We start from the raw sequence: 57,671 nt of genomic DNA on the forward strand, positions 1-57,671 counted from the left end.
TAACCTGAGTTCGATTATTAAATCTCATTTTGTGGCGTTTTAATCAAGTTTTCTGTTAAGACGGTCGTCACCCTGAATTTATTTCAGGGTCTTTCACGCTAAAAAGATGCTGAAATAAATTCAGCATGACGATTGCCTTAGGAATGTGTGTTAAAAACAACTATAGAATTAACAAAAGATGTGTCCACACGGTAGGATGTTGAGTCGAAATAGAAATCTTTGAACCATGTTTATTGGATTGTTCAAAGATTTCTTCTCAGAAGCAGTTCCTTTGGACACTGCTGCCGAAATGACGATCGATTTTTTTAACTTAAAATTTCATCAATCAGTTTTACTTCAGTATCACTAAATTTTATATTATCTAAAGCTTTAATTGAATCCGTAATCTGCTCTGGTTTACTGGCGCCTATTAATACCGTAGTAATTCTCTCGTCTTTCAGTATCCACGATAAAGCCATATGTGCTAATTTTTGTCCACGCGATTTGGCAACATCATTTAGTTTGGCAATCACGGCAATTTTCTCGGGCGTAATATTGCTTTCTTTCAGGAAAATACCACTGGTGGCTACTCTCGAATCAGAAGGAATGCCATGTAAATATTTATCGGTAAGTAAACCTTGTGCCAATGGCGAAAATGGAATACAACCCACACCATTTTGTCCCAAAACATCAAGTAAACCATCTTCTACCCAACGTTCAAACATCGAATATTTAGGCTGGTGAATTAAACATGGAGTACCATTATCTTTTAAAATTTTGATCGCTTTCACGGCCTCTTCTGCCTTATAATTCGAAATACCTACATATAAGGCTTTTCCCTGTTGAACCAAAAGACTTAAAGCCCCCATAGTTTCTTCAAGTGGAGTTTCAGGATCTGGACGGTGGTGGTAAAAAATATCAACATAATCCAGTTTCATGCGTTTTAAGCTCTGGTCTAAACTGGAAACCAGATATTTTTTCGAACCCCAGTCGCCATAAGGACCATCCCACATGGTATATCCGGCTTTGCTTGAAATAATCATTTCATCACGATAGCCCCTAAAATCCTCATAAAGAATTTTTCCGAAAACTTCTTCAGCGGAGCCTGGAGGCGGACCATAATTATTTGCTAAATCGAAATGGGTAATTCCATTGTTAAAAGCAGTGTAGATTAGGTTTTTGCTGTTTTCAAAAACGTTAACATGCCCGAAATTATGCCATAAACCCAACGATATCGCAGGCAATTTTATGCCACTGTTTCCACAACGGCGATATAGCATTTTGTCGTAACGGTCTGTTGAAATGATTTGATTCATATTTGGAATTTGATTGCCGCAATAATAATCAGTTTTACTGGATTTTAATTGATATTAGGTTAATATTATCTTCAAATCAGTAAAAACGCTGAAAGTTCAATTTAGCTGTATAATAATCGTCATGCTGAATTCATTCAACATTGTATTTAGCTCATCTTTAAAAAAGACCCTGAAATAAATCTGATGGTTATCGGATCAGGAAGACGATAAAAATAAATCAAAGATTTTCAATCGTTCAACATTTTGTTATCACCATTTCTACAAATCGTATCATTGCTGATGTTTAATTAAATTATTCTTTAATAATATGCATTTTTGATTATTCTAAATCGTTTTTTTGTAAAGTTATGTCATATACTTATATTTAAAAACTTAATTAAAAAATCTAAACCAAGTATCCACTTTATGAAATTACAATCCATAACGAGCCTCGGTATGCTAGCTGTAATCGGCTTTGCATCTTGTCAATCCGGAACCAAAAAATCTTCATCAGCTGATCGTTTAAAAAACGACTCAATAGCCGTTGTAAAACTTGTCGCCGATTCTTTTAAAAAGGAAATTGATGGTAAACAAACAACGTTGTATACCTTAAAGAATAATAATGATGCGGAGGCTATTTTTACCAATTACGGTGGCCGTTTGGTTAGTTTACTGGTGCCAAATAAAGATGGTAAGTTAGTTGATGTGGTAGTGGGTTTTAAAAGTATTCATGATTACGAAAAATCAACCGAGCCCTATTTTGGTGCAACTATTGGCCGATATGGCAACCGCATAGCAAAGGGTAAATTTACGCTTGAAGGTAAAACCTATTCGCTGTTTACCAATAATGGACAGAATACCCTTCATGGCGGAAAAAAAGGCTATCAATATGTTGTTTGGGATGCTACGCAGCCAAGTGCCAATACCTTAGTGCTTCATTACTTATCAAAAGATGGCGATGAAAATTTTCCAGGCAATTTAGATGTTAAAGTAACTTATACCTTAACGGATGATAATGAACTGAAAATGGACTATGAAGCTAAAACCGATAAAACCACTATCGTAAATTTAACAAACCACGCATTCTTTAATTTAAATGGTGATGGAAGCGGTGAGATTTTGAACCACGAGGTACAGATTTATGCAGATGAGTACACGCCTGTTGATTCTACCCTGATCCCGACAGGAAAGATTGAAAAGGTTAAGGGAACACCGTTCGATTTTACCAAAGCAACTACCATTGGTGCGCGTATAAACGATAAAAACGAACAGTTAACCTTTGGGAAGGGTTATGATCATAACTACGTGCTAAATAAAACCAAAGCTATGGGCATGTTCCATGCGGCTACGGTTAAAGGAGATAAGTCGGGTATAGTGATGGATATTTATACGCAGGAGCCAGGCTTACAATTTTATAGCGGCAACTTTATGCAAAGTAAAAATACTTTTAAAACTGGGGCTAAAGATGATTTTAGAACAGCAATTGCATTAGAAACACAGCATTTTCCAGATTCACCAAATCAACCCGCTTTTCCATCAACGGTTTTAAAGCCTGGGCAGGTGTATAAAACAAGCTCGGTATATAAATTTACCAAATAATTGTTTTGGTGATTTTCCAACAATGATAAAATTAAAACGGCCTGTTGAAATGCAGGTCGTTTTAATTTAGAAAAGTTCTTGTAAAACTGGATCTGTATAATCTTCTATGAAAGCTATAATGTTGTTGTAAGCTGCAAATTCTTCTTTAGTATGCATGGTTGTAAGTACAACACATCTCATCCCGGCATTCTGTGCTGCTTCAACACCTTTGGGTGCATCTTCAAAAACTATGCATTGGCTGGCTGTAATGCCTAAAATTTCTGCCCCTTTGGTAAAAGTTTCCGGATCGGGTTTACTATTTACCACATCTTCGGCACTTACTATGGCTTTAAAATAGGAACGGACATTTAAATTATCGAGTACAAAATTAATATTGAAGGGAATAGCAGCAGAGCCAATCGCCATTTGAATGCCTGATTGTTTTGCTTTTTCTAAAAAATCGCCTAAACCTGCTATTAACGTTAAATGTTTTTTATAAGCAGCTTGATATCTATGTTCTTTTTCGATTGAAATCTGATCAATCTGTTCCTGAGAAAAATGACCAATACCAAAAACACGTTCTAACAGATCTTGGTTTTTACCGTACATCTGTTTTTTAACCGCATCGAAGCTAATACTTGCGCCTAAATCTTTTGTAAGTATGTTATGCCAGGCATGATTGTGGAAAGCCATATCGTTAATCATGGTTCCATTAAGATCGAAAAGAAAAGCTTTTGGTTTATTATTCGTCATGGCGGCAAAATTATTAGATTTTTTTATGATTAAGTAAAATATAGTTATCAAAGCGAAAATTTAACAAATAATTTATGCTTAAAAGTGGTATTGAAAACGGATAGCCTGAAAAATAAATTTTCCACAACTGTAATTTTTTGGCTGTTGAACTCGTTTCCATATTTGGAAATCCGGTATTCAAGCAATAGCTTGCATCGTTTTAAAACCCGGGATAATATTATGACTGCTGCCTATCATGAAAGTGATCCTCTTATCAAGTATTTAAATGAGCTGCAGCCATTAAGAAAAGAAATAATTGAGCGGGCAAAAACTGAAACATTCAAAATCACCGTACGTAAGAATGAGATTTTGCCTGATCTTAGCAATATTAGTGGCAATTGTTTATTCTTTATTGTTAAAGGCTTGGTACGGGCTTTTGTACTGGATGAAGGAAAAGATATTACCGCCTGGTTAACTGACGAAAATCACCTGATTGGCAGTATTCGAAATCCAGGTAGCCTTGTCCCAACTTATCAGGAACAATATCAGGCGCTGGAAGATTCGGAACTGCTTATACTCCCATATCGTTTTATTGACGACTTGTATGTGCAATTTCCTGAAACCAACATTTTGGCCAGAAAATTATTGGCTATACATTACCATATGTCGCAAGAGCGATCTATTTTATCACGAATCCCCTCAGCAGAAATAAGGTACAAACAATTTAAAATCGGGTATCCTACTATAAAGTCAAGGGTTCCTCTAAAATTTTTGGCCAGCTACCTGGGGATGCGAATCGAAACTTTAAGCAGGATCAGAAAGAAAGAAAAGATAGAAGAAAAGACTTAATTTGCTTTCTTTTTGAAGTAAAAATAGCAAAGCGGGAAAAGGCAGATTAAGCCTAACAGAAAACCACCAACTGTATCGGTAAACCAATGTGCACCCAGATAAATTCTGGATGGGGCAATGGTGATCATCAAAAATGCTGATAAATAAGTCACTATATTTCTAGTTAACTTTGGCACATCTTTCAAAGTATTCATCAAAATAATCAAGAAGCCAAAAAAGAGGGTATAAGAAAGTACATGCCCACTAGGATAGCTCTGAAAGCGGTTTATTTCCACCAGCCGTACATAAAATGCGGTAGGGCGTGGGCGGTTAATCACATTTTTTATACCCAGGATAATTAATCCAGACAAGAGCACCGTTGAAACGAAAAGGCCTTCGCGTTTATACTTTTGCTGGTAAAATATGATTGCTACCACTACTACCGAAAGTAATGAATAGGGGAGTTCTCCAAAAAAACTGATGGCCAACATCAATTTATCTAACCAATCTGCATGATATTGCTGAATAAACAACGAAGTTTTAATGTCAAAATCAAGTATGGGATGCTGCGCAATGAAAAAACTTAAACAAGTAAATGCAGCAATCAATAAAATGAGTATAAAAATTAGCGTATTTCGTTTTAAAAGCATAGATATAGGTTGATCAAAAACCAAAACTATGGATTTTATACCAATAGATGCAAAAGTTTCAGCTTTTTAGAAATGGATGAGGTTGAGGATCAAAATCGGTGAAAGTCTAAATTTAAGTATAAGAAAAGCTACAAGACCAAAAATATTCATCAAGGAAATAAAACGATTCATCAAGGAAATACGCCTATCTGTATAATCCGTTATGATATGTTGAAATGATTTTCAATCTTCGAATCAGATAATAAGGATATCTATGCTTACGAGGTTGGCAGGATTAATTTCCTGCCGACTGAAGGAGCACACCGTTCGACAATTTACTCATAAATTATACGTTTTGTATTAACGCTCCAGCCTAAGCTCCCCTCCTTTAAATGAGGAGGTGCTTAGGTTGATCAATATTGCCCCTTTCTGTCGCCAATATTTTAAACAATTTATACCTATTAATGGTTTTCTTTGGTATGGAGCCTAAGCCGTATAAAGATGAGGATATTAAAGTCCCCCGCTTTGAAGAAAGTGCCGGTTTTTACACCACTGCACAGCGGAGTAAAAATATGTCTAAAATTAGGGCGAAAAATAGCTTGGCCGAGTTGAAACTGCGCAAGGCGCTTTGGGGCAAACATGTTAGGTTCAGAATCCATCCTAAAAATTTTCCTGGCAAACCCGATCTGGTTATCAATAAGTATAGGCTCGCCATATTTGTAGATGGCGATTTTTGGCATGGTTACAAATGGGATGAAAAGAAATCAGCTTTAAAAACAAATTCTGGTTTTTGGATTCCGAAGATTGAACGAAATATGCAACGCGACAAACATATTAACCAACAGCTACATGCTCAAGGTTATACCGTAATGCGCTTTTGGGAACACGAGGTACAAGAAAGTTTAACAGCTTGTGTTAATCAGGTTTTACTTTATATCGAGGCAGCTAAAGCGACAATAATACCGCAGTTTGATGATTAGGCTGTTTATTTTACGGTAATCTGCTTCGGATCGGTAACTAAAATCTGTTTTTTGCCCTTATAATCAGATATAATTCCGGTAACACAGATTTTATTTCCCATAAACATGCTCGACGGTTCTGAAGGGAATTTACTCTGATCTTCTTTGTTGATGACTACGGTGATCAGCTCTTTTGGATAGGCACCACCTAAATTAATTAAAATTAATTTATCTAAAGCTTTTGCGCTATACACTGAATCGCAAATGGTTACATTTTTACCAATATGTTGAGCGGCATCTTTGGCTAATACTAACGTTTGGCTCTTTGTATAAAATGCCGAAGCAATTAGCAACAACAGGAGAGATAATTTTTTCATAGATGGGATGATTTAAATGAAAAGTTAATAACGCCAAAAGCATTAGTTTAGCCTTTCAAAGGTAAGCTGAATTTCATGAAAATCAATAAATAAGATCAAACAAGCACAAATATTACATGAATTAGATTTTATGTTGAGCTAAAAATTTTCTAAATTGTAAAGTAAATATTGCTGGCCAAATATTTCTTCGCGTTTATATGAAAGTAGATTACATTGCGTTATCTGTACCCGTGTTTTTTATTCTGATCGGAATAGAATTGGCTTATAATTTTTATAAAAAACTAAATTATTATCGGCTTAATGATAGTATTGCCAATTTAAGTCAGGGTATTGGGCAGCAGCTCACCGGGATATTTATGAAAACCGCATTGTTTTTTGGTTACAAATATATTTTTGAGCACTGGCGTTTATTTGAATTACCTAAAACAATATGGGTTTGGATACTGCTATTTATTAGTGTCGATTTTTTCTATTATTGGTTTCATCGGATGAGCCACGAAGTAAATGCTTTATGGGCAGCACATATTGTACATCACCAATCAGAAGAATATAATTTAACCGTGGCTTTGCGGCAAAGCTGGTTTCAGGGCTGGTTTAGCTGGGTATTTTACCTTCCATTGGCATTTGTTGGTTTTGATCCGATTATGTTTTTAACATTAAGTTCTTTCAATACTTTGTATCAGTTTTGGATTCATACCAGAGCCATTAAAAGCATGGGCTTTTTAGAGTATATTTTAAATACACCTTCACATCATCGGGTACACCATGGCTCTAATCCAAAATATATCGATAAAAACCACGCAGGTACATTGATTATCTGGGACCGCTTTTTTGGTACTTTTCAGAAAGAAGAAGAAGAGGTTTATTATGGTATCACCAAACCTTTGGCCAGCTGGAATCCTGTTTGGGCTAATCTTCATTATTGGGATGATCTGGTTAAAACAGCAAAGCAATCACCTAAATTGAGTGATAAAATTAAAGTTTTTCTTAAACCACCTGGCTGGTTTCCAGCACACCTGGGTGGATTTCAACATGCGCCGGAAATAAATGTAGAAACCTATAAAAAGTATAATCCAGCATATCAATCAAAGTTAACGGGTTATGTTCTGATCCAGTTTTTAGTTGCTTTAACTGCAGGTTCCGCAATATTGTTTTCTTATCATAAAATGGAAACCATTGCTTTAGTGTCGGGAGCTATTTTTACCATATTCACATTAATTACCTGTGGTGCATTATTAGAACAAAAGGCATGGCAAATTAAGTTCGAGTATTTTAGGCTGCTGTTTGGTGTTTTGCTGGTTTTATTTTTGAAATTTCCGGTCGGATATCAAGTAATTTTTGTAGCTATCCAGTTAATATCCGTAATTTGGTTTTTTAATTTGCAAAAGGCAAATCCCAACCCTGATGAAGACTAAGCTATTTTCATTTATATTTTTCCTTGTATTTGTAATTCAGCTATATGCCGAATATGCCAATAATATTGAGCTCCGAAATTTCTCTAAGCCATTAATTGTGGTGGTACTTTTGGTATGGCTTTATCTGAGCACAAACTTGAAAGGGCGTTTCCATAAGAGAATTTTCATCGGATTAATTTTCGCTTGGGCTGGTGATATTTTGCTGATGTTTCAAAGCGGTAAGCCAAGTTTTTTTATCTATGGGTTAATCGCTTTCGTTGCCTGCCATATTTTTTACATCAGGGCATTTACACTCGATCATAGATCGAATCCCAACCATAAAACGCCTTATTTTTTGTGGGCTGTAGGCGCATTTGCTATTTTTTGTTCGGGCCTGTTTTTCTACCTGCAACCAAAACTAGGAGCAATGCAGTTCCCCGTTTTAATGTATGCCATTATTATCACGGTTATGGCTATTATGGCCGTTAACCGCTATGGGAAAGTGAATATTTTCAGCTTTAAACTCATTCTATATGGGGCGCTGTTTTTCTTATTGTCAGACAGTGTGTTGGCCGTGAATAAATTCGCTCAGCCCATTCCACAAAGCGGGGCTTTAATTATGGCAAGCTATATGATTGCGCAATATCTAATTGTGTATGGTACGATAACACGCGAATTAGTGGTAAAACGCACGGAGATTTAAATCAAATAAACGCTGAATTTTTTGTTTTCAATTGTCTATTGATACATGTACTCGAGTGCAGTTGAAATTATATTATTTTCTAAAATAGCTCAACAAATAATTTCGTAATTGAACTGGGTTAAAAAAAAACTTAAAATATCAAACCAGTATCATTAATTATACGCATTTAAAGGTACTTTGTGCGCTTTTTTAGCTTATTTAGCTAATCTGGGCGGTTGTTTTTAGAAAAATAAAATCTTTTTCGGTCTGAAAAAAGATTTATTCCCCTGAGTTGCTTTTAACAACTTGATTTTTAGTGTGTTAACAACTATTTCTTTAGGTTATTAATTTTTGTGAAAAGTATGGTGTTTACTTTCCAATGACAGTTTTTTAGTCACTATTTAGTGTTAATAACTTTTTTTGAAATTGTTAATAACTATAGCGCTTTTCCTATTTAAGTTTATATTAACCGTTTGATTATCAAACAAATTCTGCTCCAAATATTTATCTATGATTAACACGGCACTTGATTTTATTTCGAAAGAAATTAATGGATATTTAAACAATATTGCCAATACATCAAACGACGATTTTATTGTGGTAAGCAGTGTCGTTTCTGAGGGGAAACTGGCCATACCCGAAAAAACAATGGGTATCACTTTAATGAACATTGAAGAGGATAGAGCAATAAAAGATCAGCGGGTTACCGTAAGGAATATGTTTGGCGAAATAGAAACTCGCAATCCTGATATCTACCTGAATCTGTACGTACTTATTTCTGCAAATTTTAACCATGCCGGTACCGAATCACCAACTTTAGATTACCTAGAGGGCTTAAAAAAACTATCGCAGGTAATTTCATTTTTTCAAGGCAAAAACGTGTTTACACAAGCCAATTCTCCTTTGTTAAGTGCTATTGACAGTAACATTGAACGTTTAAGTGCGGAGCTTTTTAGCTTCAATTTTGAACAGATGAATCATTTCTGGAGTATTATCGGTCACAGCTATCTGCCCTCTGTTTTATATAAAATCAGGATGATTACCGTACAGGAAAATGTTCAGTTGGTGCCAGATGGATTAGTAGAAAATATTTTATTAAACACAAGAACTAAGTTATGACAGCTTACCGCAAATTATTTTCAGTTAATGTGCATCACAATTACTATGAAGATAATTTGTGCAATGACTTGAGTTTTGTAGCTACAACAGTTTCAAGAAAAACAATCATTAACCAACGCTGGCTATTTAAAATATTTGATACCGGTTTTAATATCATAACTGAAATTGGAGCAGATTTAAAACCCAAAATAGAATTTTTAGATACCACATTGCAATTTGGTATTCACCTCAATAATGCAGCAAAATTTTTAGCCATTACACAACTAAATGAAACGGCTCCAAACAAGGATTTTTTAAGCAATAAAAAGATTTATTTTTCGAACAACGGTTTAAGCAGCAATCTCGAATACCAGATTATCGATGGAATCGTAGGTGATTTAATGAATTTGGATTTTATCCTTCCTCCTGCAAATACAGAAGTTACCCTGAGGCTAAATTCATCAACAGAAAATAATCTGGTTATTGCTTTTGATACGGATGGCTTGCCCATAAATGGCCCTTATAAAATTAAAGTCAATAGCAGTAAAGTTTTTGAAAAACTGCTCGATATGGGTAGATTACCAGACGGTCTATATAACTTATCGATCAAAAATGCAGCAGATACAGGAAGCGATTTACTAAGTTATAAAATTTTTAAGAGCAACGCATTAAGTGCCCAGTCAATTTTTGGTGTATTGGAGTTGAAGCTGCCAGCAAGCAATACGATAGTTACAGAAACAAAATTCCTAATCAATTTTTTAAGGAAATCTACCATCTGGAAATATTATATAATTAATCAGAGCGGAATTGATTTAGATGATTTTGATTTGTTGGTAAAAGATAAAAGTTTGGATGGTACACCTAGCGGCATTCCGGCTTATGCCAAATATACTTTTGCCGGGAACCCGGTGCCTGCCAATGATCCCGATCCGATTAATAAAATAGCCGATGCGGATATATTACTCTTTAAAAGCAATGTTAAAATTCCTTTTTATCAAAAGGTAAAAGTGGGCTTACAACTGAGTAAAAAAGATGGAGGAACAGAAGTTATTTTAACCAAGAATTTGCCAAACCCAATGCCCGAAAAACAAGCGGGAGAGGAGAGTAGAATATATGTATATGTTTAAAAATAATTCATGATGATATGGCGCTAACATATAAACATCCGGGAGTATATATTGAAGAGATTTCGACAATACCCCCATCAATTGCACAAGTAGAAACCGCAATACCAAGCTTCATCGGATATACCGCAAAGCGGGAGAAAAACGGCGTAGCTTTCGCTATCAATACCCCAGTGCGTATTACCTCTCTGTTAGAGTTTGAAGTTTTTTTTGGTAGTGCCTTTCCAGAAGTGCTCGAGGTAACCATTAATGAACCCGAACCTGGTAAATTAATACCAAAGATTGAAGTTACTCCGGCCACAACTGTTTCTGGCTATATCTTATACTATCATGTAAAAATGTTTTACGAAAACGGGGGTGGCCCTTGCTGGGTTGTTTCGGTGGGTGACTTCGAAGATACACCAGATATAACAAAGTCTGAACTAAAACTTGGTTTACAGGCCTGCGAGCGGGAAGATGAAATTACACTCCTGCTTATCCCCGAAATTACAGCTTTAACTTCAGGTGCGGATATTAAAGAATTAAACGATGCCATGCTGGCACAATGTGCCAAACTACAAGACCGTTTTACCATAATGGATACGCCACAAGCAGGCTTAACAACAGCTTATTTAGTGGCCGATAAATTTAGAAATGATTTTGTAAGTGCAGATAACCTTAAATACGGAGCCACCTATTATCCTCAGATACAAAGTGGAGCCACTTATAACCGCGTAACTGACGAAAACATAAAAATAGCGGCTGATAACCGTGGCGGAAGTAACCTGGGTATTTATAAAAAAGTTGTAAATACCAAAAAAGCCATTACAAAAATTATTGAAAAAGATGCGGTTACCGCAATAAAAGCCACAGGTACAATAACTATAGGGGGGATTACCTTAACCGGACACTCAATTGCCATAGCCGGGTTTAGTTTTACTTTTGGCGGTACAGGTGGCATTGTAATCGGTGCCGACGAAACCGCTACAGCAGCAGCTTTAAGAGCTGCAATTGCAGGTAATGCCGATTTAATGACTTTGATTGATGTTGCTGCAAATTTAGCTGTAGTAACCGTCACTGCTAAAGCAGCTGGCAATGCCGGAAATGCTATCCCCATTGTTTATGATCCAAAAGGAAATATCCCTCGCATAACCTTAAGCGCGCCATTTTTAAAAGGTGGATTTGATAGCAATGATTTTGCCTTATTCAATCAGATAAAAGTAGCGCTTGATGCGTATACGGTTCCACTTTATCCTTCTGGTATAGTTGCAGGTATTATGGCGCGGGTAGATAACGAACGTGGTGTATGGAAAGCGCCAGCCAATGTAAGCGTGCTTACCGTTGATAAACCACTGATTACAATAAGCGATGAAGAACAAGATTACCTCAATGTAGATGCAACATCAGGGAAAAGTATTAATGTAATCAGAAAATTTGCAGGTAGAGGAACCTTGGTTTGGGGAGCCAGAACATTGGCGGGGAATGATAATGAATGGCGCTACGTACCCGTAAGGCGACTTTTTATTATGGTTGAAGAATCGATAAAGAAAGCCACAGAGTTTGTGGTTTTTGAGCCCAATGATGCCAAAACATGGATGCGTGTAAAAACCATGTGCCAGAATTTCTTAAATCAACTGTGGCGACAAGGAGCTTTGGCTGGTGCAAAACCTGAAGATGCATTTTTTGTAAATGTAGGTCTGGGCATCACCATGACGGCTCTTGATATTTTAGAAGGACGGTTGATTATCGAGATTGGAATGGCAGCCGTTAGACCAGCAGAATTTATTGTTCTTAAATTTTCTCACTTATTAGCAAAATCTTAAAATTATGGCAACTAATTATAAAACCCCTGGCGTTTATATAGAGGAAATAAGTAAACTGCCTGCATCAATAGCACCTGTAGAAACAGCTATACCGGCATTTATGGGCAGAACAGAGTTTGCTAAAGATGAAAATGGAAACAATATTCTGCCTACAGGAGGAAAATTACCAACACCCATCCGCATTACTTCATTTCTCGATTATCAAAAGTATTTTGGTGGGGCCAATTCTGAAACTGCTGTTTTCGAAACCAGTGGAATCCCAACCATAACCGATACGGAAGTTGCCGGTAAGGTAGTAAAACGCGTAATTACCTGTAATGCTAAAAAGAGTGCCACAAGTGGTAAATACATGTACTATGCTATACAGATGTTTTATGCAAACGGTGGTGGCCCTTGTTATATAGTTTCATGTGGCGATTACGATGTAGCTTCAACCATTACAACCGTAAAAGCTAAAGCCTGTTTAGATGCAATTGCAAAAGTGGATGAACCAACCATGCTCATTTTTACAGATCAGCATACTTCATTTGGTGCTACTTCGGGTTATAAAGATGCCTATGATTACGCTTTGGCACAATGTGCTAAACTGCAGGATCGGATTGCAATTTTTGATGCCTGGGTACTATCCGATTCTCCCTTTACCGATGCCGGAGTGATTAGAGATGATATCAGTGCCGATTATTTAAAATATGGAGCAGTTTATTACCCTTGGCTACAAAGTACTTTAAGTTATGGCTACAACGATTCTATTGTCGTAAAACATCTGGTAAATGGCGCTAACGGACCATACAACGATGCAACCTTATCAGCCATAAAAGCAATGGATTTAAATACTTACCGTGCTTTAACAAATGAGATGGATAAAAACGTAATCGATTTACCACCATCGAGTGCTGTTGCAGGGATAATGGCCAGGGTTGATAACAATCGGGGCGTATGGAAGGCACCAGCCAATGAGAGTGTGAAAATGGTTACCGGACCATCATTAAAGGTGACTGCACAACAACAGGAAACACTAAATATTGATCCAACTACAGGTAAATCAATAAATGTAATCCGCTTTTTTACTGGCAAAGGCACGTTGGTTTGGGGTGCCCGAACCTTGGCTGGAAACGATAACGAATGGAGGTACATTTCGGTAAGGCGTTTTTACAATTTTGTAGAAGAAAGCGTTAAAAAAGCCACCGAATTTGTTGTTTTCGAACAAAATGATGCCAATACCTGGCTGCGCGTGAAAGCCATGTGCGAGAATTTTTTAAACCAGCTATGGCGACAGGGTGCGTTGCAGGGGGCAAAACCCGATGATGCCTATTTTGTTCGCATAGGCTTAGGTGTTACCATGACTTCCCTTGATATTTTAGAGGGTAGAATGAATGTGGAGATAGGTATGGCAGCTGTGAGGCCAGCAGAATTTATCATCCTGAAATTCTCACATAAACTACAAGAATAATTCATCATAAATTATAAAATTATGGCAAATACTTATCCATTGCCGGTATTTCACTTTCAAGTGGAATGGGGCGGCTCGCGAATTGGTTTTACAGAAGTTAGTGGTTTAATGGTAGAAACTCAATCGATAGATTATCGCGAAGGAAATTCACCAGAATACCATGTTACCAAAATGCCAGGAATGCAGCAGTATACTGCGATTTCGATGAAAAGAGGCATAACCAAAGGTGATAATGAACTTTTTCAATGGTTTAACACGGTGAGTTTAAATAAAATAGAACGGAGAGACCTTACTATCAGCTTACTGAACGAAAGTCATGAACCGGTAGTGGTTTGGAAAGTTAGACAGGCCTGGCCATCAAAAATGGATGGACCAACGCTAAATTCTACCGGTAACGAGGTAGCTATAGAAACGGTTGAGTTAGCACATGAAGGTTTAAGCATCGAATTTACCTAGGTTATATGTTCTCTATATCCAATTCACCATCGCCAAATCCTCCGGTGGGTTTTCATTTTCTATTGCAGATAGAGGGCTTGTCTTATGATGGAGTAGACGATATAGGTTTTACCGATGCCACCGGTTTAGAATCGAGCATTGCTACCGAAGAGTATAAGGAAGGTGGAGAAAACCGTTTTGCGCATAAACTCCCAACGGCAGTAACCTACAGTAACCTTACGCTAAAGCGTGGTTTGCTATTTAACTCTAAAGCAATGCAGTGGTTTAAAGAATGTGTAGAAAGTTTTACGTTTAGCCCGAAAGATATCACCTTGATTTTGCTTAACGATGAACATCAACCCTTACAGGCCTGGAATTTTGTTAATGCATATCCAATACGCTGGTCGATAGAAGGCTTTAACGCACAACAAAACGGCTTGGTGATCGAAAGTATCGAGTTTGCCCATCAATATTTCAGGCGGGTAGAAATTTAAAGGATTCAAATATGCCAGTAGAAATTAGAGAATTAAACATTACCGCAACGGTAACCAATAATGTAGCCGGATCTACAGTGCCAGGCAGAACCGGTCAAACAGCTACAGATAACAAAATGAAAAAGGCATTGGAGGAGTTGAGATTACAGATCAAAAATAAGAATGAGAGGTAACTATGGCTTTAAGTCAGCTTCATGATGAATTGGGTAATTTAGAAAAACTCGTAATAGATGTTTATTCTGACAATAACTTTTCGGGTTCGCCAATCGAAACCTTTAAGGTATTGTACAATCCCAATACTTATTTTATCGATTACAAAAATGAACTCGATCATGATGCGCCTGTAAATGCAGCTGATGGTGTTGGCGAGTTTAAATCAACAAGGGGCAAGGAGCTAAATCTCGATCTTTTGTGGGATGCAACATCAGCTTCTTACTCAGGCAATTCTACTTTTCAGGCCGATGTTCAGAATGATAAAACAGTACATAAAGTAATCGAAAAATTTATCGATACCTGTTTTAAAATTAAAGAAGATACCCATCAGCCAAATTTTTTAAAAATACACTGGGGCGAGCTCACTTTTCAGGGAATGTTAACAGCTGTTAAAGTTACCTACACCTTGTTTGATAATACGGGAAAACCATTAAGGGCCAAAACAGATTGTACTTTCACCAGTTATACCTCCCTTACCGAGCAATCTAACGAGCAACGGCGCAGTTCGCCCGATTTAACACATTACAGAAATGTTGAAGGCGATAATTCGCTTCCATTAATGACTTATAATATTTATAAAACCGATAGATATTACTTAGAAGTGGCCAAAGCCAATAAACTGAACAATTTTAGGAAATTAAAACAAGGACAAAACATTTCGTTTCCTCCGATTGAAAAATAATACACCATGCCAGCCAACTCAGGAGTACAAAGCTTTAGCATTACCGTAAACGGACAAGTTCTGCCCGATGCTGTTGGTATTTTGGAAATTGTGGTAACCAATGTCGTTAATGCCATACCAAAAGCCAAAGTGGTAGTAATGGATGGTAGTGCGGCTGCGCAAAATTTCGATTTAAGCAATGGAACCAATTTTATCCCAGGGGCTGAAATAAGCATTTCTGCTGGCTACAATGGCGAAAACGAAGTGATATTCTCTGGTTTAATTATCAGTCAAACCATTAGGGCTAACGAGGATGGAAGCCAAATGGAAATAGATTGTAGAGATAAAGCCGTTAAACTTACCGCAGGGCGAAAAAATAAGATATGGGAAGACGCAAGTGATAGCGATGCAATAACCGATCTGGTAGGCCAGAATGGAATTACGGCTGATATTGACGGATTGGGTTTACAACATAAACAATTGGTGCAATTTAATTGCAGTAATTGGGATTTTATTGTTACCAGGGCCGAGCTAAACAGTGCCTTGGTTATAGCAGAAGCAGGAAAATTGACTATCGGTATGCCCAATGCCAGTCAGGAAAGCACGGCAACTTATACCTATGGATCGGAGATTTATGATTTTGAAGCCCAGATGGATGCCCGCACCCAATATCCACAGGTATTAACCAAAAACTGGAATTATACCAATCAGGAAGTAAAAGAAGGTACATCGGTCGCAAAAACTTTGCCCCAGCAAGGTAATATTTCCGGCGATGATTTGGCCGAAGTATTGGGCTGGGAAGATAATAGCCTATATCATTCGGGTAATGTAGCTGAACAGGAATCGACCGAATGGGCAACAGCACAACTGTTTAGAAGCAGGTTGAACAGGGTTATCGGCAATTTTAGGGTGCAGGGCGATAACAAGTTAAAACCCGGAATTATAGTTGAATTATTGGGAATAGGCGAAAGGTTTAGTGGGAAATGTTGGGTTACAGGTATAATCCACAGTTACTCTGGCGAAGCCGCCTGGTACAGCCATGTACAGTTTGGCCTTGATAAAAAAATGCATAGCTACAATTTCGATGATATTGTAGAAAAGCCTGCCACAGGGATCATCCCCCCGGTAAATGGTTTACAGATCGGCATTGTTACCCAATTGGAAAACGATCCCGATGGTGAAAATAGAATAAGGGTACGTTTGCCCACTGTCGAAAATGAAGGCGATGGTATTTGGGCAAGATTGGCCAGTGTAGATGCAGGAAAAGAACATGGATGGGTTTGGAATCCCGAAATAAACGATGAGGTAATTATTGGTTTTATAAATGATGATCCCCGCGATGCAGTGATTTTGGGTAGATTGTATAGCAGTTCATTTCCACCTCACCTAGAAGCAAAAGATGATAATTATTTAAAAGGATTATCTACCAAATCAAAACTTCAGGTATTATTTGATGATGAAAAGAAGATCATAAAGATAGAAACACCTGGAGGCAATTTTATTACACTGGATGAAGATCAGAAACAGGTTGCCATTCAGGATATTAACGGGAATAAAATAGAGATGAGCGAGGATGGGATCAAGATAGAAAGTATTAAAGATATCATACTAAAAGCATCAGGTGATTTTAAAATAGATGGAACCAATATTACAACCAATGCCAACGCACAATTAAAATTAAGTGGAAGCGCGGGGACAGAAGTCAGTTCATCCGCTATTACAAAAGTTAAAGGAAGTATGGTGCAGATAAATTAAAAATATGGCAAACGCAGCAAGAGTTACCGATACCACAAACCATGGTGGAACAATTATAGGTCCTGGCGTACCAACGGTATTAATTGGGGGCATGCCTGCCTGTGTAGTTGGCGATAATCATGTTTGTGTACTGCCGCCCAACACTCATCAACCTACCGTAAGTCCTTTTTCGGCGGGAAGTGCGACAGTGTTGATAGGTGGTTTGCCAGCGGTTAGAACAGGCGATACCTGTATATGTGGTGCTAGTGCTGTAGTTGGGTGTCCGACAGTTTCAATAGGTTAAAAAATGGATACAGAAAGCAATTTTTTAGGTAAGGGATGGGCCTTTCCGCCAGAGATAGTCAAATACGAAGGTATAAACCGCTTTGCTACCAACATGGTAAGCGATGTGGCAGATATTAACCAAAGTCTCGAGATCCTGTTCGGAACAGCGGTTGGCGAAAGGGTGATGCAGGCTGAGTATGGCTGCAATGTAGAAGATATGATTTTTGAACCCATTAATGTTACGCTGGTAACGCGGATAACCGAAAGGATTAGAAGAGCAATAATTTATTACGAGCCACGCATTAAGCTCGATAAACTGGATGTTTTTAAAAATGTAGAGTTTGGGGTAATTAACCTGGTGGTAGAATATACCATTAGAAGTACCAATACCAGGAACAATATTGTTTACCCATATTATTTAACTGAAGGAACAAATATTTGAAAAAATGAGCACCAATTGCAATAAAAATACTGCACCAAGAAACGGAACAAGCCGTTTAAATCGCTTGCCAAAAGCTTTGGATGCATCTTTTGTTGCCATTGATGAAAGAAGTAAAGCAAGCCTTTATCAATTTTGCGATAATTTGGCGGCTTATATTAACCATTACTATTTTGATGGAACAGAGAAAAAGACAGATTGGCAAAGTGTTTTTAATATCGGTGAAATTAAAGAGGACGGCACCTCAGAACCACATTTGGCACTTTTCGATTCTTTTTTGGATTTATACGCCATTGCTCAAAAAGACCTCAATCAGTTTACTGGCAAACATTTAGATTATTTTTTTGAAACCGTTTTAGGCTTCGAAAAAAAGGCAGCCGAGCCCGATAAAGTATATTTGATTGTAGAATTGGCGAAACACATTTCTCAATACATATTAAACGATAAAACAGAGTTTAAAGCAGGCAAAAACAGTAAAAAACAAGAACAGTTTTATAAGCTTTTATCTTCTTTTAGCTTTAGTCACGCACAGGTAGCGAGCATTAAATCCATTTTGGTTGATCAAACTGAAAAAACTAAAATTTATGCTTCGCCAATCGCTAATTCTGGTGATGGCAATGGGGGCGAGTTGGCCAATCAGGATGGAAGCTGGGATACTTTTGGCAATGAAAGCCGATCTCCTGCCAATATTGGTTTTGCCATAAGTTCGCCTTTGTTTAGAATGGCCGAAGGCAAACGGAAAATAACACTTACCTTTTCCTATCGTGTGCCTTATCTGGCAGCGCTGGTAATTAAGCCCGAAAATTTTAAGGCCAGTATTACTGCAGAAAAAGGGTGGACAACAGTAGACATTATTGCTGTATCCTTCACCAGTACCAGTGTGCTCGAAATTGTGCTCTTGGCTGATGAAAGCAAACCTAAATTGGTCGATTATAATCAAAAACTTCATGTAGAAGATTTCAGAACAGCTTTTCCGGTATTAAAGATAGAAATACTATCAAACCCAAATATTTATGCCAGCTTAACCTTTGCCGCAATAGATAATGTGGCCATTAAAACGGATGTACAGGGGGTAAAAAATCTATTTGTACAGAACAGTTTAGGTAAACTCGATGCCGCTAAACCTATGGAAATTTTTGGTCCGATTCCCAGTATTGGTGCTAATTTTTATATAGGCAGCAACGAGGTTTTTCAGCATGATCTCAGTAGTTTAAAGCTAAATTTTGAATATTTAGGTCTACCTAGCGTTCCTTTTGTTACTTATTACGACCTTTACACCAATTTGGCTAATTCTAGTAATGGCCGTGATGCAACCAAATATGTTAACAATAGTGATTATAAAGCCGAAGTTTCCTTTCTCTTACACCGCAATTGGATAAATGCCACATCGGCAGAGGTTGCACTTTTTAGTGCAGCAGATACAGTGGCACCCAACACGAAGTTCTCTGCAGATTTAAATATACCGGATACTTTCGATGCAGATTATAATACTGAAGTAAATGATGCTTATAACCTTGAGACAGAACGGGGCTACCTAAAACTTAGATTTTCCAAAGGTACATTTGGTCAGGCCGATTATCAATTGGTATTTAGTACCGCGGTAATTGGTAAAACCACGGTACCCAAATTGCCCAATCCACCATATTTGCCGCTTATCCAGAATTTAACGATCGATTATAGCTGCACAGCCACTATAAATCTTTCGGTAGCTGGCGATGTTAAGTCAACCTACAATAACCGCATCCACAGGTTTTATTTTATTGAGCCTTTCGGCCTTGCCGAAGCCCATCCTTTTACTCACGGTTCTGTATCGCTGCTTCCTGTTAAACAAAATGAGGGTGAACTATACATCGGTTTAAGCAATTCAGTTGTTCCGCAAAATTTGAGTTTATTGTTACAGGTTAGTGAGGGCAGTGCCGACCCTGATTTCGATAAAGCCATAGTAACATGGGCTTATCTTCAAGATAATATCTGGAAAGAGTTTAAAAACATGGAGATTTTAAGGGAACAGACAAATGGATTGTTAACCATAGGCATTATTACCTTATCTATTCCTAAAACTGTAAATACCGATAATACTGTATTGCCAACCGGTCTGCTGTGGCTAAGGGCCTCGGTAATAAACAATGCAGCTGCAGTGTGCGATATTATTTCGATTACTGCTCAAGCCAGTGAAACTCAATTCGCTGTTTATGATGATGTTGTGCCCGAAAAAATAGCCATCGAAGCAGGGCTGATTACCAAGCTAAAAGAACCCGATAGTGCCGTGAAAAAGGTAATTCAACCTTATGGCTCATTTGATGGAAAGGCAATGGAGAGTGGTAATGAATACTATTTAAGGGTTAGCGAAATTTTACGGCATAAAAGGAGATCCATCACCCTGTGGGATTACGAACGCCTTATTTTAGCCCAATTTTCTAACGTGTACACTGCAAAATGCATTAACCATACTTTTTATAATGGAAATGTAAGCAGCTATAATTCGTTATCTCCTGGCCAGGTAACTATTATTGCCGTGCCCGATATTTCGATCAGCAATGCGCCAAATCCATTAAAGCCAAAAGTTTCTAAAAATACATTAGAACAGATTAAAACTTATTTAGCCAAAACCAATTCGGTATTTGCAAAACTGAATGTTCAAAATCCAATATTTGAAGAAATCAAGCTTCATTTTCACCTCAAACTCCGTGATGGATACGAAGAAAATATTTATCTGCCCAAACTTAAAACGCAGCTTAAATCACTTTTGGCTCCTTGGACAAGCAACGCTGCTACGCAGATGGAATTTGGGGGTAAAATAGAAAAATCGACCATTATCTATCAGCTCGAAAAGTTAGACTATGTAGATTATATCACCTGCGTTAAAATGTATCTGTTTAGGCCAGTGGGTTTAGAAGACATATCGACAAAAGATTTAGAAACTGCAGAAACAGCTACAGCGGCAAGTATTTTAACGGCCTATCCCGAGCACAGCATCATCAATATTAATGATATCCCGGGAATCAATAATCCGGATTGTGAATGTGCCGATTGCAATGACAACGCAATAACAGACAGTAAATTTATTCCAATTAACGAATGCGGTTGTAATTAAATGAGCGATTTAAAAACCATATCGAAAAATATTCCGCAACAGGATAGCATGCAGTTTGATAAACTACGTGAAATTGGTATAAACCGTATTCAGGCTTTAAGTAAAAACAATTGGAGCGATTATAATCTTCATGATCCGGGGGTAACAACGCTCGAAACACTTTGTTATGCCATAACAGATTTAGGTTACCGCTTGACTTTCGATATGCAGGATTTACTGGCCAGTGATCCTAATTCTGCCGATGCTGATATCGATTTCCGTAATTTTTTTACCGCAAGGCAGATATTGCACAACGCTCCCGTTACCATTAAAGATTTTAGAAAACTCTTAATGGATGTAGCTGTACAAGCAGGAACAGAAACTTTGGGGATAAAAAATGCCTGGGTAATTCCTGCTGATGAAGCCGAAATGAAACTTTATGTAAATCAGTTACAGCAGAAATTAGACTATTTCCCGACCGCTACAGATGGAACCGGATTTTTTGTTAAAGGACTTTATAATTTTCTGATCGAATTTGATCAGTCGATAACCTACGGCGATTTAAATTCCAATTCTATTTCCGCTATATACATCATCAATAATTTCGCACCAGATCCATTATTGGAAGGGGTAGAAATAAAGGTAGAAATTCATTTCCCCCGCTGGGACGATTTAAGTGTCGATTTTAACGATGATGCCACAATAATTGCGAAAATTAAAAGCCTGAAAATAAAGGCCGATGAATTGCCTGACGATTATAAATTGATTGATAGCAACGATGCAGATCACACAGTTACCCTTGCAGGTACTAAGACAGTTGCCGAAGTTCCTATTGCTCTTGTAGGCCTTGATGCAATTGATGCCGATTTAAACTACTTCATTTTTAATGCGCCCAATGGATTATTGCAAACCTACAAACGCAAAATAGGTGTAATAAAAAACATTATAAAAAAGGCTGAAGATAGGTTGAATGATAACCGGCCACTTTGCGAAGATTATTTAAATACCAGAGCACTCAAAGTAGAAGAAATTGCCATTTGTGGCGATATAGAAATAGATCCTTTTGCTGATGCCGCAAGCGTTGCCGCCGAAATTTATTTTCAAATTGCACAGTTTCTATCACCTGATGTATATTTCTACAGCTTGCCCGATATGAAAAACAAAGGAAAAGCTACCGAAGATATTTTTGATGGCCCGGCTTTAGAACATGGCTTTATCGACGACGATGAACTTAACGCTTCCGAACAAAAATGTACCATCCATGTAAGCGATCTGATCAGGATTATCATGGATGTTAAAATTGATGGCAAACAGGTTGTTCAATCGGTTAGCGGCTTGCAATTGGCCAACTTTCCAGAGGATAATGTACTTAATATATCAAAGAAAAGTGTTAAATGGTGCCTTTCGCTGGCTATAGATCAATTTTATGTACCCCGTTTATCCACTAATCTTTCTAATTTATCGTTCTACAAACATAACCTTCCATTTTCGTTTGATAAAGATGAAATGGAAGCAAAATATAAAGCACTTTTTGCTCAGTCGAGGAAACGTTATCCAGAAAATCCAATTTTAGATAATGCATTACCTGTAGGCGACTGGAGAGAAATTACAGATTATACCTCGATACAACAAGATTTTCCACTGGTTTATGGCGTAGGTTCTGAAGGGATCCCTAATTTGCCAACTACTGATGATGAAAGAAATCTTCGGATAACCCAGGCCAAACAGTTTAAAGGTTTCTTGTCGTTTTTTGATCAGTTGTTATATGGTTATCTTCAGCAGGTTAATGGTTTAAAAGCACTGTTTAGCTTAAACCAGGAACTGGATGAATTTGGTCAGCCTTTGTTGAATAAAACGTACTTCAGCGAACCCTTAAAAGCAACTGCGGGTAATGTAGATATTGTGCCCAATGCAACTGAACAAAAAATATTTATTGATGGTTATGCGGAACATTTGCAGGGAATTACTGAAAGTAAAACCGATTTTGAAAAACGTAAAAACCGCTTTCTAGATCACCTTTTGGCCCGCTTTTGCGAGCAGTTTAGCGATTATGCCTTAATTGCCTACACCATAGACGGTCAAAGGGCTGGAGCAGAGCTGATAAAAGATAAATTGTCGTTTTTAAATGCCTATCCGGAAATTAGTAGCAATAGAGGTAAGGCATTTAATTACCACAATGAACTTACCTGGTTTTATAAAAATGTTTCAGGCTACGAAAAAAGGGTAAGCCTACTGTTGGGTATAGATGCTAAAAGAGTAGAAGATTTACATTTTTCGAAAGCGTTTAGAATCTTACCAGTGTCTACAACCTGGAATATCGAAACCAAGGTATTAACCAAAGTTCTTTTTGAGGGTGTTGGTAATTTTACAGATGCACTGGCTGCTAAATCTGCTATGGAAGAATTGATTAGCGCTGCAGTACATATCAATAACTATAAAATTGTGGCAGGTAGTGTTGCCGGTAAATACCAGGTTTTGCTTTTGGCCGATTTAATTCAGGAAAAGGTTATTGCAAAAAGTAAAAACACTACATTAACCTTATCTACTGCCAATACATTAATTAATAGTCACATTGATTTATGTACCAGAGAGTTATGTGATCAGGTTTTGTCGAGCCGTAAGAACTTAACACCCCCGATTTTAAATTATTTCGAAGTGCTTTCGCATACGGTTAACAATACCACAACGCCATTTCTACATAAAATTGAGTATCAATTATTTGATAAACCTGTTGAAGATGCTGGTAGAAAAGTAATACTAACCGGCGAAATTGAAGGACCGGAAGTTAAAGGCATTGACGCAGCTGAAACGATGACGGATACCGAAATGAGTTTGATCTGGAAATTGATCAGATTTGCTGCCGACGAAGATTATTACCGCTGCATACCGCAAAATGTAACCGTTTACACTCCCAATTACCATTTCGAAGTTTTCGATATTTATGATAACATAATTGGTATAGATAAAGGGAAAAATTACAATTATCCATTGGCCGAAATCATTGAAGACAGCATCACTTCACCGGTAGTTAAGATTGTTGATTCGCTTTCCAATAATGGGGCCTATACCGTAAACAATACCGTAGCATTGGGGCCAAACATCAAGGTAGAAATTAATGAAACACTCCCTAATAATTATCCTGATGGAAAATTAAGTTTTACCGAAACATTTAACGCTTACCTATACGAAAATGGCCGTAAGCTAACCATAACCGGAACCGATTTGACTGATAGATTGCGAATCGGCGATACTATGAGCTTAATCAAGCCTTCGGCAGCTTTAATCGATTTTCGGATACTAACCATCAGCTTTGCTGATAATAAAACAACCATTATTTCGGATATAGAACTAGATTTTTTAGTAGCACCCAAAGTTACCTATACCAAGTTATTTGCAATTAAAAACGTTACGCCAAAAACAATCGTAATCAGGGCTGGGATGGAAAAACTGGCCATTTCGGATATGGTTGCTTTTTTTAATAAGACATTCATTGATAGAGAAGGTATCCACTTGATTGAACATATCCTGTTAAGGCCAAAAAAACGCGATTTTGATAAACTATTAAACATTCATACCGATGTAGATTGTGTACAATGCAAAATTGCCGATACCTATAGTTTTGTAATGACAGCCGTTTTGCCCTATTGGCCCGACCGTTTCCGCGATCGAAACTTTAGAACTTTTATTGAGAAAACATTGAGGGAAGAATGCCCCGCGCATGTTGTACTCAATGTGTGTTGGATAAATCCTTTGCAAATGGGGCAATTCGAAAAAGCGTATAAAAATTGGCTCATTCAAATCAATACCACAAGTACTGGCGATGCCGAAAGAGTTAAGGCACTTAAAAATTTAATAGAAATAATACAAGGTTTAAGGAGTGTTTATCCATCCGGAAAGCTGCACAGTTGCAACGAAAACGAAGTGCAGAAAAACCCACTCATTCTAAATCAAACTAACATTGGCATTTTTTAATTAATCTAGCTATGGAACTCATTAATAAAACAACGGTTTTTGAAGAAAACCAGGTACTTACGGCAGGTCAGCTTAATACCATGCAACAGTTCTTGTTTCAGGAAAGCAGATTAACCAGGATTAGATTGATTGGAAGAGGGATCGTTTGTGGCTTACATGCAACTTTTGGTGTAAATACCGTTCATATCTCAAAAGGAGTAGGCGTTACCTCCTGGGGTTTTCTAATTTCGCTTGGTGAATGCGATTTAACACATTTTAAACCATATACTCCGCCGGATGGATTAGATTATAAATATTTTAATAAAGCTCCGCTTTTAGAATTGGTTACTGCAGAAAATGCAGCTGCAGTAGCGGCCACACCAATTAATGCGTCATTAATTTTAAGCGATTATGTGGTTGTGCTGTTTTTAGAATCAGCATCAAGGGATCTTAAAAGCTGCTTGGGCAAAAGCTGCGATGATTTAGGTAAAGAAAACACCTTTACCGTGCGTAAATTATTGATCAAGATAACCGATCTCATCGACATTAATAGTTTTAATAAAAATAAAGGCGGGGCGATGTATCCCGCGCTCTATAATTTAGAAACAATCGAATATCCACGGGCATTAATTACATCAATTGCAGCAGCCAATTACCCTGCTTTAATTAATACCTATTTGAGTCCGGTTGCAGCTATATTAGAAAAACTCACCAAACAGTTAAGCATAATCTATAAAGAATTGCCTGCATTGGTGCGTTATTTTCCAGGAGTTGATTTCGATAATATCCGATCGTTGTGGGAAGCGAAATTGATAGATCTCTCCATTCAGTATTTAAGTGGAAAGGCTTACGGATTTCAATATGTGTACGATGCTTTCGAGGATATCATAAAATCGTACGAAGAATTACGCTGCATCGCCATGCATCTGCATAGCGTTTGTTTACCCAATGAAGATGCCTTTCCAATGCATTTGATGCTAGGTACTAAGGCTTGTCCTCCTTCCATTTACCGTCAGGAATTTGAATATTCGCCTTTATTTAACGAATATAAAGATTGGAGCAAAAAACTGGTTTCGGTTTTTGGAAGAACCTTGACCATGTTAAACGGTTTTTATGATTCCTTAACTGAAAAAGGTGAAAGGGGTATTTTGGCTACGCCAAGTAAAGAGAAGTGGCAAAACATTGGCAAGCGGGCATTCCCGATTTATTTCGATCCCAATATCGATGATTTTGAAAAGTATTGGAACGAATCTTTATGTCATGGCTGCGATAATGGTCAACCACTCAGTTACCACTATCAAATGCCTGCAAACCTGCAGCAGTATGGTATGAGCAAGTTAGAAGCACCATTACTGTATAATTTAAGCGATACCAGCTTTTTTAGAATGGAAGGCCATTTAGCTATGCGAGAAGATACAGCCGTTTTGCAGTACAAAAAACTACAACGCCGGTTTAACCTGCCCTTTAAGGTCCGTTCTATTTTTATGGGCGAAGGAGGCACGGTGAAAACGATATGCCGCTATCCTGATCTCGATTCGCAATATCTGGTATGGCGCAATGTAATGTTGTATTATCTCAATAACCTGATCAAATACAGCACCCTGGCTGAAAAAATGGTCGCCCGTTTTGATGATGTAAAAGATGCGGCTAAAGATGCGGTGAGCGGCGTGAATGTTAAAAAGGAAGCTACAGCGCATACAAATGCAGCTGGAAAGGAAACTTTCAGTGATTCAGGCGTTAATACTGAGAAAAAATCTACATTCGGCAATATAAACACCGCTTTTATTAAAGCTGGTATGGTTAACGAACGCATCAACCAGGCCAATTATAGCAAAATAAATAATAGTAAAGGCAGACTGGAACAAACACCCGACGATCTGCAGCGTGAAGTATTGCACCTGGTTGCCCGTTTCAACGATAACATCGAGGAGTTAATCGCTACGCTTACTTTAGAATTTTCTGATTTTGATGAAAACCGTTTTAAAACGGTGTATACAGATTTAATTGTAACCTACGTAAGTGGGATGAAGCTCATGGTCAAAATCATTAATAACGATGGCAATGTAGAGCTAATGGCTTACCTCATGGCTGCCACCTTGTTACATAGAGGCTTAAATGTGTTGATGATCAGGCCTTATATCAATATTGGTACTTTAACTGATATTCGGTCGCAAAGGAATAAAAGCCTGGCTACCAATATTTCATTTTATGATTATATCCGCAAAGCAGGTGCTTTAGAACATTTGGCAGGCGTAAATAAAGGCAATACCCTGTTATTATTGTACCATACAGGCAGAGAAATCGAATACCAAACCATTGGAAAAGCGCCTGAGGCTGTGCCCGTAACGCATAAAGAAGCAGAGGTGGCGGAACTTGTAACAGCCGAAAAGGCAATTAAAGCCAATTACGAATTAAAGTCTTCAGAAATAAGAGCTCGTATAAAAGAACGTGAAAATGAACTGGCTCAGACTGAACTTCAGTTAAAAAAGACTTTAGAAAGTAGAACAGCCGAAATAAAAAAACGTAAGGTCTTAACAGGCGATGAAATCAAGAAAGAAGAATCTGTCTTAAAAACTGAGATGGAAACGAAAAGAAGAGAACTCAAGTCAACAGAAGGCGATACCGTTAAAACAGAAGCGCTTGAAAAGGAATATAAAGAAAGAATAGTTTTACTTCGAAAAAATACAGAACTGGATAAAACAAAAGAGATAAACGAACTGGCCAAAAAAATAAAAACTGAATTGGCAGAAAAACAGAAAATCGGTGCTGAAGAAATAGAAAAAGCCAGGAGGGAAGAAACTGATGCACAGAAAGAGTACGAAACCCATTTGGCTGTAATTTATGAAAAACGTAAAGCGGTAGAAAAAGGAAAAAAAGAGAAGGAATTAGAAGAGATTGCAGTAATAGGCACAAAGAAAAATAGAGGTAAGTACCTAAGCGGATTTGAAGCAAAGTTTAATGAACATTATGATAAATTGGTTGAAGAAATAGGCAAACAGGGTTTAGAAAACATCGCTTCGAACGTAATTGCTGATTTTACCCTTTACGAAGATGATAGCTGTTGCGAATGCGATGCGAAAGATTACGTCAATAAAGAACTTACACCGTTGGCGGTGCCAATTTCTCGCTTTGTGGTATATAATCAAAGTAGAATAAACACAGCCAAAATACAGGTGCTCAATAATTTATATCACCCTGGTGCTTACAAGGTTATTGTTAAAAGTGACCCGAGATTAGGCTCCGTGACCTTTGAAGAAGAAATTTACGAGCCTAAGCCAAACCTGAAAAAACAGATTTTGGTGTATAGTCTTGATCCGAAAAAGGTAGCCGAAAATAGCAAAGCCAGGAGATCGATTATTGCCGTAGATGAACTTGAATATGTAATTGTTGAAAGTGAAACTGGCCAAGAAGTTGGTGAAGCAAAAATAACTTTCTTTATTGGCATGGGTAGAATCCAGGAAGAAACCTATTTAATAAAGGGTAGGGTTGCTTTCGCGCAATCTTACAAGATAGAGATTTTTGACGAAAAGGGTAGTCAAATCTTGTATTCACAAACGCCAAATGGTGAAAATTACAGTATAAGGGTAGCACCAGGTAATTATTTAATGAAGGTGATCTCAGTAGTATATGGCCTTCAAGAAAGACAAACGAGTGTAAAAGATGCCGATGTAACCGAAAACTTCGAGTTTGGAAAAAACTAATGGTTTAAGAACATGAACAAACACCTCATCCAATCGCAAAAAATGTTGCTCACTGTTGATAATCAACAGGATTGGGAAAAGGTGCAGGCAGAAATCGGCCATTTCTGTAAAACCAGATTGCCGGAAATCTTCAATACCATTTTCGATGAATTTGCCGTAAATAATACCATTCGCATCGATAAATTAGAGATCGATTTGGGTAATTTCTCTTTAGATAAGTTGATTCAAAATGTTGAAGAACAAATCATTACTCAAGTCCGTGGCTATTTTAAAAATCACAATTTTAATAAAGTAAATGCTGGTGTTGTTCTAGATGAGAAACTCGGTTTGTTTCTTGAAAATCTGAAGTTTCATCCTGAAATACTTTTAAAACACAACCCAGGTTTATCTGCTAATAGTGGAACTGTTGCTAATGAGTATGAATCGCTGACTTTATATTGTCAAACAGGCTTAAAGCCCTGGTGGTTACCTTCTGAAATTGTTTTTAACCCTTCTGAAATTTTATTGAGGCTTTTCAATATTGATCGAAATCTTTTCTGTCAATTTATTGTAGCGTTAAAGCACAATTCTAGTAGTTATAGCAGATTAATCCAGCTCATTAGCAGGCAGTCATTTTTTTATCATTACCATCAGTTTAAAACAGATATTATTCTCTTAAAGTATTTTGAACCAAATATTAAGCATGATTTATTTAATGTTATACTTAAGTATTGGCTTGATGGCTTAAAGCAGGATGAACACTTACTGGATACTGAAGATTTCGGGCTTTGGCTTTTCTCGCTGCTGCAGCATATGCCATCATTGAAACCGGCTTTAATAGATAGTATTAAGTTAAGTATCGCTGCCGTTCAGCTCAAAAAAGAAAAGTTGGTACTTCAGCGTTTTAATAAATTACTAGCAGCCATTACAAGCAGTAAAGGATTGCCTAAACCTGAATTAATTAGAGAAGAGGAAGTAAGTAAAACGGTGAAAGTAAAGCAAACTAAGGTTCTGGATAATGCATCTATCCTAATCGAAAATGCAGGTCTGATTATTTTGTATCCATATTTTAAAAATTTGTTTAATGTTTTGCAATTGCTTAATGCCAATCAGTTTATTGATGAAACGTGTAGACATAAGGCAATAGTGTATTTGCATTATTTGGTTTATAACGAAATGCCTGAAGATGAAAGCAGGTTAATTTTTAATAAAATATTGTGTGGGGCAGATCCGGAAGTGGTAATCAAGCTCAACGAGATCGCATTCACTGAAGAAGAATTAAAGCAGAGTACCGAATTAAAAGCAACGGTGATTAAACATTGGACAAAATTAGGTTCCACTTCGATAGAAGGATTAACCCAAACATTTTTAATGCGGAATGGAAGTTTAATTTTTCGGGAGGGCAATTATAATTTACATGTAGAAAGAAAAGGATTTGATGTTTTGTTAGACACTTTACCCTGGTCATTATCCATAATACGCTTACCATGGAACAATTATTTGATAAATCTGAACTGGTAAAGACCACGCTTTTGCGCGGAAATGCAGATGCACTTTTGGCCGAGTTAAACTGGTTTGAAAAAGTGTTGCAGTTACGGAGTGCAATAAATGCGAGCAGTGTTGCTGCGGGTACAAGTATTTTTACTGTACAACCCCCCGATTTAAGTGCTTTTGATTCTACTTACGCCAGGTTTTTAACTCAACACCAACTTAAGTTTGCTGATCGGTTTTTGCTTTTTTTGGCAATGGTGAGTCAGATAAAACCACAATGCCTGGATATCTTTTTAGTGCAAAATCCACAAACTGGACAGATATTTACTGAATTTGGAGGAAAAAAGGGAAATGTATTCAGCGGCTTTTTACCAACGGCAGAAACATTTTTGTTTTTACTGGCATCTGATAACTTAATGTTGCGCTTTGATTTGTTAAAACTATTTGATGCCAGAAACCCACTTTTTGCTTTAAATGTTTTAGAGTACGAACCACTTCCACCTGGCGAACCCATTTCAAGTATTCCCTTACATATTAATAAAAACTGGTTCGAAGAGTTTACTACTGGTGAAAGGAGCAAGCCCCGTTTTTCCGCAGATTTTCCAGCTCATTTAATAGAAACCAATATGGAATATAGTGATTTGGTTTTACCTGAGCATACTATAGAACATTTAGAATTGTTAAATTCCTGGTTAACACACAACGTTACCATGATGAATGATTTGGGTTTGAAACATAAATTAAAGCCAGGTTTTAGAACGCTTTTTTACGGACAGGCAGGAACCGGAAAATCATTGGCTGCAGCCGTTTTGGGTAAAAAGCACAATTTACCCGTTTACCGCATCGATTTAAGTAGAGTGGTTAGTAAATATATTGGCGAAACAGGCAAAAACTTGGCAAAGGTTTTTGATGCGGCCGAAAATCAGGGGTGGATACTATTTTTTGATGAAGCAGATGCACTTTTTGGGAAACGTACAAATGTAAGCGATGCACGGGATAAGTATGCCAATCAAGAAACAAGCTATTTGTTGCAACGGATCGAAGATCATAATGGTTTGGTAATACTGGCCAGTAATTTTAAGCAGAATATTGATCAGGCATTTCTACGCCGGTTTCAATCGGTTATCGAATTCCCAATGCCACAGGTAAGTCAACGGGCTATCCTTTGGGAGCAAGGATTTTCTCCGTTTACCAAGCTGGAAGAAAAAATAAATTTAAATGAAATTGCCCAAAAATTCGAACTTACAGGCGGAGTAATCATTAATGTGGTGCAATATGCAACCATGCAGATGCTTAAAGATGGTGGCAAAGAAATAAGACAAAAAGATATTATAGAAGGTATTAAACGCGAATTAAAAAAATCTGGACGAACGTTATAGCAATGAGTACTGCATTGGCATATGGAAATTCTCAATCAAAGTCTGTTACACATAGCAGGCCAGGGGCTGGTTGCGTTCAGGCCAAATTAAAAGTAGGTGCTGTAAATGATCCTCAAGAAAAAGAGGCCGATCAGGTAGCCGAAAGGGTAATGCGAATGCCGTCTAACACTGGTTTTGCGATGTCGGGTTCTGGTGCAGCTACCTCAGGGATGAGTGTGCAGCGTAAATGTTCGAGCTGTGAACAGGATAAAAAGATATCCAGGAAAGAAAAATCAGTAATGAGAACCCTTGCAAGGCCATCAATCCAGCGCAAATGTTCCAGTTGTGAAAATGAAGAGAAAGCATCAAGAAAAGAACAAGAACGAGATGAACCTATATTGCAACGTACATGCAATACCTGCAAAGATGAAAAAATAGCACCAAAAGAAAAAGCGATACCCGAAGATTTAGGTAAGGCAAAACTCCAGCGTAAACCTGAAGAGCTGAAAGAAGTAGATCAGCCCAAAGTATTACAAGCGAAATCAGAATCGGCTTCATTTGCAGGGGGAAATGCGCCTTCTAGCGTACAATCCGGTATAGCAGCTACAAGGGGAGGTGGAACCACTTTACCCGGGCATGTCAGTAATGATTTGGGCGGTAAAATGGGGGGCGATTTTTCGGGAGTAAGGATTCATGATACTTCCCACGCTGCTAAAATGAACGATAGCATTAATGCCAGGGCATTCACAGTTGGCAATAATATTTATTTTAATAAAGGCGAGTATAACCCAAATTCGCAGAGCGGAAAATTTTTGTTGGCACATGAGTTAACGCATACCATGCAGCAAGGGGCATCCCCAGAAATACAAAGATATAGCTGGGATGAGTTTGCCAATGATGTAGCCGGAGGAGTTGATACTGTAGGTGAAGGATTGAGTGATGCGGCTGGTGCTGTTGGAGATGCCGCAAGTGCTGTAGGTGGAGCTGTATCTGATGCGGCAGGTACTGTTTATGATGCAGGTGTAGATGCAGTAGATTGGCTTGCAACCCAAGCGGGACAGGCGGCACAGGCATTGGCCGATGCTTTAGGTGTGGATGTAAGGATAACCACCAGTGGTTTAGAAATCGATATTCCTGGAGGTTGTCCGTTAGATGGCCATAGTCAGCAGTTTACGTTAGATGCTATGGACCAGGATTTTATGACCCCAATTTTTGCCATGCCAATCGCTCCTGATGTTTTCATTTCGGGCGAAGTAGGGCTTACGGGTAGTATTACACCAGAAGTTCAGGTACAGATAGGGCCAATTTGTTTTGACCCGACACATATTTTAATCAATCCTTTAACCAGCAACTACAGTATTAGCGGTGGTATTAGCATTACAAGCGCTTTATCATTAGGTGCAGAATTACGGGGTGGAATAAAAGGCGAGCTTAGTTTAAGCGGAATTATACCTGTTGGACCTATACCAGTACCGGTAAGTATTCCACTAATCAGTGCCGAAGGTGGTCCAGCAGTATTTGTCAGGGCTATCGGAATGCAAACTACACATATTGGTGGCGCACTATCATATGGTGGAGGCACCATTACGGCTAGTCCTGATATTGATCTCGATTTGGGTATTGCTGCTGATTTATTTGCTGGAGCTTATGCCCAGCTAAGCGTACTTGGTTTTAATCTGTGCCGTATTTACTGGCAACCGTACGAATGGCATGGTGATGCAGCAGCCTCACTTGGTTTATCAGGTAGTATTAGTGGTGTACCTGGCGTTGGAATTACAGGTGTAAGTGTAGCTACACCAACTTTAACAGGTATTCCTTTCGATAACATCGGATTGGCCATTGATCGGAGCCAAGGTTTTACAGATGATTGTCCGTTGATTTCAGGATTATGCGGTATTTTAAGAGCCCTTAATTACCTGCCATCACAAAATGGTGGTAGTTGGGATTGGAGCGCAACAGGTGCTCCTGGAAGTGGCTCATATGGTCCTGGCCCTAGGTTAGGCGGGCCTTTAGAAGCTTATGAAAGAAAACCACTTCTGGCCAGCGGATCAGAATGTAGAGGCGCTTGCGGACCCAATTGTGATACATGCCAACATGAAGCCATACATCACGAAATTGATCCTGCTACTGGTATATTATGGGAATATACGAAGTTTGAAAATTGCCATACTCATGATGGTTGCAGAGAACATGATGCCGGATTTGATTGGGCAGCTGACGTTAAAGGAGAAACAGGTGCTTGGGCGATGATTTTACCTTGGCACATGGCAGCAAATATAGAATGTGCGTGCAATAACCTGGCTGGAAATTGCCCAGCTTGGGCTTTTGGCTTACCGCCTTACGATCCTCGCTCAATGTATTTTGCAAAAACAGCTGTAGCTATTGGTTCTGTAACACCAATAACACCGCATGTTCCACCAGGTGGTGGCGGGCCAAATAATGAAGTTGGACCAGATTTTTATCATTATAGCATTGTGCCACCATCGGGAGATTTTGCTGCAGGTGGAGAAAGATGGACAGACTATAAGACAGATTGTAGGGCAGAAGCCCAAGCTGCAACAGGTGTTCCTGATGATTTACAATATATTTCTACCCTACCAGATACCGTGGCAAGTACCTATATCGATAGAAGCAATTTTACGGTAAGACCAAGAATGTCAGTAGTTCACGGCATCTTGTATCCTTATTATCACTATCGAAACCATACAGTGATTCCTGCTGGTACGTACACAACAGGGCCTTTAACAAATTTTTCGCCAAATTGTGAATCCGACTTGGGTAACGACGACACCTGGTATGATAGGACCGAACCTTTTGATGATGTAAATAATGAGCATCATTTAATTTTTATAAGAGGTACCGAAGGGAATCGGATAGAAATGATGGCCAGTGAGCCCATTACTATCGAGAAATTTTTACAGGATATTATTGATACAACTTCTGATACAGATCCAAAACATATACAGGCCGTTACTGCGCAAAATTTATACCGTACTGGGGTAGCGCCAAATCTCCAAAAATTAAATACCATTAAAGTTGATGACAATACGGGTAGAGCAATAGATCCAAGTAAACAAGCAGATTTGGAAAAATACGCTAATGATTTTTGGACAAATTCTATCGCTTTAACCACTATTTTAAGATCGCTAATAGGAAGAGAAAACTTATCAGATGCCAGAAACCGTTATGCCTTAGAAGGTTTGGCTGGTACCTATGGAAGTGTACCAATACCAAAAGGAGATCAAATGACAGGCGATCACCAACCTCAGGCGGCGGCACTTATTTATTCGGCTGCACAACCTTATTTCCCACCAAGCAATCCGATAAAAGATGTTTTAGACGGCAGCCATGCACCTTCAGCCTATGTAATCAATTTACACAAATATAGGCATGAAGCTGGTAGAACTTTTGGACATAAAAGTAATCCGATTTTGAAAGCCTTTACGGCTGCTGTTGATACCATAAGGCACGATAAAACTAAAACTCCTAAACAAAAACGGTCGGATAATGTAGATCTATTGAAAAAAGAATTGGGTGCAGATGTTCAGGCGATGAGAGGAGTGGTTAATCAGGCAGAGACGCATGATAACTGGAAAGATTTGGGAGAAGTTGGTTTTACAGGTACCGATAAAACCGATTTATACAATGAATTGAAAACGCGTATTTTACAAGGAGAACAAGCTATGTTAACGCAGAATTTAGATCGATATAAAACATAGATATGGAAAATCTCGTAAGTAAATTTCAAGCTTTTTTGGATAATCAACAGGGCTTTTTGATTGATTTAGAGCCTGCTGACAATAGCGTATTGACTAAATTAATAGCCAACTATAACGCAAAAGATTTGGAGGTTTTCGCAGAATCAAATAATGGTTCTGCTTGGGCAATCTGGAAGCATGAAAATGGCTTTCCCGTTGTATTAATAAGTTCTGAAGGCATTCCTTTTGATATTGCAGCCAAGGATTTTGAAACTTTTTTAGCCATATTATACTATGGTACAGGCTTAATGTACCAATGCTTAACTTTTCTGGATTTTGCAAAACGGATGGGCCAAACAGAAAAGCAGGTATTAAAGCGTTTCAATAAAAATTATCTCGAAAAGGAATTGCAAAGATTTCATACAGACTATCCGGATTATAATGCGCTGTATAATTTTATTGATGAACAAGGTGTTGGTAAAATAGAAGATCCAATACAAAGTTTTTTGGCTACTTCTAAATTAAGAAAAGCTTTTAGCGAGTGGAAAGAAAGTTTTCAGTAGCTTAAATAGTTAACTTAAAAATTCCTTCTTCACCCATTTATTATCGTTACTTATTTTACACCAGCCATTACTTTCTTCAACGATAAAAACCTCCTGATTTTTTGTAAGCGCAGAAACTTTCGGAAAGTTGGTGCCAGGCCCACTTCTAACATTTAGGGTAGTGGCATTTACAGTTGCCCTGGTTACATTTTTGGTGAAACTTCCATTTACCCAATGCTGTTGCGATGCTGATATTTTATACCAGCCATTTTTCTCTCCGTATACACGAAGAATTGCACCTAAGGTTGCTGGCTCAACTCCTGTAACTTTTTTACTTTGGGCATTCGCGTCTTCCCTAATGTTTAAGCTATCGGCGGTAACTGCAACATATTTTATAATATTCTGCGCAGGTTGTGGAACGACACCGTTTAAAGCTGCACTTACCAGTGGTAGGAAATTTTGATTGCAATTTTCAACCTTGTTACCGCCAAAAAAATTAGTGCCCGGGCAGGTTTTATTGTTGCCCGTTCCATTATTTCTTATTCCGGTGGTTAAATTAAACCAATGGTGATAAACTACGTTATCGCTGTTAACTGTGATACCGAATTTTTTACACAGTGCTGCCGTTATCCTTACAATAGTATTTTTGTGTTCAGCGGTCATTAAATCCTTTCCTGTATCGAAATCGCCAAGATTTTCAATACAAATGGCGTGGCTGTTAAAACCTAAAATGCAAGCAGGTGTATTTTCAAGGTTTCTACCGGTTAAAATTGTACCATCAGGGAAAGTAGTAAAATGTTGACCGATATCCATCCAGCCATTATGGCTAACATGGTAACTTTTCATTCCTTGTTGTAAATCAAAGTGATTATTACCCTTAAAATTGATGTAGCTCGGACTCCAGGTATGATGCTCCTGAATGTGTATGATGGTTCGGGCAACTCTTAAATTTGAAATCCACGTTTCAAATTCATTAATATCCATTTTCGTAAAACCGAATTTACTAGTCATAACAAGGTTGATTTAAGTTAAAACTTAACTGTTACAAGGATGAAAATTTTTGAAATTCAAAATGTTTTACTAAATATACTTAATTAGTTTAAATTTTTATAAGTTTTTTAATATCAGTTTATTATGTTTTTATTAGCTTTTATTTGTTGTTGTTTTCTTTGTCTAAAACTGTAAAAGTTTGCACCAGCCTTTCTCCATTTTCATCAACCAGGGTTAAAGTATGTCTACCAGGCGGTGGACTAATGGCCAGTTGATGAAAATTAGTAGTGGTACTAACATATTCATTATCAATATGCCAATATATTTTAGAACCTGAATTTCTGTGGGCTGCATTAATCACAATTTTGCCTCTTGTTCCATCTAGCTCTAAAGGAATGTAAACTATCGCATTGTTTTTCGGGTAAATTACCTCCATTACGCTATTTCCACCTGAGAGGTCGCAGCCACTTTTAAAAGGCGGGAGGGATTTATAGTCGCTATTCTTTATTTTGTAATAATACTCCATTGCTGGCGGTAAAATAAACCAGCTTTTATGCTGCATATGGGTTATGCTTTCACATTGGTCGGTAACCCTAAATGTGCCTGTTCTGTCCAAATGAACCAATTTATGGAAAGGACAAACGGCAGTTTTCTCTCCTGCAGCCGGCACTAATTCTTCTGCCACATTGGTACAATATTCTCCGGCTTTATAACCGCTTTGCTTGCAGATTTTTATCTTTTTTAATTTGGTGGTTGGTGTTTCGAACCATTTTCCATTGGGCAGTAACCTAAAAATGTCAAATAGGACTGGGGCAGCTGCTTCAATTCCTACCAGGCCTGGTCTTCCTTCTCCATCGGCATTGCCCACCCAAACACAAACCACATAATTTGGTGTTAAGCCAACAGCCCAGGCATCGCGAAAGCCAAAACTCGTTCCAGTTTTCCAGGCAACTCTTTGCGATGAGGAAAACTGCTCCCATAAACCTTCATCGCCTGGGCGCATTACCTCTTCCATTGCATTAAAAGTAGCCCAAATCGAACCATGGTCTAAAAAGGAGGTACGCTGATAATCTTTTTCATCTTTATTTTCGCTATTGAAATAGTTTGCAGGTTTATAATCTTCAGGGGTATACAAACCTTTATAGGTATTGAAATGGTTCAACGTGCGCACCATGCCCATGTAGGTATTGGCCAAATCCCACATCGTAACTTCACTACCGCCTAAAATTAACGACAATCCATAATGATCTGCTGGCTGGTTAAGTGTTCCTATTCCAAGTTTTTTTAGTTTATCGTAAAAACGTTCATATTTGTATTGTTGCAGCATTTTCACTGCGGGGATGTTTAAGGAGCGGCTCAGCGCTTTATCTGCAGCAATTGCACCATCGTAGCCCAGATCATAATTTTGTGGTGAATAGCCCGCTATTTGAGTTGGGATATCAGGGACTAATGTGTGCGGTAATATAAAGCCATCATTCATCATACTGGCATAAAGCAAGGGTTTTAAGGTACTGCCAGGACTTCGTGGTGCTTTAATCATATCCACGTGGCTTTGCAGGTCAGCATTTTCTGGCTGATAAATATTACCTATATAACTTACTACTTGACCGGTTTTGGCATCGAGCACCAGCGCCGAAATATTATTAATATCGTTTGCCCGGTAACGGTTATTGTACCGTTTTAATATGGCATTAACTTTTAGTTGGATATTTTCATCCAGCGTAGAAGTAATTCTGGTAGAGGAGATTTTAAGACTCGCTCGTTCTATTTTAAAACGGTTCAACAGATGCGGCGCATTTTGGGGTAGAGGCATAGGCTTACCTGGAACGGGTTCTAGCTTAGCTAAATTAGCAGTCGCCTGATCGATGTATTTTAGTTTAGCCAGCTTATCTAATAAATCGTTTCTTTTTTTAATTAATCTCGTGGAGTTTTTACCCGGATGAACCAAAGAAGGGCTATTGGGCAATACAGCCAATGTCGCCATTTCACCCCATGAAAGGGTTTTGGCATTGCGACCATAATATCGCCAACTTGCTGCTTCTAGGCCCACAACATTACTGCCGAATGGCGCATTTGCAGCGTATAGGCCTATAATTTCCTCTTTTGAATATTTTGTTTCTAAGCGTAAAGCTAAAATCACTTCCAATAATTTCTGCCAAACTGTTCGGTCTTGTTTTCGCGATAAACGGATTACCTGCATAGTTAATGTACTTCCACCACTAACTACATTTTTAGCTTTCCAATTCTGACGCATGGCCCTGCTCATGGCCAGAAAATCAATGCCAAAGTGGCTATAGAACCGCTTATCCTCGAAAGCAATGATGCAATCTTTAAATTTTACAGGAACACTGTCTGCCACAGGGAATCGCCATTGTCCATCGCTTGCAATTGCTGCACTTAATAAATTGCCATTGCTTGCCTCAATTACAAACGAAGTAGGTGTTTTAAACAGTTTTGAGGGTAACGAAAAAAGAAAAGCCAAAAGCAGGGCAAAGCAGATAACATCGGAAATGAGGAAAGCTTTTGGAATTTTGTTCATTTAATTTTTTAAAAATAAATTTCGGTCCGTGTCTCCACGGACCGAGGCTCGTTTTTTTAGCATTCGTGCGTCATGGTTCGTGTCTTCACAAACCAATTCGTGAGTAAAATTTATACTCGTAATTTAAACGAGGTTGTATCATAAATATAGATTTGTCATCCTGAGCCCGTCGAAGGACCTACTTAAATACTCTTTAAGGTGTTTCGACAGGCTCAACATGACAGCATCTGGCATGAAATTGCCGATATGATACAAACTCGTTTTATAGTCTTCATACGCCTTGGTTCGTGTTACCACGAACCAATCGATTAATAGCGTTTTGTTAAAATTCTATTCTCAAATCTTTTAAGAATGAATAGTTAATTTCATTGTTCTCATAAAAAGAAGCTGATGAATATAAATAATCTTGAGGTTCGTTGGTTAATTGCTAGTGCTCTGTACAAGGATTGTTGTGTAAATAATCTAGTTTTTGATAAGCAACTTCTGGAGAATATAGATGTATTGCCACTGGGTCTCTCTGACAAAATTCATGATTTTTATTAACCGCATTTGTATAATAATTCATCAGCTCATTTCGACTTAATAATTTTTTGAACTCATGCGCTGTATATTTTAAAAATGAGCCTTGTGCTGTTTCTTTTCCATTTAATTCTTTTATTCGCCAAATTGTGTGAATATGATTAGGCATAATTACAAACGCAAAAACATCGATCTTCTTTAACCTGTTTAGATATTCAAATGAATTTAATATTACTTCTTTAAATTCTACCTTTTGTAAAAGTTTTTGCCAATTGTTTATGGTTGCCGTCCAAAAATAAATTTGACCTATTTCAATATAACTCTTTCTTTTTTTTTGAAATAAATTATCCATTCTAGTTTAAATTTCGGTCCGTGAGGACATGGACCGAGGCTTCGATTTTTATTTTACACCGTGTTTCTCGTCTTCTTTTTTTAGGTCGTAGCGCGATGCTACGACCAGTATTTTATTGTTTAAATTTCGGTCCGTGGAAAACACGGACCGAAGCTTCGATTTTTATTTTATGCCGTGGTTCGTGTCTCCACGAACCACCAATTATTCTACTTCACTACCTGCACCCACTTGCCTGCTTCAGTAGCCGAAATATCATTGTTGTACATCGCTTCGCATTGAACGGCTGATAAGTAATATTTACCTAGATAAGAGGCATTAAGCAGTACCTTGTAAACTAAACTTTCACCTTCTCTTACATTAAAATAAGTAAAAACGCGGTCATCTCTAATATCTTGATAAGTAAAAGGAGATGAGGCTAAAATGCTCTGATTATCGTTAACGCGGGTATTGATAATTTCCCAACCTGAAGGGAAAATCTGTGTGAGCGCCATTTGTTCGTAATACCCCATTCTGCCAGGATTTTTTACGGTTACCTCAGCATAAAAGTCTGTTCCCTGTTTTAAAGAGGTTGGATCCAGTACTTTACCGTTTAAACGTTTGTAAGTCACATTCATATCCAATACCTCTGGTCGGTTTGGCAAGAAATTGTTCTGACCAGCAATTGGCTGTCCTTCTAAAACCAAACGCACAAACAATACATTATTGCCATTATTGGTAATAGAAGCCGTATTTCCTTTAAACGTTACAGGTGTACTGCTGATGTATTGATTTGAACTTACAGGAGCCGATTTTCCGTCTAGTACATACTGATATTGCAGTTTATTTGCCGATTGGTTTGAACCACAGAATTTGGCAATAGCCAACAAACTATAAGCGGTTGTTTGTGTACTGTACCAGGTGTTTTCACCCAATTTTGCCGCTAAAGGTTGTAGTAAACTCGCAGCTTTTGCCTTCTGACCGAGTAGGGTTAGGGTTTCTAAAATCATGGCTTCGTCGCGTACATCGGAGCCATAAGTTCCGCCCAATTGTTTGTAAGCCTGAATGGATGTATCTAAACCTCTGATCATATTTTGAGCAACATCATTTTGTCCGGCCAGTTTATAAGCAGCTGCCAATCGCCATTTAGCAGTGATTGATAAATATTCAAAAGCTTTTAAACGGTTCATTGCTGCCATTTCAGGTTTTTTAGCTAAGGCAAGCATATACAAACGATAGGCCTGAGACAAATCTCCACCATAAAAATTATTACTGTTTGGCGCCCAGTTTGCTGCTTTTGATTTTTGATAACGCAAAAGTTCATCCAAAAGGCCAACAGGAAGGGTATAACCAGCATTTTGTGCTTCAACAAGGAAATGTCCGGCATAATTGCTTCCCCATTCATCAGAACTACCTTCGCCCGGCCAGTAAGACAAACCGCCATCTGTAGTTTGGAAACCTTTCAGCCTATTTATACCGGCTTTAATGTTTTTCTCTGTTGTGGCTTTTTGTTGTTCATTCAAGGGACTCAATCTATCCAAAAAGAGTTGAGGAAATATACCCGAAGTAGTTTGCTCAATACAGCCATGCGGATATTGGATAAGGTAACTCAATCTTTTACCAAGGTTGATCGCAGGGATAGAAGAAACTTCCAGTGAACCAGAATTTGTTCCTGTCATACCGATTGGCAAATAGTTTACCGCCCATTTGGTATGCGGCTGAACCGTTGCAGACACCACGTTGGTTACATATGGGTTTGGATTTCTGATATCCATTTCCACATCGTAAACAGTTTTTTCAGCACCACTTTGTGCAATCACTTTTACTTTGGCAATGCCTACTGTGTTGGGTGCTTTCACCTCGAAATAGGTCATTTGCTCACCTGTTTGTTTGTAGTAAAGCTGCTGTTTGTTACTTCCTTGAACAATTAAATTATTTGCCTGGAGTTGTACTGATACATTTTTAAGGTTGTTCTCTGTAGCAAAAACGGTTACTGGTAAGGTGAAACTTTCTCCCGGACCGATAACCCTTGGCAAAGTAGCCAAAACCATTAAGGGCTTCTTAACTTGAACTGATTTTTCGGTAAAACCATATGCAGCATCCTGCCCGGCAACTACCATAGCTCTTACCGCACCAATATATTGAGGCAATTTAAATTTGTGTGTTTTACTTTCGCCTTTGCTAATGGTAAATGGCCCCATAAATTTAACCACTGCTTTAAAACGGTTGGCTTTTGCTGGATTTAAGTTCTTGTTGATGCTACCATCACCACCAATGCTTAAAATGCGTTCTAAATTCCCTCCCCATGCACCTAACACATAGTCGAATAGGTCCCATGTTTTTACGCCCAAACCTTCGCAGGCATAAAATGCACCATGTGGATCAGGTGTTTTAAAACGTGTTAAATCTAATAAACCTTCATCTACTAGGGCAATGGTATAGGTCATTGCTTTACCGTTTTGCTCAGCAACAGTGATGGTGTTTTCGGTTTCAGGCTTGATTTTATCCAACATTTTTATGGTTGGTTTTAGGATGGTCTGCGGATCTTCAACCGAAAGCGGAATAGCACCATACATCCTGATTGGTAAATCGTTAACCGTTTGTGCATGCGGCTGTAATAAAGTAATATTGGCAAAAACATTAGGTGCCATCTCTTTCTCAGCTTTGAACTTAAATTGCGTTTGTCCGGCTTTGGTATCTACCCAGAAGGTTTTTAATACCCGGCTTCCATTTTCAATGGAGATTAACGCTCTTCCGTTTTTACCAGTTGGGATGGTTAAGGTAATATCCTCTCCAACAGTAAATTTTTCCTTATTAGCAGTGAAAGATAACATAGACGCCTCAGTTGGGTTGCTGCCCTGTTCGCGCTGTGCCCAGCCCGGCCAATCTACATAAACAGATTTTCCGGTAATATGTCCACCATTGGCATCACGCACCAAAATTAAATAACGGCCCCATTCTGGTTCATCAATACGTAAATCCCAGCTCCCTTTTCCGTTAGTCAGATTCACTTGATGGCTTTCTATCAATTTGTTATACTGGTTTTGGGTAAAGTTAGCGTAGGTATATTGATCGTCCTGTTCCCACCACCAACGCCATTGTGTTTTATATAATTCTACCTGAACGGTTTTGGTTCCGCTCAACAGTTTTCCATCGGTATTTACATTTACAATTTCGATTTTATGCGCTTTGCCAGTAACCAGCATACCGCTCAAACGGTCGCCTTTTTCTGATCGGATACCCAAATAACTGCTATACACATGATAGGGTATGCTGAAATTATCGATGCTGAAATTACCTCCGGGTTCGAAAACTTTGGTTGTAAAGTTTGCCCTTAACACGCCAGGAGCGGTATTGTTCTCATTGAGGTTGGTGTTAATCTGCGCTGTACCGTTCTGGTTTAAAGTGCCTTCGAAAATGGTTTTAACCTGCGATTCGAAGTTAACCGTTGGGTTATCGAAACTAAAACCCTCAAAGCCTTTAAATTTAGTCTCTGTAGTGTTTAAGTTTACATCAACCTTCGCTTTTAAGTTTTGCGCAACAGCACCGAATAGCCATTTGGCCGATAGGGTAGCGGCTGATGTTCCTGAACTTAAATATGCCCTATTGCCAACGTTAAAATCAATTTTCAAACGGTTTGGCATTACGGTTTCGATTTTTAGGGTTTTGGTAAATGTAGCACCGCCTGCTTTAACTTTCGCCATCCAGTTACCCGTTGGCGCTGTACTTTCAGTAGCGGTTTTAAAGGTGTAGAATCCGTTTAATGGCTTGCCATTAATTAATCTTTTATAAAGCTGGCCTTTGGGATTATAGAACTCCATGGTTACCGGATAATTAGCAGGAAGTTTTTTTAGTTTGTCTTCCAGCACGAAAGAAACAAATAAACTGTCGCCCGGCCTCCAAACGCCACGCTCGCCATAAATAAAGCCTTTTAAGCCACTTTGAACTACGTCACCGCCAACATCGAAGCGGCTTAACGGAAGTGAGCTTCCGTCGTCTAATTTAAGGTAGCCGCGTTCTGAACCATTTTTAGCGATCAATAAGAAAGGCTGACGTTTCAGGTCAAAACTTGCAAAGCCATCACCATCAGTTTTAGTAGTGAATATGATCTGTTTTTGGTAATCCATCAACTCCAGGTTTACACCACTTAATGGTTTTGCCGTTAATAAGTCTGTTGCAACAATAAGCATGCTGTTATCGTTACCACGTTTGGCCACCAAACCAATATTCGAGGCAACTAAGTTTCTGCTGGCCCAGCGCTGGTTAGTGTAAAACGATGGCGTACATGGATTGTCTTTATCATTCCACCTGTAATTTGGCGGGTAATAATTATTGTAACGCTGCCAAAAGTCATCGTCTTCGTCAATCTTTTCACCATAACCTTCATCATCTCCATATTCGGCTTCTTTCTCATTACCATCGGCTTTTTCTTCTCCGGTTTTACAATTGTAAGCATTGTATTCCCGTCTGAAAGCAATGGTAACGCGGTACATGGCACCAGGCTCAGTACGGATCATTTTGTCAAGATCGAGGGTGAAACGGTTCTTTTTATGGAGGTTAAGCGCCTTGTCTTCATCTAATCGCACCGTTTTTTGCAGAATAGGTTTTGCTACCCTACGCAACTCGTTACCATCTTTATAACTATTCGTTTGAAAAAACTGCGGTATGTTGTTTTCGTAGATTTTGATCACGGTAACATCAACAGCCTTTAAATTAATCGCTTCGAAAGGTAAAACCAGCTTTCCTGAGTTGGGTAAAATGATACCATTACCTGCAATGGTAACGGCCGGTAATTTATCCTCGAAAACAAGATTGGCTACTTTACCGTTTGGAAGTGTTTTCGCATTGATGTTTTCTACTCCTGCATTCACACTTAAAGTATAATTGCCTTTAAGTTCTTCGGTAGCATAAACTTTAACCTGACTGGCATCAATGGTATATCTTAAATCGCTCAGATTGCCCAGCGTAATCATACCTGTTAAATCCTGTCCTACACCAATGGGTTCAGAAAATTGTACCAATGCATAATCTTCTTCGCCCTGAATGGCCTTCATATCCAGTATTTCGAATTTATTTATCGCCGGAACACGGATTTCTACTTCTCCTTTTTGTTCTGCGTCGATGGCATCGCCATCCCAATCTATTTTTAAATTTTGATCGTTTCCAGTCTTTTTTATGCTATCGATAGTGAATTTTGAAGTGTTTTTTGCCGGATCATGCTGCCATTTGATTTTTAGCTTTTGGTCAAAATCCAATGAAATCGTTTTCTCTATTTTATTGGTTTCTTCTACGTCAGCAGTAGCCACTTCGCCGGTTAATTTCATATAATCCATTGCAGTATTGTTCTGCGAAACCAATCCGTTTTGAGAAAGCATAATCCCTGGGGTAATTACTTTAAACTCAAAGTCGAAATCTTCAAGGCCTTTTTCTGTAGCAGAAACTTCCGAAAGTTTGAATGTAGCTTCGTAGTTTTTGCCAGGTTTGAGGTTTTCATCAGGTCTAAATTCAACCGTTTGCGGATCTATCCAATAGGTTTTGCCCGAGATAGAAGGGGAGAAGTCGAACAGTTCGCGTGAATCTGCTTTGCCCAGATCCTGCATACCTGTTGCCGCATTGGCTAAATGAACTCTGATAAAACTCTTTTTGGAAATGGTTCCGGAAGTATAGGCTTCGATATATTTTGCATAAGCCTGATTTTCTTCATGATTTTTTTTCTTTCTATTGAAATAAATAAATACAATTGCCGCTATAGAAACAGCAAGTAAACCGATGAAGATAAATTTCTTTTTAGAGGAAGATTGGTAGGTAGATGGTTGTTCCATGTTTGAAATTCGTTAAGATAAATGAGGGTATAATGTTACGGTAAAAGCAATAGATGTGTCGCAATTTATCCTTTGCATCCGAAACCCTATATTCCATCCGAAAATAAACTAAAATTCACGTTAAAATAAATTATGTTGAAAATTAACACTTAGGGTTTGTTCCTTTGCATGGTTTTGGATAAGTTTACAACATTAACCCCAATACAACCAGATATGATAAAGAAACTCTTGATTTTTTCGGGCCTGTTATTTTCGACCAGTTTTTGTTTTGCCCAAAAAACTGAAGTAGAAGATGCCGTAAGCAAATTAACCAAACTGATGGTTACACCAGATAGTTTGGCGCTTGATAAAATAATTTTGAATAACCTAAGTTACGGGCATTCGAGTGGAAAAATTCAAACCAAGCAGGAATTTATGCATTCGTTACTTTCTGGAGAATCTGATTTTGTGGATATTAATTTAACTGATCAAACTGTCGTTGTTCAGAATAAAACAGCTTTGGTTCGTCATACACTAAACGCCAAAACAAATGATAAAAATGTTCCGGGAAATGTGAAATTGTATATTCTTTTAATCTGGAGTAAAGAAAAATCGGGCTGGAAATTAATTGGAAGACAAGCGGTTAAGGTGCCTTAGTTGGATGAATTTACAATTTCGGAATTTGATTCCGAAATTGTAAATTTGTTTATGATCCAACGACTAGCTGAAAAAGAACTACTAGAATTAAGTGCGCAATTTAAATCTGTAGCAGTAATTGGCCCCCGCCAGTCAGGTAAAACCACATTAACTAAAAGTGTTTTCCCAAACAAGCCATACGTTTCTTTAGAAAATCCAGATACTCGTTTGTTTGCGGAAGATGATCCTCGCGGTTTTTTAAGTCAATTTCCTGAAGGTGCCATTTTAGATGAGGCACAAAGAACACCTAATCTTTTTTCATATCTCCAACAAATTCTTGATGAGTCCTTATCTCCAGGGAAATTTATTATTACAGGTTCTAATAATTTTCTTTTACAGGAAAGTATAGTTCAAAGTTTAGCGGGTAGAATTGCTTATATAAAACTTTTGCCTTTTTCAATCCCAGAGTTGAAAGCTGCAGATATCGTTTTTGATAATGTAAATGAGTATCTTATTAAAGGGGGGTATCCGCCAATTTATGACCAAAATATTCCTTCATACAAATGGCATCAAAATTATATTCAAACTTATTTAGAAAAAGATGTAAGGCAAATCAAGAATATAACAAATTTATCCGTATTCGAGCGGTTTTTAAGGTTGTGCGCAGGTAGGGTTGGACAATTACTGAATATGAATAGCTTAGGAATTGAGGTAGGGGTGGATAGTAAAACTATAGCATCATGGATTGGCATTTTAGAAAGTAGTTTTGTTGTATATCTTTTAAAACCCCATCATCAAAATTTTAATAAACGAGTGGTAAAAATGCCTAAGCTATATTTTTATGATACTGGATTAGCGGCTGCACTTCTAGGCATACAAAATGAATCTCAACTGGATACCCATCCGGTTAAAGGAAGTCTTTTTGAAAATATGATTGTTGTTGAAATGTTAAAGAGCAGGTTTAACTTAGGTTTGAGCGACAATATTTTCTTTTGGCGAGATAACGTGGGGAACGAAATTGATATGCTGATTGATGATGCAGAAAAATTGGTGCCTATTGAAATTAAAGCTGGTAAAACGATTAACAGCGATTACTTTAAGGGAATTACTTTTTGGAATAAATTAACAGGCAGTACAGGTGGGCAAATAATATATGCAGGCAATGAAAAACAATTAAGAAGCAATGATATTAATATATTTCCGTGGAATAATACAGATTTTTAATCTTTTTGCTTACTTAATCATCACCCCAGGTCTGTTTACCAGCGGAATCTTGATCATATTGGAATCGATGATGCTTTCAGGCAAGAAAATAAATTTTTTGTCATAAATAGTGCTACCAATGTAATAGCTTAGCCAATATTCGTTGGTTAAGCCGAAAACTTCCGGATCTATGGCTTCCACTCCTGCAAAAGAATTTGCTTCCATGTCGCCTACAAAATGCCTTAAAACAGAAGTTTTTACCTGCTTTCCGTCTTTTTCTCCATAACCTTTAGAGCTGATCAATACATTGGTAATCGGTTCGTTTTTTAAATTAACGAGATAAACCGTCCAGCTTTTTACTTCAGGTGTTTCGCCCATCAATACAACGGCCATTGCGATATCTTCAACTGTATTTTCTGGTAAATCTGCTTTCATAACCACCATTTGTCGTCATGCTGAATTTATTTCAGTATCTTTATGATAAAGACTCTGAAACAAGTTCAGAGTGACGGTACTAATTTATTTTTTCTTCGCTACAGCCTTTTTAGCTGGGGCTTTTTTCTTTGCCGGTGCTTTTTTCTTCGTTTCGAAAGCATTAGGCACCTGCTCTACAATCATTTTTTTAACCACTTCCAAATCAATATCAACCAATTCTTCCGGTGTATATTTTTGCTTGGTAGCCTCGTTATTCCTCAATTTAAGCATCAACTTGCCAAAACGGATAAATGGTCCCCAACGGCCGTTTTCGATAGAAATTTTTTCAGCATCCCAGGTTTTAATGTATCTGTTAGCCTCTTTTTCTACTTTTTTGCCGATTAAAGTATTAATATCTTCTTGCGATAGGTTGTCAAAATCGTAGCCTTTTGCTGGAATATTGATAAACAGATCGTTCCATTTAATAAACGGACCAAAACGGCCTTTGCCCTTTGTTACGCCTAAACCTTCGTAATAGGCAATAGGTGCATCATCATCCATTTTCTGGCGGATAATTTCAACTGCTCTTTCATAAGTAACCGATAAAGGCTCCTCGTTTTTAGGAAGGGAAATAAAACTTTCGCCCCATTTTACATAAGGACCAAAACGGCCAACACCAATCATTACTTCTTTACCTTCAAAATCAGGAAGCTGGAAAGGAAGTTTAAACAGCTCCAGCGCATCATCTAAAGTAATGGTTGCAACAGATTGTGTGCGCATTAAGCTCGCATACCGAGGTTTTTCGGCCTCATCAAGCTCTCCAATTTGAACCAATGGTCCAAATTTACCAACCTTGGTATATACATTTTTACCCGTGGCAGGGTCTAAACCCAACAAGCGTTCGCCAGTGGCACGTTCTGCAGTTTCAAGCGTAGTTTCTACTTCGCTATGAAATGGATTATAGAACGAGTGCAGCATTTTAGTCCACTCTTGTAAACCCTGGGCAATTTCATCAAATTCTTTCTCCACCTTTGCCGTGAAGTTAAAATCGACAATGCCTTTGAAATGTTCTACCAAGAAATCGTTTACTACCTCACCAATATCGGTAGGGAAGAGTTTTGATTTCTCCGCACCGGTAATTTCTGATTTTATTTCTTTTTTTACCTGCCCATCAGCTAAAATGATAGAAGTAAACTTACGTTGTTTGCCATCTCTATCTTCTTTAACCACATAACCACGGTTTTGTACCGTAGAAATGGTTGGTGCATAAGTAGACGGGCGGCCAATGCCCAGTTCTTCTAGTTTTTTAACCAAACTGGCCTCAGTATATCTTGCTGGCGGACGCGAATAACGCTCGGTTGCCTGCATTTCTTTTAAAAATAGTTCCTGTCCCTTGCTTAACGGAGGTAAAATTGCGCCACCTTCTTTTTCTTCGTTTTCTTCATCATCGGTAGATTCCAGATAAACTTTTAAGAAACCGTCAAATTTTAATACCTCACCTTCGGCAACTAAGTGTTCTTTTCGGGTTGAGGCGGTGATCTGAGCGGTTGTTTTTTCGAATAATGCTTCGCTCATTTGTGAAGCAATAGAGCGTTTCCAGATTAAATCGTACAGGCGTTTTTCGGAAATATCGCCGTCTACACTGTGTCTGTCGAAATAAGTAGGGCGGATGGCTTCGTGAGCCTCCTGGGCACCAGCAGATTTTGTTTTATAAACGCGGTGTTGGTGGTATTTATCACCATATGCAGATTTAATCTCAGCAGCAGCCGCATTTAATGCAGTTTCTGATAAGTTTACAGAGTCTGTTCTCATGTAGGTAATCTTACCTGCTTCGTACAGTCTTTGTGCAACCTGCATGGTTCTGGCTACCGAAAATCCTAATTTTCTGGAGGCTTCTTGTTGTAAGGTTGAAGTGGTAAATGGGGCTGCAGGATTACGTTTTGCCGGCCTTGTTTCTAAACTAGTGATATCGAACCTGGCATTTGCACAGTCCTGAAGAAATTTTTCAGCATCAGCCTCATTTTCGAAGCGTTGTGGCAATTCTGCTTTTACAATTTCTTTTCCTTTGCCGGTAGCAAACTGGGCAGTAATTTTATAGGCAGCAGCTGCATTAAAGTTTAAAACTTCTCTTTCTCTGTCAACAATTAAACGTACAGCAACTGATTGTACACGGCCTGCAGATAATGATGGTTTTACCTTTTTCCATAAAACAGGAGAAAGTTCGAAACCCACCAAACGATCTAATACGCGGCGTGCCTGTTGGGCATTTACCAGATTATAATCAATTCCCCGCGGACTATCGATTGCTTTTAAAATTGCTGGTTTGGTAATTTCATGAAAAACGATGCGTTTTGTTTTCTCCACTTTTAGGCCTAAAGTTTCGAATAAGTGCCACGAAATAGCTTCCCCTTCACGGTCCTCATCGGATGCTAGCCATACCATTTCGGCTTCCTTAGCTAGTTTTTTAAGCTCGGCGACAATGTTTTTCTTGTCGGCGGGTACCTCGTATGTCTGCGCAAAATTATTTTTGATATCAATGGCCATATCACCTTTAACTAAATCGCGGATGTGGCCATAGCTAGATTTCACAAGAAAATCTTTGCCTAGGTAGCCTTCTATAGTTTTAGCTTTTGCGGGTGACTCGACGATTAATAAATTTTTGGCCATGAAATACGTTTTTGTGCAAATAAAGCTATAATTAAAGCATAAATCAAAACATGAATAGAATTAAATACAATTTTTTTATTAAATGCAGCGGAAATATGTTGGTTTATAGCTTGATTTCAATGTGGTTTTAATCTTTTTTTTGGAAAAGCAATATTAGTAATTTGTAGGTAAGGCTTTGTCCCGCCCTTTGCTACAAATCCTCAACCTCGTTCCCCGGTCTGCGGGTTTTTCGCTTCGGTCGGGTTTAGGCGGCGTGTGTAGTTCTGCTATTTAGGTTTTAACGGCGTTGTGCCAAGCTGAAGGTACAAAATGGCATCAGGCTTTGTTAATTAAACCAGATAGAGCGGAATAGCCCACAGCGTAGCGAGGACTATAAGCGATAGCGGGGCTGTAAACCGCCAAGAACCACTGCCCTCAATTTCCTAATCAAAAAAGACACTTATTTGAGCAATGAAATATATGCTTTCATTTTCAAATCATGCTCACAGTTTGTTCTATTAGCCAGTTCTCTTACTTAATTTGCTACATTTAATTTACAACAACGTTACGTTGGCGCAACCTATTTGTGCTTATATTCGTATATAAAAATAAAACAACGATGATCAGCACAATTTTAATCCTATTAAACTTATTGGTATCTCCACCAAAAAATGTTTACGAGTTCAGCTTTAAAACCATTGATGGTAAAGAAATTAAACTATCGAAATTTAAAGGCAAAAAAATCTTAATTGTTAACACCGCTTCTAAATGTGGTTTTACCCCACAGTATGAAGATTTGGAAAAACTTCAAAAGCAATATGGCAAAAAGGTAGTATTAATTGGTTTCCCTGCGGGTAACTTTGGCGGACAGGAGTTTTCTACCAATGCAGAGATTAAAGAATTTTGTACCGGAAAATACAATGTGTCGTTTTTACTTGCCGAGAAAAGCAGTGTTAAAGGTGATGATATCAGTCCATTGTTCAAGTATTTAACTTCTCAAACCAATACGGAAGAACAAGGTGATATTAAATGGAACTTTGAGAAATTCTTAATTAATGAAAAAGGAGAATTGGTACACCGTTTCCGTTCTAAAACAAAACCTACTGACGAAGCGATTGTAAAGAACTTATAAAAGGCGGGAAGGCGGAAGGTTTAAGGTAGAAGGTTTTTCCTTCCAGCCCTTAAACCTTCCGCCTTTTACCTTATCAGTTTTTCTCCAAAACTGTTTTCCAAACCAAGGCACTGAGTGCCGCACCAATAATGGGTGCTACAATAAAGAGCCAAACCTGGCTTAAGGCTTCTCCGCCAACCAAAAGTGCGGGGCCAATACTTCTTGCCGGATTTACTGATACACCCGTTAACGGAATGCCCACAATATGAATGAGTGTTAAACTTAAGCCAATTGCAAGTCCTGCAAAGCCGCCGTTGATATTTTTAGTAGAGGTCGAACCGAAAATCACCAACAAGAAAATAAAGGTGAGTACAATTTCGGCAATAAAACCAGCATGCAAGCTGTAATGCTGTGAGATAGTGCTGCAAAACCATTTTGCCCTAATCCATTTGTTGCCAAAGAATATTCTGGCTTTCCTGAGGCAATTTGCAGTAAAATAAATGCGCCTGCAATGCCGCCTAATACCTGAGCCACAATGTAATAAGCGGCTTCAGTAATTTTCATCCGGCCAGCGATTACCATTCCGATTGAAATTGCGGGATTAATGTGACAGCCTGAAATGTGCCCAATAGCATAAGCCATTGCGGTGACTGATAAGCCAAAGGCAAAAGATATGCCTAATAAGCCTACGCCGGTTGTGCCATTTGCGCCAGCTATAACCGCGCTGCCACAGCCCATTAAAACCAATACGAGTGTGCCTAGAAATTCGGCACTGAATTTAGAAAGTTTACTTGTCTACATATAATTTATTATTTAAAGGTTTAAATATTATCCGGATGATTGTCAATCGAATATAACTAAAAATTTAGAATATAAAATGGAATAAAATGCTGGTGATTTAGCCTGATTGAATTACGGAATTTTAGACAAGAGAAAGGGACTTAAATCCATAAGCCCCATTTAAACCAAACAAACTATTTATGAAGTTTATATAAAACCCATATTAGAATAAAATGTTTTGATGAAAATTAAGAGCCTGTTTAAATTTGATACAATTATTTTACTTATCTAACATTTTTGTCACACTGAGGGTTAATTTATTTTGTAAAAATCAATATGAATGACAGATGGATAAAAGCAGGTGAATGGTCTTGAAGTATCGTCATTTCGACCGCAGTGTTCCAAAGGAACTCCTTTGGAGGAGAAATCTTTTGAATTTGATTCAATAATTTGTACAAAGATCTCTCTCCCGAAAGTTCGGGACTGCGCTACAGTCGAGATGACGACGATTCTATTGGAGCCTGTCAATGATAGCGGAGTCGATTGCTTTTAATATACCGAAAAACGAGTCCTCGACTACGCTCTCCACAGGAGTCCTTTGGACAGACTGACATACTAATAATTTACAATGAAATTTAAACAGGCTCTAAATCATTTACAATTTTTGAGGACAATTATGCTTTTGTGTATTCAATTGCTGTTTTTTGCTTAAAATAAGTCCTACTGTAAGTAGCTAAATTGATAGAAAACGGCAAGCTATTTTTGGCTTTAGGGTGTTAAAATAGGTTGAGTTGTTCTGGCTGGTATTGGCTAGGGTCGAAATTGTAAACTTCGGGTGTGTTTTGAGTATTGCTTACGTAATACAGCGCTGTTTCCTCATATCTTGAAGCTACTTTAACAAAAGTATTGCCGGCAACATTTTTAAAAAGATTTTCAACCAGCTCTGGGTCGTTATTATCTTTTGATAAGTGGCTCAGTAATAAATGACTCATGTACGGGGCTTTATGGTTGATGAAAAGCTCCAACGCCTGTGTATTGCTTAAGTGACCGTGACCACTTGTGATCCTCCGTTTCAAAAAATAAGGGTATCGGCCATTTTCCAGCATCTCTGTATCGTAATTGGCTTCTAAGAAAGCGGCATGACAGTTTTTGAAATGGGCAATTAAACGATCGCACACCGAACCAATATCTGTAAAAACACCCAGTCTTACCTCGTTGCATTCAACAGTAAAACTATAAGGATCGGCTGCATCGTGAAATTTAGAAAATGCAGAAATCTTTAGACCGCCAATCTGAATGTGCTGTAAATGGCTTAATGAAAAGGTATTGTTTGCATCCAAAACTAACCGGCTGCTTTTTAGGGTAGCTGTGCTAATGTAAACCGGGAGTTTATGTTTTTTAGCAAACACCGCCAGCCCCTTAATGTGGTCGCTATGTTCGTGTGAGATAAAAATGGCTTTTACTTTACTGATTGATAAACCTAAACGGTTCATCCGTGTTTCAACCTCTTTGCAGGTTAGGCCAACATCAACCAAAATTGCTTCATTATCGTTACCCACATAGTAACAATTGCCATTACTGCCCGAATTGATTGATGTAAAATATAGTGCCATTTTTCAGCCTGCAAGATAAGGCTTATTTGGCGAAGGAAAAAGGAAAACTATACTCTTGCGCCATTGTGTTCTACCAAACGTGAAAGGAGGGGTAGAAAAGCCTGAATCAAGTTGATTTCTTCTGAGGAGAAGATTTTTTCCATGGTTTGTGCCAGCCATTCTTCTTTTATTTTTCTGCTGGCAATAATGTGTTTTTCGCCAAGCTTGGTTAAGCCGATAAAAATCTTTCGTTTATCCTCTTTGCTCGGAAAGCGTTCCACACATTTGGCATCGAATAAGCGGTTGATGATCTGCGAGATAGCTTGTTTTGATACCCTTTCCATGTCTGCCAGCTCTGTAGATAACATTTTGCCATGTTGTTCGAGCAGCGACATCGTTAACAGTTCGGCATTGCTAAAGTCTGAACTTACGTTCTGTTTGCGTAGCTGCCTGGTTAAGCGGGTAACTGTGCTTCTTAGTTTTGCGGCTATATCTTGTGTTTGAGTAGGCATCTTAATGGTAAATAAACTTTACAAAAATAAGATTTTAATTTTGTGGATAAACTAATATGGGTCTTTTTTTTTGTTTGAATTGTGATTCTAGTGTGATAAAAATTTCTGTTTTTGGTTTTTTGATCTGATTTTAGTTTTGTACTTTTGTAAAGTTACTTTACTATTTTAAACATGAGTATTTTTCGTTCGCTAAGGCATTATAATTACAGGTTATTTTTTACAGGTCAGGCTATTTCATTAATCGGCACATGGATGCAGTGTGTAGCCATCAGCTGGTTGGTATATCGTTTAACAGGATCGGCTTTTTTGCTGGGACTGATTACTTTTTTGAGTTTAATCCCTTCACTGGTACTCGCGCCGTATGCTGGGAGCTATGTAGATAGGCATAATAAGTATAAGATATTGGTGATTACCCAGGTGATCCTGATGCTGCAGGCTGGTGCCCTGGCTTTGATGATCTGGTTTAAAGTATACGATATGTTCTGGATTGCAGTACTTTCACTGGTTCAGGGCTTGGTAAATGCTTTTGATGTTACCGCCCGTCAATCGTTAATGGTAAATTTAATTGATGATAAAGAAGATTTACCAAATGCCATTGCGCTCAATTCTTCCATGTTTAATGCAGCCAGGTTAATAGGCCCGGCGTTGGCAGGGGTGATTTTGAGTACTTTAGGTGAAGATATTTGTTTCCTGATCAATTTTGTGAGCTTTATTGCGGTACTGGGTTGTATGGTGATGATGAAGCTTAAACCCACCGCACATCAAAAATCGAAAGAAAATATCTGGATCGACCTGAAAAAAGGTTACGATTATCTTAAATCATCGCCAGATTTGGCATCCATGGTATTGATGATGGCTGCATCGAGTTTATTGGTAATCCCTTTCACTACTTTATTGCCTGTTTTTGCAAAAGATATTTTTAACGGAAATGCTACAACATTTGGCTGGTTTGAAAGTGCAGCAGGATTTGGTGCATTCTTCGGCGCCATTTATATGGCTACATTAAAAGTGAAGCAAAACCTGCAGAAAATTGTAATGATGTCGGGTATTTTGCTGGCCATTTCGGTTGTAGCGCTGGCTATATCACCATCGCTTGTTCTGGCTTTAATCTGTACTGGTTTAGCTGCTTTGGGTTTGATGGCTCAAACCTCATCTATCAATACTTATCTGCAGACTCATGCCGATGATGCAATGAGGGGAAGGACTTTAAGTTATTATATCATGGCTTATCAGGGTGTATTGCCAATCGGCAGTTTGTTGATGGGGTATTTGGCACATCTTTTTGGTACCCAAACTGTAGTTGCTTTTGAAGGTGTTGCGGGTTTGTTGATTGTGGCTGCGTTTGTGTACAATGAAAAACATAGGAATCAATTGAACAGTAGTGCAATGTCATTAAATTAATATGTCATCTGGGATTTTTTTAATTTGGGTACGAGTGGTCGTCGAGGTTGTATCATAAAGGCGATTTCAGCCCAGAAGCTGTCATGTTGTCCAAAGGACTCCTACGGAGAGCCTGTCGAAACACCTCAAAGAGTATTTAAACAGGTCCTTCGACAAGCTCAGGATGACAAATTTATATTTATGATACCCCTCCTTAATAGATAGATAAAGATGCTGATCCCGAACATTCGGGACAGCATGACGATCGAGTAGATACAATATTGTGCACAAAACGCTAGACGCCATGCGCCAAACGCTTACCCATGCACAATCACCTTACAATCCACCATTACTTTCTGGTAATTATGAATATCAATTTCTTTGTTAATCAATTGTATCAATAGTTTAATTGCATTTTCACCTACTGATTCGGGGTTTTCTTCAATAGAGGCAATGGGAGGCGAATCGAGATAACTGATGAAGGAAGTGTTCCCAAATCCTATACATTCAATTTTATTAAAGTTAGGGTGATTTATCGACCTCAGGTATTTTATTGCATCGAAGAGAATAGGTTCTTTAAAAGCCACCAGCGCAGTGGGCATATTTTCTGGATTGGCAAATAAACTTTTGATTGCTGAAATTGTATTTTCCTTATCAAAATCGGTATAAGCAACCAATTCCGATGAAAAAGGCACTTGATTATCTTTTAATGCATTGATGTAGCCATTAAAGCGATCGTGCGTAAAATTAATCATTTTTGGACCACCTAAATAAGCAATCTTTTTATGTCCTCTGTCTATTAAAAACTTTGTGGCCTGATAACAGCCCTGAAAAGTATTGCCTAAAACTTTATGGCAGCTTAAGTTAAAACTCGGGTTTCGGGTATAATACACAACCGGAATGCCCATGTTTTCGAACTGATCTAAATGCGCAAAATCTTGAGTATGTTTTGAAATAGCCACAATTAAACCATCAACCCGACTCCGCAATAACATATTTGCAGACTGAATCTCTTTTTCCAGATCATCGTGAGATTGACTGATGATAACATTGTATCCATTTTGTGTGGCAAACTGTTCCACTCCATAAATACTTCTGGTAAAAAAATGGTCTAAAAGATTGGGTAAAATAATGCCGATAATATGCGATTTCTTTTCCTTTAAATTAATAGCTGATTTATTAGGGGTAAAATGCAAATCGCGAGCCATTTCCTGAACACGTTGTTTCGTGTATTCGTTT

General features: G+C 38.2%; 42 protein-coding genes (1 of these 42 running past the window's edge). 27 read left to right on the forward strand and 15 right to left on the reverse strand.

Features of this window, described 5'->3' with window-relative positions; all coding sequences use genetic code 11:
• Nucleotides 1–305: 305 nt before the first annotated feature.
• A complete protein-coding gene (gene mgrA / locus AW17_RS03070; protein ID WP_029274638.1) occupies nt 306–1,295 on the reverse strand; it encodes an L-glyceraldehyde 3-phosphate reductase in 990 nt (329 codons plus the stop codon).
• Between the two features lie 405 nt (nt 1,296–1,700).
• Here mgrA and AW17_RS03075 point away from each other — a divergent pair, with 405 nt between their 5' ends.
• A complete protein-coding gene (locus AW17_RS03075) occupies nt 1,701–2,873 on the forward strand; it encodes an aldose epimerase family protein (protein ID WP_029274639.1) in 1,173 nt (390 codons plus the stop codon).
• 66 nt (nt 2,874–2,939) lie between these two features.
• On the opposite strand, the gene AW17_RS03080 is transcribed toward AW17_RS03075, so the two are convergent.
• A complete protein-coding gene (locus tag AW17_RS03080) occupies nt 2,940–3,605 on the reverse strand; it encodes an HAD family hydrolase (protein WP_029274640.1) in 666 nt (221 codons plus the stop codon).
• A gap of 219 nt (nt 3,606–3,824) precedes the next feature.
• Between AW17_RS03080 and AW17_RS03085 the strand changes: the two genes are divergently transcribed.
• Nucleotides 3,825–4,433, forward strand: a complete 609-nt coding sequence (locus AW17_RS03085) for a Crp/Fnr family transcriptional regulator (protein WP_157280200.1) — start codon at nt 3,825–3,827, stop codon at nt 4,431–4,433.
• On the opposite strand, the gene AW17_RS03090 is transcribed toward AW17_RS03085, so the two are convergent.
• Nucleotides 4,430–5,062: a phosphatase PAP2 family protein gene (locus AW17_RS03090; protein WP_029274642.1), complete on the reverse strand. Its 633-nt coding sequence runs from the start codon at nt 5,060–5,062 to the stop codon at nt 4,430–4,432. The two genes, AW17_RS03085 and AW17_RS03090, sit on opposite strands and share 4 nt — an antisense overlap.
• A 398-nt stretch (nt 5,063–5,460) precedes the next feature.
• Between AW17_RS03090 and AW17_RS03095 the strand changes: the two genes are divergently transcribed.
• Complete coding sequence (locus AW17_RS03095; RefSeq protein WP_245234996.1) at nt 5,461–6,021, forward strand: very short patch repair endonuclease; 561 nt, start codon at nt 5,461–5,463, stop codon at nt 6,019–6,021.
• A 5-nt stretch (nt 6,022–6,026) separates the two neighbouring features.
• Here AW17_RS03095 and AW17_RS03100 read toward each other — a convergent pair whose 3' ends face one another.
• Entirely contained in the window at nt 6,027–6,377 is a 351-nt protein-coding gene (locus tag AW17_RS03100) for a hypothetical protein (protein WP_029274644.1), read from the reverse strand.
• A gap of 197 nt (nt 6,378–6,574) precedes the next feature.
• Between AW17_RS03100 and AW17_RS03105 the strand changes: the two genes are divergently transcribed.
• The 20 genes from AW17_RS03105 (at nt 6,575) to AW17_RS03195 (ending at nt 36,002) form a co-directional block, all read left to right on the forward strand.
• Entirely contained in the window at nt 6,575–7,792 is a 1,218-nt protein-coding gene (locus AW17_RS03105; protein WP_029274645.1) for a sterol desaturase family protein, read from the forward strand.
• Entirely contained in the window at nt 7,782–8,474 is a 693-nt protein-coding gene (locus tag AW17_RS03110) for a lysoplasmalogenase (RefSeq protein WP_029274646.1), read from the forward strand. The genes AW17_RS03105 and AW17_RS03110 overlap by 11 nt, the downstream gene beginning before the upstream one ends.
• Nucleotides 8,475–8,963: 489 nt before the next feature.
• Entirely contained in the window at nt 8,964–9,572 is a 609-nt protein-coding gene (locus tag AW17_RS03115) for a Pvc16 family protein (protein WP_051691606.1), read from the forward strand.
• Nucleotides 9,569–10,678 (forward strand): hypothetical protein, encoded by a 1,110-nt coding sequence (locus tag AW17_RS03120; RefSeq protein WP_029274648.1) that lies wholly within the window; start codon nt 9,569–9,571, stop codon nt 10,676–10,678. Before AW17_RS03115 ends, AW17_RS03120 begins: the two co-directional genes overlap by 4 nt.
• A 17-nt stretch (nt 10,679–10,695) precedes the next feature.
• Nucleotides 10,696–12,477, forward strand: a complete 1,782-nt coding sequence (locus AW17_RS23505) for a phage tail sheath family protein (RefSeq protein WP_029274649.1) — start codon at nt 10,696–10,698, stop codon at nt 12,475–12,477.
• A 4-nt stretch (nt 12,478–12,481) separates the two neighbouring features.
• Nucleotides 12,482–13,927, forward strand: a complete 1,446-nt coding sequence (locus tag AW17_RS03130; RefSeq protein ID WP_029274650.1) for a phage tail sheath family protein — start codon at nt 12,482–12,484, stop codon at nt 13,925–13,927.
• 21 nt (nt 13,928–13,948) lie between these two features.
• Nucleotides 13,949–14,383 carry a phage tail protein gene (locus AW17_RS03135; RefSeq protein ID WP_029274651.1) on the forward strand — a complete coding sequence of 145 codons (435 nt, stop codon included), beginning with the start codon at nt 13,949–13,951 and terminating at the stop codon, nt 14,381–14,383.
• A gap of 5 nt (nt 14,384–14,388) precedes the next feature.
• Nucleotides 14,389–14,856 (forward strand): phage tail protein, encoded by a 468-nt coding sequence (locus tag AW17_RS03140; RefSeq protein ID WP_029274652.1) that lies wholly within the window; start codon nt 14,389–14,391, stop codon nt 14,854–14,856.
• 11 nt (nt 14,857–14,867) lie between these two features.
• Nucleotides 14,868–15,029: a DUF5908 family protein gene (locus AW17_RS24045; RefSeq protein WP_157280201.1), complete on the forward strand. Its 162-nt coding sequence runs from the start codon at nt 14,868–14,870 to the stop codon at nt 15,027–15,029.
• A 2-nt stretch (nt 15,030–15,031) separates the two neighbouring features.
• The gene (locus AW17_RS03145) at nt 15,032–15,751 is read left to right on the forward strand and encodes a CIS tube protein (RefSeq protein ID WP_029274653.1); all 720 of its coding nucleotides are present in this window, start codon (nt 15,032–15,034) and stop codon (nt 15,749–15,751) included.
• Nucleotides 15,752–15,757: 6 nt separating this feature from the next.
• A complete protein-coding gene (gene vgrG / locus AW17_RS03150; protein ID WP_029274655.1) occupies nt 15,758–17,485 on the forward strand; it encodes a type VI secretion system tip protein VgrG in 1,728 nt (575 codons plus the stop codon).
• A 4-nt stretch (nt 17,486–17,489) separates the two neighbouring features.
• A complete protein-coding gene (locus AW17_RS03155) occupies nt 17,490–17,768 on the forward strand; it encodes a PAAR domain-containing protein (protein WP_029274656.1) in 279 nt (92 codons plus the stop codon).
• Nucleotides 17,769–17,771: 3 nt separating this feature from the next.
• The gene (locus AW17_RS03160; RefSeq protein WP_029274657.1) at nt 17,772–18,191 is read left to right on the forward strand and encodes a GPW/gp25 family protein; all 420 of its coding nucleotides are present in this window, start codon (nt 17,772–17,774) and stop codon (nt 18,189–18,191) included.
• A 4-nt stretch (nt 18,192–18,195) separates the two neighbouring features.
• A complete protein-coding gene (locus AW17_RS03165) occupies nt 18,196–21,282 on the forward strand; it encodes a baseplate J/gp47 family protein (RefSeq protein ID WP_029274659.1) in 3,087 nt (1,028 codons plus the stop codon).
• Nucleotides 21,283–25,233 (forward strand): hypothetical protein, encoded by a 3,951-nt coding sequence (locus AW17_RS03170; RefSeq protein ID WP_029274660.1) that lies wholly within the window; start codon nt 21,283–21,285, stop codon nt 25,231–25,233.
• A gap of 11 nt (nt 25,234–25,244) precedes the next feature.
• Nucleotides 25,245–28,913, forward strand: a complete 3,669-nt coding sequence (locus AW17_RS03175) for a hypothetical protein (RefSeq protein WP_029274661.1) — start codon at nt 25,245–25,247, stop codon at nt 28,911–28,913.
• Between the two features lie 12 nt (nt 28,914–28,925).
• A complete protein-coding gene (locus AW17_RS03180; RefSeq protein WP_029274662.1) occupies nt 28,926–30,413 on the forward strand; it encodes a contractile injection system tape measure protein in 1,488 nt (495 codons plus the stop codon).
• The gene (locus tag AW17_RS03185; RefSeq protein WP_051691607.1) at nt 30,380–31,762 is read left to right on the forward strand and encodes an ATP-binding protein; all 1,383 of its coding nucleotides are present in this window, start codon (nt 30,380–30,382) and stop codon (nt 31,760–31,762) included. Before AW17_RS03180 ends, AW17_RS03185 begins: the two co-directional genes overlap by 34 nt.
• Before the next feature lie 2 nt (nt 31,763–31,764).
• Complete coding sequence (locus tag AW17_RS03190) at nt 31,765–35,460, forward strand: eCIS core domain-containing protein (RefSeq protein WP_029274664.1); 3,696 nt, start codon at nt 31,765–31,767, stop codon at nt 35,458–35,460.
• Nucleotides 35,461–35,462: 2 nt separating this feature from the next.
• A complete protein-coding gene (locus tag AW17_RS03195; RefSeq protein ID WP_029274665.1) occupies nt 35,463–36,002 on the forward strand; it encodes a hypothetical protein in 540 nt (179 codons plus the stop codon).
• Nucleotides 36,003–36,011: 9 nt separating this feature from the next.
• On the opposite strand, the gene AW17_RS03200 is transcribed toward AW17_RS03195, so the two are convergent.
• The 4 genes from AW17_RS03200 to AW17_RS03215 all read right to left on the reverse strand — a co-directional run bounded on the left by AW17_RS03200 (nt 36,012) and on the right by AW17_RS03215 (nt 46,179).
• The gene (locus tag AW17_RS03200) at nt 36,012–36,992 is read right to left on the reverse strand and encodes an SH3 domain-containing protein (protein WP_029274666.1); all 981 of its coding nucleotides are present in this window, start codon (nt 36,990–36,992) and stop codon (nt 36,012–36,014) included.
• Between the two features lie 139 nt (nt 36,993–37,131).
• Nucleotides 37,132–39,510, reverse strand: a complete 2,379-nt coding sequence (gene pbpC, locus AW17_RS03205; protein WP_029274667.1) for a penicillin-binding protein 1C — start codon at nt 39,508–39,510, stop codon at nt 37,132–37,134.
• A 427-nt stretch (nt 39,511–39,937) separates the two neighbouring features.
• A complete protein-coding gene (locus tag AW17_RS03210; RefSeq protein WP_051691608.1) occupies nt 39,938–40,381 on the reverse strand; it encodes a transposase in 444 nt (147 codons plus the stop codon).
• A gap of 206 nt (nt 40,382–40,587) precedes the next feature.
• Entirely contained in the window at nt 40,588–46,179 is a 5,592-nt protein-coding gene (locus AW17_RS03215) for an alpha-2-macroglobulin family protein (protein WP_029274668.1), read from the reverse strand.
• A 213-nt stretch (nt 46,180–46,392) separates the two neighbouring features.
• On the opposite strand from AW17_RS03215, the gene AW17_RS03220 reads away from it, so the two are divergent.
• A complete protein-coding gene (locus AW17_RS03220) occupies nt 46,393–46,815 on the forward strand; it encodes a nuclear transport factor 2 family protein (RefSeq protein ID WP_029274669.1) in 423 nt (140 codons plus the stop codon).
• Nucleotides 46,816–46,866: 51 nt separating this feature from the next.
• Nucleotides 46,867–48,018 (forward strand): ATP-binding protein, encoded by a 1,152-nt coding sequence (locus tag AW17_RS03225; RefSeq protein ID WP_029274670.1) that lies wholly within the window; start codon nt 46,867–46,869, stop codon nt 48,016–48,018.
• Nucleotides 48,019–48,027: 9 nt separating this feature from the next.
• Here the strand turns inward: AW17_RS03225 and AW17_RS03230 are convergent, their stop codons facing one another.
• Together AW17_RS03230 and topA are read right to left on the reverse strand one after the other, a co-directional pair.
• The gene (locus AW17_RS03230; protein ID WP_029274671.1) at nt 48,028–48,432 is read right to left on the reverse strand and encodes a hypothetical protein; all 405 of its coding nucleotides are present in this window, start codon (nt 48,430–48,432) and stop codon (nt 48,028–48,030) included.
• 84 nt (nt 48,433–48,516) lie between these two features.
• The gene (gene topA / locus AW17_RS03235) at nt 48,517–51,078 is read right to left on the reverse strand and encodes a type I DNA topoisomerase (RefSeq protein ID WP_029274672.1); all 2,562 of its coding nucleotides are present in this window, start codon (nt 51,076–51,078) and stop codon (nt 48,517–48,519) included.
• A 598-nt stretch (nt 51,079–51,676) separates the two neighbouring features.
• Between topA and AW17_RS03240 the strand changes: the two genes are divergently transcribed.
• Nucleotides 51,677–52,189, forward strand: coding sequence for a glutathione peroxidase (locus AW17_RS03240; protein WP_029274673.1), 513 nt, complete (start codon nt 51,677–51,679; stop codon nt 52,187–52,189).
• A gap of 73 nt (nt 52,190–52,262) precedes the next feature.
• Here AW17_RS03240 and AW17_RS25240 read toward each other — a convergent pair whose 3' ends face one another.
• From AW17_RS25240 to AW17_RS03255, 4 genes are all read right to left on the reverse strand, one after another.
• Entirely contained in the window at nt 52,263–52,568 is a 306-nt protein-coding gene (locus AW17_RS25240) for an aquaporin (protein ID WP_342421071.1), read from the reverse strand.
• On the reverse strand, nt 52,514–52,906 hold the full coding sequence (locus tag AW17_RS25245; RefSeq protein ID WP_342421073.1) for an aquaporin: 393 nt from the start codon (nt 52,904–52,906) through the stop codon (nt 52,514–52,516). Before AW17_RS25245 ends, AW17_RS25240 begins: the two co-directional genes overlap by 55 nt.
• Before the next feature lie 818 nt (nt 52,907–53,724).
• A complete protein-coding gene (locus AW17_RS03250) occupies nt 53,725–54,561 on the reverse strand; it encodes an MBL fold metallo-hydrolase (RefSeq protein ID WP_029274674.1) in 837 nt (278 codons plus the stop codon).
• Between the two features lie 47 nt (nt 54,562–54,608).
• Complete coding sequence (locus AW17_RS03255) at nt 54,609–55,052, reverse strand: MarR family winged helix-turn-helix transcriptional regulator (RefSeq protein WP_029274675.1); 444 nt, start codon at nt 55,050–55,052, stop codon at nt 54,609–54,611.
• Between the two features lie 171 nt (nt 55,053–55,223).
• Here AW17_RS03255 and AW17_RS03260 point away from each other — a divergent pair, with 171 nt between their 5' ends.
• Nucleotides 55,224–56,453 (forward strand): MFS transporter, encoded by a 1,230-nt coding sequence (locus AW17_RS03260; protein ID WP_029274676.1) that lies wholly within the window; start codon nt 55,224–55,226, stop codon nt 56,451–56,453.
• 296 nt (nt 56,454–56,749) lie between these two features.
• Here AW17_RS03260 and AW17_RS03265 read toward each other — a convergent pair whose 3' ends face one another.
• Nucleotides 56,750–57,671 carry the 3' portion of a LacI family DNA-binding transcriptional regulator gene (locus AW17_RS03265; protein ID WP_083488615.1) on the reverse strand. The gene runs 98 nt beyond the window's last position, so only the last 922 of its 1,020 coding nucleotides appear in the window; the start codon falls outside the window, past its right edge; it ends in the stop codon at nt 56,750–56,752.

Source organism: Pedobacter borealis DSM 19626 (genome assembly GCF_000708285.2).
GTDB lineage: Bacteria > Bacteroidota > Bacteroidia > Sphingobacteriales > Sphingobacteriaceae > Pedobacter > Pedobacter borealis.

What these genes read in the sequence shown, in the direction of transcription:
- AW17_RS03145 (WP_029274653.1), top strand. Translation starts at nt 15,032, where the DNA reads ATGGCTTTAAGTCAGCTTCATGATGAATTGGGTAATTTAGAAAAACTC.
- AW17_RS03230 (WP_029274671.1), bottom strand. Translation starts at nt 48,432, where the DNA reads ATGAAAGCAGATTTACCAGAAAATACAGTTGAAGATATCGCAATGGCC.
- AW17_RS03115 (WP_051691606.1), top strand. Translation starts at nt 8,964, where the DNA reads ATGATTAACACGGCACTTGATTTTATTTCGAAAGAAATTAATGGATAT.
- AW17_RS03105 (WP_029274645.1), top strand. Translation starts at nt 6,575, where the DNA reads ATGAAAGTAGATTACATTGCGTTATCTGTACCCGTGTTTTTTATTCTG.
- AW17_RS03080 (WP_029274640.1), bottom strand. Translation starts at nt 3,605, where the DNA reads ATGACGAATAATAAACCAAAAGCTTTTCTTTTCGATCTTAATGGAACC.
- AW17_RS03240 (WP_029274673.1), top strand. Translation starts at nt 51,677, where the DNA reads ATGATCAGCACAATTTTAATCCTATTAAACTTATTGGTATCTCCACCA.
- AW17_RS03075 (WP_029274639.1), top strand. Translation starts at nt 1,701, where the DNA reads ATGAAATTACAATCCATAACGAGCCTCGGTATGCTAGCTGTAATCGGC.
- AW17_RS03120 (WP_029274648.1), top strand. Translation starts at nt 9,569, where the DNA reads ATGACAGCTTACCGCAAATTATTTTCAGTTAATGTGCATCACAATTAC.
- AW17_RS25245 (WP_342421073.1), bottom strand. Translation starts at nt 52,906, where the DNA reads ATGGGCTGTGGCAGCGCGGTTATAGCTGGCGCAAATGGCACAACCGGC.
- AW17_RS03215 (WP_029274668.1), bottom strand. Translation starts at nt 46,179, where the DNA reads ATGGAACAACCATCTACCTACCAATCTTCCTCTAAAAAGAAATTTATC.
- AW17_RS03110 (WP_029274646.1), top strand. Translation starts at nt 7,782, where the DNA reads ATGAAGACTAAGCTATTTTCATTTATATTTTTCCTTGTATTTGTAATT.
- AW17_RS03130 (WP_029274650.1), top strand. Translation starts at nt 12,482, where the DNA reads ATGGCAACTAATTATAAAACCCCTGGCGTTTATATAGAGGAAATAAGT.
- AW17_RS03140 (WP_029274652.1), top strand. Translation starts at nt 14,389, where the DNA reads ATGTTCTCTATATCCAATTCACCATCGCCAAATCCTCCGGTGGGTTTT.
- AW17_RS03100 (WP_029274644.1), bottom strand. Translation starts at nt 6,377, where the DNA reads ATGAAAAAATTATCTCTCCTGTTGTTGCTAATTGCTTCGGCATTTTAT.
- AW17_RS03190 (WP_029274664.1), top strand. Translation starts at nt 31,765, where the DNA reads ATGAGTACTGCATTGGCATATGGAAATTCTCAATCAAAGTCTGTTACA.
- AW17_RS03255 (WP_029274675.1), bottom strand. Translation starts at nt 55,052, where the DNA reads ATGCCTACTCAAACACAAGATATAGCCGCAAAACTAAGAAGCACAGTT.
- AW17_RS03085 (WP_157280200.1), top strand. Translation starts at nt 3,825, where the DNA reads ATGACTGCTGCCTATCATGAAAGTGATCCTCTTATCAAGTATTTAAAT.
- AW17_RS03250 (WP_029274674.1), bottom strand. Translation starts at nt 54,561, where the DNA reads ATGGCACTATATTTTACATCAATCAATTCGGGCAGTAATGGCAATTGT.
- AW17_RS03210 (WP_051691608.1), bottom strand. Translation starts at nt 40,381, where the DNA reads ATGGATAATTTATTTCAAAAAAAAAGAAAGAGTTATATTGAAATAGGT.
- AW17_RS03185 (WP_051691607.1), top strand. Translation starts at nt 30,380, where the DNA reads ATGGAACAATTATTTGATAAATCTGAACTGGTAAAGACCACGCTTTTG.
- AW17_RS23505 (WP_029274649.1), top strand. Translation starts at nt 10,696, where the DNA reads ATGGCGCTAACATATAAACATCCGGGAGTATATATTGAAGAGATTTCG.
- mgrA (WP_029274638.1), bottom strand. Translation starts at nt 1,295, where the DNA reads ATGAATCAAATCATTTCAACAGACCGTTACGACAAAATGCTATATCGC.
- pbpC (WP_029274667.1), bottom strand. Translation starts at nt 39,510, where the DNA reads ATGAACAAAATTCCAAAAGCTTTCCTCATTTCCGATGTTATCTGCTTT.
- AW17_RS03220 (WP_029274669.1), top strand. Translation starts at nt 46,393, where the DNA reads ATGATAAAGAAACTCTTGATTTTTTCGGGCCTGTTATTTTCGACCAGT.
- AW17_RS03135 (WP_029274651.1), top strand. Translation starts at nt 13,949, where the DNA reads ATGGCAAATACTTATCCATTGCCGGTATTTCACTTTCAAGTGGAATGG.
- AW17_RS03160 (WP_029274657.1), top strand. Translation starts at nt 17,772, where the DNA reads ATGGATACAGAAAGCAATTTTTTAGGTAAGGGATGGGCCTTTCCGCCA.
- AW17_RS03200 (WP_029274666.1), bottom strand. Translation starts at nt 36,992, where the DNA reads ATGACTAGTAAATTCGGTTTTACGAAAATGGATATTAATGAATTTGAA.
- AW17_RS03155 (WP_029274656.1), top strand. Translation starts at nt 17,490, where the DNA reads ATGGCAAACGCAGCAAGAGTTACCGATACCACAAACCATGGTGGAACA.
- AW17_RS03175 (WP_029274661.1), top strand. Translation starts at nt 25,245, where the DNA reads ATGGAACTCATTAATAAAACAACGGTTTTTGAAGAAAACCAGGTACTT.
- AW17_RS03165 (WP_029274659.1), top strand. Translation starts at nt 18,196, where the DNA reads ATGAGCACCAATTGCAATAAAAATACTGCACCAAGAAACGGAACAAGC.
- AW17_RS03170 (WP_029274660.1), top strand. Translation starts at nt 21,283, where the DNA reads ATGAGCGATTTAAAAACCATATCGAAAAATATTCCGCAACAGGATAGC.
- AW17_RS03260 (WP_029274676.1), top strand. Translation starts at nt 55,224, where the DNA reads ATGAGTATTTTTCGTTCGCTAAGGCATTATAATTACAGGTTATTTTTT.
- AW17_RS03225 (WP_029274670.1), top strand. Translation starts at nt 46,867, where the DNA reads ATGATCCAACGACTAGCTGAAAAAGAACTACTAGAATTAAGTGCGCAA.
- AW17_RS03090 (WP_029274642.1), bottom strand. Translation starts at nt 5,062, where the DNA reads ATGCTTTTAAAACGAAATACGCTAATTTTTATACTCATTTTATTGATT.
- AW17_RS03180 (WP_029274662.1), top strand. Translation starts at nt 28,926, where the DNA reads ATGAACAAACACCTCATCCAATCGCAAAAAATGTTGCTCACTGTTGAT.
- AW17_RS03195 (WP_029274665.1), top strand. Translation starts at nt 35,463, where the DNA reads ATGGAAAATCTCGTAAGTAAATTTCAAGCTTTTTTGGATAATCAACAG.
- AW17_RS24045 (WP_157280201.1), top strand. Translation starts at nt 14,868, where the DNA reads ATGCCAGTAGAAATTAGAGAATTAAACATTACCGCAACGGTAACCAAT.
- topA (WP_029274672.1), bottom strand. Translation starts at nt 51,078, where the DNA reads ATGGCCAAAAATTTATTAATCGTCGAGTCACCCGCAAAAGCTAAAACT.
- vgrG (WP_029274655.1), top strand. Translation starts at nt 15,758, where the DNA reads ATGCCAGCCAACTCAGGAGTACAAAGCTTTAGCATTACCGTAAACGGA.